At 28.2% G+C, this 56032-nt stretch carries 76 protein-coding genes (1 of these 76 cut by a window edge); 11 read left to right on the top strand and 65 right to left on the bottom strand.

The features are described from left to right. The 30 genes from CRU91_RS09535 to CRU91_RS09390 all read right to left on the bottom strand — a co-directional run. Window positions 1–1401, bottom strand: partial view of a chemotaxis protein CheW gene (locus CRU91_RS09535; RefSeq protein ID WP_113894996.1) — the 5' portion only. 1167 nt of this gene lie to the left of the window's left edge; 1401 of the gene's 2568 nt are visible here — the first part of the coding sequence; it begins with the start codon at window positions 1399–1401; its stop codon lies off the left edge, out of view. Window positions 1402–1536: 135 nt separating this feature from the next. Then, window positions 1537–3312 carry a YgiQ family radical SAM protein gene (locus tag CRU91_RS09530; protein ID WP_113894995.1) on the bottom strand — a complete coding sequence of 592 codons (1776 nt, stop codon included), beginning with the start codon at window positions 3310–3312 and terminating at the stop codon, window positions 1537–1539. A 46-nt stretch (window positions 3313–3358) separates the two neighbouring features. Further along, complete coding sequence (aspS, locus tag CRU91_RS09525; RefSeq protein ID WP_113894994.1) at window positions 3359–5110, bottom strand: aspartate--tRNA ligase; 1752 nt, start codon at window positions 5108–5110, stop codon at window positions 3359–3361. Window positions 5111–5154: 44 nt separating this feature from the next. Further along, window positions 5155–6318, bottom strand: a complete 1164-nt coding sequence (locus CRU91_RS09520; protein WP_113894993.1) for a hypothetical protein — start codon at window positions 6316–6318, stop codon at window positions 5155–5157. Beyond that, entirely contained in the window at window positions 6315–6983 is a 669-nt protein-coding gene (locus CRU91_RS09515; RefSeq protein WP_113894992.1) for a uracil-DNA glycosylase, read from the bottom strand. The genes CRU91_RS09520 and CRU91_RS09515 overlap by 4 nt, the downstream gene beginning before the upstream one ends. A 78-nt stretch (window positions 6984–7061) precedes the next feature. Further along, window positions 7062–7280, bottom strand: coding sequence for a translation initiation factor IF-1 (gene infA, locus CRU91_RS09510; protein ID WP_113894991.1), 219 nt, complete (start codon window positions 7278–7280; stop codon window positions 7062–7064). A 9-nt stretch (window positions 7281–7289) separates the two neighbouring features. Then, window positions 7290–8054, bottom strand: coding sequence for a type I methionyl aminopeptidase (map, locus tag CRU91_RS09505; RefSeq protein ID WP_113894990.1), 765 nt, complete (start codon window positions 8052–8054; stop codon window positions 7290–7292). 1 nt (window position 8055) lies between these two features. Beyond that, a complete protein-coding gene (gene secY / locus CRU91_RS09500) occupies window positions 8056–9318 on the bottom strand; it encodes a preprotein translocase subunit SecY (protein ID WP_113894989.1) in 1263 nt (420 codons plus the stop codon). A 2-nt stretch (window positions 9319–9320) separates the two neighbouring features. Continuing rightward, a complete protein-coding gene (rplO, locus tag CRU91_RS09495) occupies window positions 9321–9719 on the bottom strand; it encodes a 50S ribosomal protein L15 (protein WP_113894988.1) in 399 nt (132 codons plus the stop codon). 3 nt (window positions 9720–9722) lie between these two features. After that, complete coding sequence (gene rpsE / locus CRU91_RS09490) at window positions 9723–10163, bottom strand: 30S ribosomal protein S5 (protein WP_113894987.1); 441 nt, start codon at window positions 10161–10163, stop codon at window positions 9723–9725. 9 nt (window positions 10164–10172) lie between these two features. Continuing rightward, window positions 10173–10532, bottom strand: a complete 360-nt coding sequence (rplR, locus tag CRU91_RS09485) for a 50S ribosomal protein L18 (RefSeq protein ID WP_113894986.1) — start codon at window positions 10530–10532, stop codon at window positions 10173–10175. A 9-nt stretch (window positions 10533–10541) separates the two neighbouring features. Continuing rightward, window positions 10542–11078 carry a 50S ribosomal protein L6 gene (gene rplF, locus CRU91_RS09480; RefSeq protein ID WP_113894985.1) on the bottom strand — a complete coding sequence of 179 codons (537 nt, stop codon included), beginning with the start codon at window positions 11076–11078 and terminating at the stop codon, window positions 10542–10544. A 9-nt stretch (window positions 11079–11087) separates the two neighbouring features. Next, entirely contained in the window at window positions 11088–11486 is a 399-nt protein-coding gene (gene rpsH / locus CRU91_RS09475) for a 30S ribosomal protein S8 (protein ID WP_113894984.1), read from the bottom strand. Window positions 11487–11498: 12 nt separating this feature from the next. After that, on the bottom strand, window positions 11499–11684 hold the full coding sequence (locus CRU91_RS09470; protein ID WP_004510833.1) for a type Z 30S ribosomal protein S14: 186 nt from the start codon (window positions 11682–11684) through the stop codon (window positions 11499–11501). Continuing rightward, window positions 11684–12232 carry a 50S ribosomal protein L5 gene (gene rplE / locus CRU91_RS09465; RefSeq protein WP_113894983.1) on the bottom strand — a complete coding sequence of 183 codons (549 nt, stop codon included), beginning with the start codon at window positions 12230–12232 and terminating at the stop codon, window positions 11684–11686. The genes CRU91_RS09470 and rplE overlap by 1 nt, the downstream gene beginning before the upstream one ends. 1 nt (window position 12233) lies before the next feature. Beyond that, window positions 12234–12473 carry a 50S ribosomal protein L24 gene (gene rplX, locus CRU91_RS09460; RefSeq protein WP_113894982.1) on the bottom strand — a complete coding sequence of 80 codons (240 nt, stop codon included), beginning with the start codon at window positions 12471–12473 and terminating at the stop codon, window positions 12234–12236. Further along, on the bottom strand, window positions 12473–12841 hold the full coding sequence (gene rplN, locus CRU91_RS09455; RefSeq protein ID WP_024776088.1) for a 50S ribosomal protein L14: 369 nt from the start codon (window positions 12839–12841) through the stop codon (window positions 12473–12475). The genes rplX and rplN overlap by 1 nt, the downstream gene beginning before the upstream one ends. Then, window positions 12841–13092 carry a 30S ribosomal protein S17 gene (rpsQ, locus tag CRU91_RS09450; protein WP_113894981.1) on the bottom strand — a complete coding sequence of 84 codons (252 nt, stop codon included), beginning with the start codon at window positions 13090–13092 and terminating at the stop codon, window positions 12841–12843. The genes rplN and rpsQ overlap by 1 nt, the downstream gene beginning before the upstream one ends. 9 nt (window positions 13093–13101) lie before the next feature. Then, entirely contained in the window at window positions 13102–13293 is a 192-nt protein-coding gene (gene rpmC / locus CRU91_RS09445) for a 50S ribosomal protein L29 (RefSeq protein ID WP_113894980.1), read from the bottom strand. Further along, the gene (rplP, locus tag CRU91_RS09440) at window positions 13280–13705 is read right to left on the bottom strand and encodes a 50S ribosomal protein L16 (protein ID WP_026803523.1); all 426 of its coding nucleotides are present in this window, start codon (window positions 13703–13705) and stop codon (window positions 13280–13282) included. Before rplP ends, rpmC begins: the two co-directional genes overlap by 14 nt. A gap of 2 nt (window positions 13706–13707) precedes the next feature. Beyond that, a complete protein-coding gene (gene rpsC, locus CRU91_RS09435; RefSeq protein WP_113894979.1) occupies window positions 13708–14412 on the bottom strand; it encodes a 30S ribosomal protein S3 in 705 nt (234 codons plus the stop codon). Then, the gene (gene rplV / locus CRU91_RS09430) at window positions 14412–14744 is read right to left on the bottom strand and encodes a 50S ribosomal protein L22 (protein ID WP_026803521.1); all 333 of its coding nucleotides are present in this window, start codon (window positions 14742–14744) and stop codon (window positions 14412–14414) included. Before rplV ends, rpsC begins: the two co-directional genes overlap by 1 nt. Before the next feature lie 2 nt (window positions 14745–14746). Beyond that, a complete protein-coding gene (rpsS, locus tag CRU91_RS09425; RefSeq protein WP_113894978.1) occupies window positions 14747–15022 on the bottom strand; it encodes a 30S ribosomal protein S19 in 276 nt (91 codons plus the stop codon). Window positions 15023–15031: 9 nt separating this feature from the next. Further along, the gene (gene rplB, locus CRU91_RS09420) at window positions 15032–15859 is read right to left on the bottom strand and encodes a 50S ribosomal protein L2 (RefSeq protein ID WP_113894977.1); all 828 of its coding nucleotides are present in this window, start codon (window positions 15857–15859) and stop codon (window positions 15032–15034) included. A gap of 10 nt (window positions 15860–15869) precedes the next feature. Next, on the bottom strand, window positions 15870–16151 hold the full coding sequence (locus CRU91_RS09415; RefSeq protein WP_113894976.1) for a 50S ribosomal protein L23: 282 nt from the start codon (window positions 16149–16151) through the stop codon (window positions 15870–15872). 1 nt (window position 16152) lies between these two features. After that, window positions 16153–16764 carry a 50S ribosomal protein L4 gene (gene rplD / locus CRU91_RS09410; protein ID WP_113894975.1) on the bottom strand — a complete coding sequence of 204 codons (612 nt, stop codon included), beginning with the start codon at window positions 16762–16764 and terminating at the stop codon, window positions 16153–16155. Then, window positions 16761–17336, bottom strand: a complete 576-nt coding sequence (gene rplC / locus CRU91_RS09405) for a 50S ribosomal protein L3 (protein WP_113894974.1) — start codon at window positions 17334–17336, stop codon at window positions 16761–16763. The genes rplD and rplC overlap by 4 nt, the downstream gene beginning before the upstream one ends. A 19-nt stretch (window positions 17337–17355) precedes the next feature. Next, a complete protein-coding gene (gene rpsJ / locus CRU91_RS09400) occupies window positions 17356–17670 on the bottom strand; it encodes a 30S ribosomal protein S10 (protein ID WP_026803515.1) in 315 nt (104 codons plus the stop codon). Between the two features lie 356 nt (window positions 17671–18026). Beyond that, entirely contained in the window at window positions 18027–18677 is a 651-nt protein-coding gene (locus CRU91_RS09395; protein ID WP_235826992.1) for a S24 family peptidase, read from the bottom strand. Then, window positions 18655–19380 (bottom strand): hypothetical protein, encoded by a 726-nt coding sequence (locus CRU91_RS09390; RefSeq protein WP_113894973.1) that lies wholly within the window; start codon window positions 19378–19380, stop codon window positions 18655–18657. The genes CRU91_RS09395 and CRU91_RS09390 overlap by 23 nt, the downstream gene beginning before the upstream one ends. 113 nt (window positions 19381–19493) lie before the next feature. Between CRU91_RS09390 and CRU91_RS09385 the strand changes: the two genes are divergently transcribed. Beyond that, entirely contained in the window at window positions 19494–20162 is a 669-nt protein-coding gene (locus CRU91_RS09385) for a DUF4145 domain-containing protein (protein ID WP_113894972.1), read from the top strand. 15 nt (window positions 20163–20177) lie between these two features. Here the strand turns inward: CRU91_RS09385 and CRU91_RS09380 are convergent, their stop codons facing one another. The 17 genes from CRU91_RS09380 to CRU91_RS09305 all read right to left on the bottom strand — a co-directional run bounded on the left by CRU91_RS09380 (window position 20178) and on the right by CRU91_RS09305 (window position 33829). Beyond that, window positions 20178–20960, bottom strand: coding sequence for a DNA adenine methylase (locus tag CRU91_RS09380; protein WP_113894971.1), 783 nt, complete (start codon window positions 20958–20960; stop codon window positions 20178–20180). Window positions 20961–21083: 123 nt separating this feature from the next. Then, window positions 21084–21554 (bottom strand): hypothetical protein, encoded by a 471-nt coding sequence (locus tag CRU91_RS09375; RefSeq protein WP_113894970.1) that lies wholly within the window; start codon window positions 21552–21554, stop codon window positions 21084–21086. 14 nt (window positions 21555–21568) lie between these two features. After that, complete coding sequence (locus tag CRU91_RS12275) at window positions 21569–22609, bottom strand: hypothetical protein (RefSeq protein ID WP_222718447.1); 1041 nt, start codon at window positions 22607–22609, stop codon at window positions 21569–21571. Further along, window positions 22609–23508 (bottom strand): hypothetical protein, encoded by a 900-nt coding sequence (locus CRU91_RS09365; RefSeq protein WP_113894969.1) that lies wholly within the window; start codon window positions 23506–23508, stop codon window positions 22609–22611. The genes CRU91_RS12275 and CRU91_RS09365 overlap by 1 nt, the downstream gene beginning before the upstream one ends. After that, entirely contained in the window at window positions 23508–28382 is a 4875-nt protein-coding gene (locus tag CRU91_RS09360) for a hypothetical protein (protein WP_113894968.1), read from the bottom strand. The genes CRU91_RS09365 and CRU91_RS09360 overlap by 1 nt, the downstream gene beginning before the upstream one ends. Before the next feature lie 246 nt (window positions 28383–28628). Beyond that, on the bottom strand, window positions 28629–29126 hold the full coding sequence (locus CRU91_RS09355) for a hypothetical protein (RefSeq protein WP_113894967.1): 498 nt from the start codon (window positions 29124–29126) through the stop codon (window positions 28629–28631). Window position 29127: 1 nt separating this feature from the next. Beyond that, a complete protein-coding gene (locus tag CRU91_RS09350; RefSeq protein WP_113894966.1) occupies window positions 29128–29685 on the bottom strand; it encodes a hypothetical protein in 558 nt (185 codons plus the stop codon). Continuing rightward, entirely contained in the window at window positions 29682–29864 is a 183-nt protein-coding gene (locus CRU91_RS09345) for a DUF7210 family protein (protein WP_113894965.1), read from the bottom strand. Before CRU91_RS09345 ends, CRU91_RS09350 begins: the two co-directional genes overlap by 4 nt. A 4-nt stretch (window positions 29865–29868) precedes the next feature. Beyond that, complete coding sequence (locus CRU91_RS09340) at window positions 29869–30183, bottom strand: phage holin family protein (protein ID WP_113894964.1); 315 nt, start codon at window positions 30181–30183, stop codon at window positions 29869–29871. Continuing rightward, entirely contained in the window at window positions 30180–30308 is a 129-nt protein-coding gene (locus tag CRU91_RS12485) for a hypothetical protein (RefSeq protein ID WP_257118999.1), read from the bottom strand. The genes CRU91_RS09340 and CRU91_RS12485 overlap by 4 nt, the downstream gene beginning before the upstream one ends. After that, window positions 30295–30534, bottom strand: coding sequence for a hypothetical protein (locus CRU91_RS09335; RefSeq protein WP_113894963.1), 240 nt, complete (start codon window positions 30532–30534; stop codon window positions 30295–30297). The genes CRU91_RS12485 and CRU91_RS09335 overlap by 14 nt, the downstream gene beginning before the upstream one ends. Beyond that, complete coding sequence (locus CRU91_RS09330; RefSeq protein ID WP_113894962.1) at window positions 30527–30853, bottom strand: hypothetical protein; 327 nt, start codon at window positions 30851–30853, stop codon at window positions 30527–30529. The genes CRU91_RS09335 and CRU91_RS09330 overlap by 8 nt, the downstream gene beginning before the upstream one ends. Window positions 30854–30862: 9 nt before the next feature. Continuing rightward, window positions 30863–31204 (bottom strand): hypothetical protein, encoded by a 342-nt coding sequence (locus CRU91_RS09325; protein ID WP_113894961.1) that lies wholly within the window; start codon window positions 31202–31204, stop codon window positions 30863–30865. Next, the gene (locus CRU91_RS09320) at window positions 31195–31518 is read right to left on the bottom strand and encodes a hypothetical protein (RefSeq protein WP_113894960.1); all 324 of its coding nucleotides are present in this window, start codon (window positions 31516–31518) and stop codon (window positions 31195–31197) included. Before CRU91_RS09320 ends, CRU91_RS09325 begins: the two co-directional genes overlap by 10 nt. Beyond that, the gene (locus tag CRU91_RS09315; protein WP_113894959.1) at window positions 31509–32492 is read right to left on the bottom strand and encodes a major capsid protein; all 984 of its coding nucleotides are present in this window, start codon (window positions 32490–32492) and stop codon (window positions 31509–31511) included. The genes CRU91_RS09320 and CRU91_RS09315 overlap by 10 nt, the downstream gene beginning before the upstream one ends. An 11-nt stretch (window positions 32493–32503) precedes the next feature. After that, window positions 32504–32986 (bottom strand): hypothetical protein, encoded by a 483-nt coding sequence (locus tag CRU91_RS09310; RefSeq protein WP_113894958.1) that lies wholly within the window; start codon window positions 32984–32986, stop codon window positions 32504–32506. 12 nt (window positions 32987–32998) lie between these two features. Further along, window positions 32999–33829, bottom strand: a complete 831-nt coding sequence (locus CRU91_RS09305) for a phage protease (protein ID WP_113894957.1) — start codon at window positions 33827–33829, stop codon at window positions 32999–33001. Window positions 33830–34025: 196 nt separating this feature from the next. On the opposite strand from CRU91_RS09305, the gene CRU91_RS09300 reads away from it, so the two are divergent. The 5 genes from CRU91_RS09300 (at window position 34026) to CRU91_RS09280 (ending at window position 39452) form a co-directional block, all read left to right on the top strand. Continuing rightward, on the top strand, window positions 34026–34541 hold the full coding sequence (locus CRU91_RS09300; RefSeq protein WP_113894956.1) for a DUF1804 family protein: 516 nt from the start codon (window positions 34026–34028) through the stop codon (window positions 34539–34541). Window positions 34542–34650: 109 nt separating this feature from the next. Next, window positions 34651–36249, top strand: coding sequence for a phage terminase large subunit (gene terL, locus CRU91_RS09295; RefSeq protein WP_113894955.1), 1599 nt, complete (start codon window positions 34651–34653; stop codon window positions 36247–36249). A gap of 3 nt (window positions 36250–36252) precedes the next feature. Continuing rightward, entirely contained in the window at window positions 36253–37641 is a 1389-nt protein-coding gene (locus CRU91_RS09290) for a phage portal protein family protein (protein WP_113894954.1), read from the top strand. Next, window positions 37634–38854 carry a phage head morphogenesis protein gene (locus CRU91_RS09285; protein ID WP_113894953.1) on the top strand — a complete coding sequence of 407 codons (1221 nt, stop codon included), beginning with the start codon at window positions 37634–37636 and terminating at the stop codon, window positions 38852–38854. Before CRU91_RS09290 ends, CRU91_RS09285 begins: the two co-directional genes overlap by 8 nt. 82 nt (window positions 38855–38936) lie before the next feature. Continuing rightward, window positions 38937–39452 carry a phage virion morphogenesis protein gene (locus CRU91_RS09280; protein WP_113894952.1) on the top strand — a complete coding sequence of 172 codons (516 nt, stop codon included), beginning with the start codon at window positions 38937–38939 and terminating at the stop codon, window positions 39450–39452. Here the strand turns inward: CRU91_RS09280 and CRU91_RS09275 are convergent. Next, window positions 39449–39691 carry a Mor transcription activator family protein gene (locus tag CRU91_RS09275; protein WP_235826991.1) on the bottom strand — a complete coding sequence of 81 codons (243 nt, stop codon included), beginning with the start codon at window positions 39689–39691 and terminating at the stop codon, window positions 39449–39451. The two genes, CRU91_RS09280 and CRU91_RS09275, sit on opposite strands and share 4 nt — an antisense overlap. 138 nt (window positions 39692–39829) lie before the next feature. Between CRU91_RS09275 and CRU91_RS09270 the strand changes: the two genes are divergently transcribed. Next, the gene (locus CRU91_RS09270) at window positions 39830–40639 is read left to right on the top strand and encodes a TIR domain-containing protein (RefSeq protein WP_113894950.1); all 810 of its coding nucleotides are present in this window, start codon (window positions 39830–39832) and stop codon (window positions 40637–40639) included. A 3-nt stretch (window positions 40640–40642) separates the two neighbouring features. Beyond that, window positions 40643–41911, top strand: coding sequence for a putative phage abortive infection protein (locus tag CRU91_RS09265; RefSeq protein WP_113894949.1), 1269 nt, complete (start codon window positions 40643–40645; stop codon window positions 41909–41911). Between the two features lie 11 nt (window positions 41912–41922). On the opposite strand, the gene CRU91_RS09260 is transcribed toward CRU91_RS09265, so the two are convergent. From CRU91_RS09260 to CRU91_RS09195, 14 genes are all read right to left on the bottom strand, one after another. After that, a complete protein-coding gene (locus tag CRU91_RS09260; RefSeq protein ID WP_113894948.1) occupies window positions 41923–42333 on the bottom strand; it encodes a phage protein GemA/Gp16 family protein in 411 nt (136 codons plus the stop codon). A 223-nt stretch (window positions 42334–42556) separates the two neighbouring features. Beyond that, a complete protein-coding gene (locus tag CRU91_RS09255; protein WP_113894947.1) occupies window positions 42557–43465 on the bottom strand; it encodes an AAA family ATPase in 909 nt (302 codons plus the stop codon). Further along, entirely contained in the window at window positions 43458–43763 is a 306-nt protein-coding gene (locus tag CRU91_RS09250; RefSeq protein ID WP_113894946.1) for a hypothetical protein, read from the bottom strand. The genes CRU91_RS09255 and CRU91_RS09250 overlap by 8 nt, the downstream gene beginning before the upstream one ends. After that, window positions 43744–43974, bottom strand: coding sequence for a hypothetical protein (locus tag CRU91_RS09245; protein ID WP_113894945.1), 231 nt, complete (start codon window positions 43972–43974; stop codon window positions 43744–43746). Before CRU91_RS09245 ends, CRU91_RS09250 begins: the two co-directional genes overlap by 20 nt. Window positions 43975–44026: 52 nt before the next feature. Further along, window positions 44027–44236, bottom strand: a complete 210-nt coding sequence (locus CRU91_RS09240; protein ID WP_113894944.1) for a hypothetical protein — start codon at window positions 44234–44236, stop codon at window positions 44027–44029. Further along, window positions 44229–44477: a hypothetical protein gene (locus CRU91_RS09235; RefSeq protein ID WP_113894943.1), complete on the bottom strand. Its 249-nt coding sequence runs from the start codon at window positions 44475–44477 to the stop codon at window positions 44229–44231. The genes CRU91_RS09240 and CRU91_RS09235 overlap by 8 nt, the downstream gene beginning before the upstream one ends. Continuing rightward, the gene (locus CRU91_RS09230; protein ID WP_113894942.1) at window positions 44474–44695 is read right to left on the bottom strand and encodes a hypothetical protein; all 222 of its coding nucleotides are present in this window, start codon (window positions 44693–44695) and stop codon (window positions 44474–44476) included. The genes CRU91_RS09235 and CRU91_RS09230 overlap by 4 nt, the downstream gene beginning before the upstream one ends. Before the next feature lie 11 nt (window positions 44696–44706). After that, window positions 44707–45150: a lysozyme gene (locus CRU91_RS09225; protein ID WP_113894941.1), complete on the bottom strand. Its 444-nt coding sequence runs from the start codon at window positions 45148–45150 to the stop codon at window positions 44707–44709. After that, complete coding sequence (locus tag CRU91_RS09220) at window positions 45137–45793, bottom strand: DUF3164 family protein (protein WP_113894940.1); 657 nt, start codon at window positions 45791–45793, stop codon at window positions 45137–45139. The genes CRU91_RS09225 and CRU91_RS09220 overlap by 14 nt, the downstream gene beginning before the upstream one ends. Window positions 45794–45853: 60 nt before the next feature. Continuing rightward, on the bottom strand, window positions 45854–46108 hold the full coding sequence (locus CRU91_RS09215) for a hypothetical protein (protein WP_113894939.1): 255 nt from the start codon (window positions 46106–46108) through the stop codon (window positions 45854–45856). Between the two features lie 131 nt (window positions 46109–46239). Beyond that, a complete protein-coding gene (locus CRU91_RS12405) occupies window positions 46240–47079 on the bottom strand; it encodes a hypothetical protein (protein WP_113894938.1) in 840 nt (279 codons plus the stop codon). Continuing rightward, window positions 47069–47773, bottom strand: coding sequence for an ATP-binding protein (locus CRU91_RS09205; RefSeq protein ID WP_113894937.1), 705 nt, complete (start codon window positions 47771–47773; stop codon window positions 47069–47071). Before CRU91_RS09205 ends, CRU91_RS12405 begins: the two co-directional genes overlap by 11 nt. A 3-nt stretch (window positions 47774–47776) precedes the next feature. Beyond that, window positions 47777–49891 (bottom strand): DDE-type integrase/transposase/recombinase, encoded by a 2115-nt coding sequence (locus CRU91_RS09200; protein WP_113894936.1) that lies wholly within the window; start codon window positions 49889–49891, stop codon window positions 47777–47779. Between the two features lies 1 nt (window position 49892). Then, on the bottom strand, window positions 49893–50120 hold the full coding sequence (locus tag CRU91_RS09195) for a hypothetical protein (RefSeq protein ID WP_222718446.1): 228 nt from the start codon (window positions 50118–50120) through the stop codon (window positions 49893–49895). Window positions 50121–50471: 351 nt separating this feature from the next. Here CRU91_RS09195 and CRU91_RS09190 point away from each other — a divergent pair, with 351 nt between their 5' ends. Then, window positions 50472–50786 carry a hypothetical protein gene (locus CRU91_RS09190; RefSeq protein ID WP_113894934.1) on the top strand — a complete coding sequence of 105 codons (315 nt, stop codon included), beginning with the start codon at window positions 50472–50474 and terminating at the stop codon, window positions 50784–50786. On the opposite strand, the gene CRU91_RS12480 is transcribed toward CRU91_RS09190, so the two are convergent. Then, window positions 50770–50895: a hypothetical protein gene (locus CRU91_RS12480; protein WP_257119003.1), complete on the bottom strand. Its 126-nt coding sequence runs from the start codon at window positions 50893–50895 to the stop codon at window positions 50770–50772. The two genes, CRU91_RS09190 and CRU91_RS12480, sit on opposite strands and share 17 nt — an antisense overlap. 210 nt (window positions 50896–51105) lie before the next feature. Between CRU91_RS12480 and CRU91_RS09185 the strand changes: the two genes are divergently transcribed. Then, a complete protein-coding gene (locus CRU91_RS09185) occupies window positions 51106–51747 on the top strand; it encodes a S24 family peptidase (protein ID WP_113894933.1) in 642 nt (213 codons plus the stop codon). Window positions 51748–52097: 350 nt separating this feature from the next. Then, a complete protein-coding gene (locus CRU91_RS09180) occupies window positions 52098–53348 on the top strand; it encodes an NAD(P)/FAD-dependent oxidoreductase (RefSeq protein ID WP_113894932.1) in 1251 nt (416 codons plus the stop codon). 21 nt (window positions 53349–53369) lie between these two features. On the opposite strand, the gene CRU91_RS09175 is transcribed toward CRU91_RS09180, so the two are convergent. Further along, window positions 53370–54581, bottom strand: coding sequence for an ABC transporter permease (locus CRU91_RS09175; protein ID WP_113894931.1), 1212 nt, complete (start codon window positions 54579–54581; stop codon window positions 53370–53372). Between the two features lie 104 nt (window positions 54582–54685). Next, on the bottom strand, window positions 54686–56032 hold a 1347-nt coding region (locus tag CRU91_RS12265), incomplete at its 5' end, for a TonB-dependent receptor (RefSeq protein ID WP_222718445.1).

The raw sequence follows: 56032 nt of genomic DNA, 5'->3' as shown, positions 1-56032 counted from the left end.
GTTTATTGCTAAATTGTCTTCTAAAGCTTCTTTAAAGTATGAAGTTAAAGCCCACCATCTACAATCGTTTGCTCTTTCATACAAATTTCTATCCATAATATCAATAGCAAGTGAAGATAAAAACTCACAATCTTTTAATATTGAAGAGATTATTGTTTGGTTTAGATTATCTAAAGATGAACTAGCTTTATTTCCTGTAAGTCCAATTTCATTTAATAAAGCTCTTGAAAATGTTCTATTTGTTGAATTAAATTTACTTTGAATAATATTCCCATTCCAAATAACTCTTGTTAAATTATCTTGAATTTTTTTACTATTTTCAAATACATCTTTTAGCTCTTTAGAAAAATGCTGTTCATTTTTAATCATTGAATTTACAATTTGCTCATCAATAGCTAAACCTTCATGTTTTTCACTTAAAAAAGCATATTCAAGTGGTATCATAATATGAGCATACCATTTTGGACCAAAGAATCCTTGATATCCAGTTGTTTGTGAGCTTTTTGCTATATAATCTCGTCCAGCGAATGATATAATTTTATACTTTTCATTTAAAATTATTGGTAACTTTACATCTAAATTTATATGAGCTTTGTCACTACTTGCTATTACATAACCATTTTCATCAAGTATAGTTAGACACTCTTTATTTTTTGGATTTACTAAATTATTAAAAATTACTTTCATCTCATCTTTAAATTTAAAACAAAGAGATAAAACTCCTAAGATTTCATTACTATTTGATTTTTTAACCTTATATGAATATACTAAAGATTGTTTATATTTTGGAATAAAATCATGATATTGATAACTTTCAACATAGTCTTCACTTGTATTTAAAACCTTGTGAATAAAAGATATATCAACTTTTTCTACATCAATATCTTCATTCATTCGTACAAGTACTCGTCCATTTGTATCTAATAAAACAATATCAAAATATACAGAATATTTAGAAACATACTCTTTAAATCTTTTTTTAATATTTTGTTTTAAAACCAAACTATTTTCAGCATATTTTGATACAAAATTCTCTAAAAAAAGCCTAATATCATCATCCGTTGCCAAAAAACCAATATCAGCTCTTCTTTCAAAAAGATTTCTAATAAGAATATCAATAGATACTTGAGATTTAAAATTCATCTCTTGAGTAACTTTTTTAATTTGTTGGATAGTTAAATGATTTAGTAGTGTTGAAGTAAGATTTAGAAAATTATCTTTTGTTTTTCCTATATCTATATTAATATCGCCAAGTTGTCCTAGAAGTGATAGAATATCCCAAGATGAGTTCAAAGTTCCTAATTCATCTTTGTATTTATCTACATCTTCAACATATTTTATAATTGGATATAACTCATTTTTTATGTTTATACCCTTATAATTTATTGTTTCCTCTTGCATAACAATCTCCTATTAGGGCTATTTTGAGTTGTGTTGAACTTCTATGTTCAATAAAAAATAATTTTTTATTCTCCTATTTTATGTATGATTTAAAAAATCTGGAAATTCTATCAGAAAAAAACTTTTATATAGTTTTTAACCTTGCATTCCTTGAGTAAACTTCTGTTTTGAGTTACAAAAACTCTTTTTTTCAATAACAATCTCTTTTTGTCTCTCTTTTCTTCTTGGATCTTTTTCTACAAAGATTTTCTTTTTTGTAAATGGATCAAGTTCAGTATAATACATAACAGCAGAATAAGTTCCTGGAGTTGGAGTAAATATTTGTGCTTGTTCTGGATTCATTTTAAGTTCATGAGTTGTAAATTGTTTTAATTCATGCATATGTTTTTCTTCACATCCAGGATGAGCTGCAATTAAATAATAAGTTAAAAACTGTTTTTTACCCGATTCTTTATTCAAATCATCATACATTTTTTTAAAATCAATAAGTGTTTGTTTTCCTGGTTTTCCCATATGATGTAAAACCTCATCATTTGTATGTTCAGGAGCAACTTTCATTTGACCTGAAATATGATGGTCTATCATCTGCTTTAAATACTCTTTTCCATAAACTTTATCAGCAGTTATCAAGTCATATCGAACACCTGAAGCAACAAAGGCTTTTTTAACTCCCGGAACTTTTCTAATATCTTTTAAAAGCTGAATATTTCTGCTATGATCAACTTTCATAGTTCGACAAAGTCTATGGGCATCAACACATCTTTTATTATCAACACAAGTTCCAAGATTTATTTTTTTCTTACACTCATATCCATACATATTTGCTGTGGGTCCACCGACATCAGAGATTATTCCTTTGAAATCTTTCATCGTAGTAAAATGTTTTGCTTCAGAGATAATATTTTGTTCACTTCTCGTTCGTATAGTTCGACCTTGATGAGCTGCAATGGCACAGAAGTTACACTCTCCCCAACAGCCATGATGAGTCATAATTGAAAATTTAATAGTCTCTAAACATTTTACTTTTCCATCTTTTGCATGATATGGATGGGCATCTCTTTGGTATGGATAAGATGCTATTTTATCCATTTCCTCTTCTTCTAAATGGCGACTTGGTGGATTTTGTATCAAATATCTTCCATCAACTTCTTGACAAAGTCCTTTTGAATAAATTGGGTCATTGTTATCATAAAAAGTTCTAAAAAGGTCTATGTATTTTTCTTTATTTGCTAAACATTCTTTATGTGAAGGTATTTGAAGATAGTCATCTTTTGGCTCTTTTGAGATATAACAAAGCCCTGCTATTGTTCGTACATCTTTTCCTTCTTTTAAATATGTTCCTAAATCAATAATAGCTTGTTCAGCCATACCATAAACCATATAATCAGCTTTTGAATCAAATAAAATTGGTTTTCTAAGAGTGTTTGACCAATAATCATAGTGAGTAAGTCTTCGCAAGGAAGCTTCAATTCCTCCTAAAACTATTGGAACTGTATTTTTAAAATATCTTCTTATAAGATTTGTATAAACTAAAGTTGCACGATCAGGTCTTTTATTGTTTTTTCCACCAGGAGTATAGTCATCATCATTTCTAAATTTTTTACTTGCAGTATAGTTTGAAACCATAGAATCAATACTTCCACCACTTACTCCCCAAAAAAGTTTTGGTTCACCAAGTCGTTTTACATCTATATCACTATTAACATCAGGTTGACCAATAATACCTACACGAAGTCCAATATCTTCTAAAATTCTTCCAACAACAGCAATTCCCATAAAAGGTGAATCTATATAAGCATCACCTGTTATTAAAACAACATCAAGTTCTTCCCAACCTCGTTGTTTCATCTCTTCTTTTGTTGTAGGTAAAAATTTATTTTGTGAAAAATTGTTTATGTTTTTATTTAGCATATTTTTGTGTATTATAAGTTTTTGTATTGAAAGTAGAAAGCTAAAATTAGCTATCTACACTTTTTCTTACACGAATGTGTAAATCTTTTAATTGAGTTTCATCAACACTCGAAGGTGCTTGTGTTAGTAAACATTGAGCTTTTTGAGTTTTAGGGAATGCTATAACATCTCTAATAGAATCTGTTCCAGCAAGTAACATAATCATTCTATCAAGTCCTAAAGCAAATCCACCATGACTTGGAGCTCCATATTGTAAAGCATCAAGTAAGAATCCAAATTTTTCTTTTGCTTCTTCTTGGCTTATTCCCATAAGTTCAAATACTTTTGATTGAATTTCCTCTTTATGGATTCTTATGCTTCCACCACCAAGTTCTGTTCCATTTAATACAATATCGTAAGCGATTGATTCAATCTCTTCTAAATCTTCTTTATTTAAATCTTTTGGCATTGTAAATGGGTGATGAAGTGCTTTTGTTCTTCCATCTTCAACTTCAAACATAGGGAAATCTACAACCCATAAAAATTCATATTTATCTTTTGGAACAATATTCATCTCATCAGCTAAAAATAGTCTAAATCTTCCCATATAGTCCCAAACAGTTTTTTTATCCCCTGCTCCAAAGAATACTACATCTCCAACTTCAAGTTGTGTAACTTTTACTATCTCTTCTAAATCAGCTTCTGTAAAGAATTTTGTAAGTGGACCTTTAAGACCATCCTCTTTCATTTGGAAGTATCCAAGACCTTTTGCACCAAACTTTCTTACATAATCTTCAAAACCTTTCATCTGTCTTTTTGAAAATATATTATCTCCGTTTGGACATATTAAAGCTTTTATTCTATTTGCTTTTTTATCTTTTGCAATTTCACTAAAAATCTCATTTGAAGATTTTTCAAATATATCAATAACATCAATTAAAGGCATATCAAATCTTAAATCAGGTTTATCTGAACCATAACTTTCCATAGCTTCAGAGTATTTCATTCTTTTAAAAGTTTTTGGAATATCTTTTCCACATTTTGTGAATACATCATAGATTAATTTTTCAGCAACACCTATAACATCTTCTTGATTACAAAAACTCATTTCAACATCTATTTGAGTAAACTCTGGTTGTCTATCTGCTCTTAAATCTTCATCTCTAAAACATTTTGCAATTTGGAAGTATCTATCAAATCCTGCAACCATTAAAAGTTGTTTGAATAGTTGTGGTGATTGAGGAAGTGCATAAAACTCTCCAGCGTGAACTCTTGATGGAACTAAATAATCTCTTGCACCTTCTGGAGTTGATTTTGTCAAAATTGGAGTTTCAACATCTAAAAACCCTAACTCATCAAGTGTATTTCTAGCTTGAATAGTTGCTTTACTTCTTAATTGGAAAATATCAAATGATTTTTTACTTCTTAATTCTAAAAATCTATTTCTTAATTTTATCTCATCATTTACTTTTTCATCATTTATATCAAAAGGCATAGCTTTAGATCTATTTTCAATAACAAGACTTTCTAAAATAATCTCTATTTTTCCAGTTTCTAAATTTGGATTTTCTAATCCCTCACCTCTTGCTCTTACAGTTCCTGTTGCAATTAAAACATACTCATCTCTTACAGTTTCTGCAACAGCTAAAGCCTCTTTACAATCTTGTGGGTCAGCAACAAGTTGAACTAAACCACTTTTATCTCTTAAATCTATAAAAATAATCCCACCGTGGTCACGTCTGCTATTTACCCAACCAGCAACTGTTACTTTTTGTCCTATTAAATTTTCTCTTACACTTGTATTATAATGTGTTCTCAAATTAAACTCCATTTTTCTAAATAATCCGCGATTTTATCCAAAACCTACTTAATTTCTACAAACCCATACTCTGTACTTTTAAATAGCCTTGGAGTATAAATTGCTTGATTTTCTAAAACTTTTGTCGGAATAAAACTATTATTGCCATTAATTAAATAGTTTATTCCTACTAATGTTGAATAATCAACCCATTCATAGATGATATTACCACCATAAGATAAAATCTCATCTTTTAGTTTGTTATCAATATTTTCAATAGAATTTGCTAAAACTAGCCTTTCTCTATCTTTATCTTGAGTTAAAGTCATCAAAACTGGATCAAAATTTATTTGTGTAGAAAATATCATTTTAGGATATATATCATTTGCTCTTAATTGAGATAAAATCAGTGAGCTTTTTACAATATCAGTATTTAAAAATAAAGCACTATTTCTCAATCTCGAATCTACAACAATACTTCTAAAATTTGTTTCATCTTTTTTTATCTCTTTTCTAACAATCGTATAATCAACTACTGATTCATAACTATTTTTTAATTTTGTTCCTAAATATGTATCTTGATAAAATAACACATTTGGACCATCAGTGTAATAACTTAATTTTTTAAGTTGTTCTTCATAAGATATTGAACCAAAAATTAAATTATCATTATTTTCTAATGACTCTTTTTTCTCTATTAAAGGTAGATATACTAAAATATCATTTAAAGCAATTTTATTTATATTGTTTATAGAATTCGGAGTATATAAAGCAATTACTTTTGTAATTCCCTCTTCTTTTACTTTATCAAAAGCTTTATTTATATTTTCAGGACTCTCATTTATACTATCAATTACAACTAAATTGTAATTAGCTTTTACAAAAGATAGATAACCTGAAACTGTATTTATAGAATTTCTTGCATATTTAGATACCAAAGAAGATGGATAAACAAAAGCTACTTTTATATTAGCTTTTGTTCCATCAATATCACTTATCACAATACTATCACCATCTTTGATAATTTCATTTTGTGAACCGCTATTATTGATAATCTCTTCTTGAATTATAGTATCATTTGAAATAAACTCTTCAACAACTGTTTTTTTATCTTCATCAACTTGTTTTACTGGAACAGTTTGATTTGGCAGTTTTAACTGAACAACTTGTTTTTGTAAACAACCTGAAAATAAAATAGCCATAAAAATTAAAGTTACTAAATGCTTCAATTTAACTCCTCATATAGATTTTTTATTTTTAACATATCAAGGTAAGTATCTTTTTTTAAAGATGGATTTTTTAGTAAGTGTATAGGAGAAAATATTGGTATCAATAAACTAGAATTAAAATTTAAAGTTTTCCCTCTATTTTGCGAAAAATCTTCATCATTTTTCATTAAATAACTATAAACTTTCTCCCCAACAGCAATAATAAGCCTTGGATTTATAATTTCAAGCTGTTTATGAAAATAACAACTACAACTTTCAAAGTTTTGAAAACTTGCTTCTTTTGACCCTCTACACTTGGCTAAAGTTGTTATATAAACTTCTTCTTTTTTGATATTTAAAACATTTTCAATCATTTTAGAGAGTAATTCTCCAGTATTTCCTGAATAAAAAATTCCTAACTCATCTTCACTTTTTGTTGGTTCATCACAGACAAACATAAGTTTACTTTGATTATTTCCATAACTAAAAAGAGTATTCTTTCTACCTTTTGATAGTTCACATAAATGACAGTTTGCAACAGAATTTTTCAAATCATTTAAACTATTTGGTAAATTAAAATCACAACTACTATAAAAATTGATATTTAAATTACTATGATAGTTAAATCCAAAAAGTTTTTGATTGTATAGATATTTTAAAATTTGATTCTTAACTTGTTTTGTCATATGAGATTTTACAAAAAATATACTTTAGTATTGATTTGTATTTAAGAAGTTTTAAATAAGGTAAAAACCTTATTTAAACTATTTTTTTCTATGTACTATTCTACCTTTATCCAATGAATAAGGTGTTATTTCCACAGTAACTACGTCGTTTGGTAATATTTTGATATAGTGCATTCTCATTTTACCTGAGATATGACATAAAACTATATGACCATTTTCTAATTGTACTCTAAACATAGCATTAGGTAAAGCTTCAATAACTTTACCATCAATAACTATTACATCATCTTTCGCCACTTTCTCCCCTTAATCTTCCCGATTACTTAAAATAATTGCTCTACCATTAACAACAGCAACTGTATGTTCATAATGGCTACCTCTTAATCCATCAGCTGAGATTACATCCCAACCATTTTCTAAAATAACTGGATTTCTATCTTTTTGACAAATCATTGGCTCGATACAAAATACCATTCCATTTTTAATTTTTGGTCCAGACTTTGTATCTCCATGTTCCAAGTAATTTGGAATTTCTGGATCTTCATGTGGTTTTCTTCCAATACCATGTCCACAAAATCTAACTAGCGGTTGGTATCCTCTAGCAACAATAAAATCTTCAATTTTTTTAGATAACTCTTTAAATCTCATTCCATCTCTTATTATGTCAATTGCATAATACAAAGAATCCTTAGAACAAGCTATTAAATCTTCATCTTTTTTTGAAATTTTACCTATTGGCATAGTAATTGCACTATCACCATACCAACCATCAATTTCTGTTCCAATATCAAGGCCTAGTATATCGCCTTCTTTTAAAACAACATCACTAGGAATACCATGAATAATAACTTCATTCAAAGATGTACAAATAGCATTAGGAAAACCATATAATCCTTTAAATGCAGGTCTTGCACCTAAGTCTCTTATAAATTTTTCTCCAATTGTATCTACTTCTTTTAAAGTCATTCCTGCTTTAACATTTTCTTCAAGATATTTTAAAGTTTTAGCAACTGCTTGATTTGCAACAAAAAGTTTCTCAATTTCGTGTGGTTTTCTAAGAGCGATTGACATTTTATAGTCCAACCGCACTTAGAGTTTGATATTTGCTTGAATATTGTTGAGCTTCAATTTTTCTCATTGTATCAATAGCAACTTGAACAACAATTAATACTGCAACCCCTCCAAAATAGAAAGGTACTCCCATAGCTTTTACGATTAACCATGGTATAGTAGATATTAATCCCATATATATAGCTCCCCAGAAAGTCAATCTTCCTGCAACTGTATTTAAAAATTCAGCTGTACTTTCTCCTGGTCTAACTCCAGGAATAAATCCACCTTGTCTTTTTAGGTTTTCTGAAATATCTTTTGCATTGAATGTAATTGAAGCATAGAAAAATGCAAAGAAAACAACAAATAAAAACATAAATAGATTAAAAGTATATGAACTAGGATTTAAATAATCAGCAATCATAATTAGATACTTATTTTGGCTACCTTGTAACACTGTTGCAGGGAACATCAAAATAGCACTTGCAAAAATTGCTGGAATTACTCCTGAAAGGTTCACCTTAATAGGTATATAATTCATTACTCTTCTTTTTTGGTTTTGCATCATAACTTTTCTTGAGTATGATACAGGAACTCTTCTTTCACCTAATTCAACATAAATAATAGCACCAACAGTTGCTATAATAACAATTAAAATACCAATAACTGTTAAGAAATGCATTTGACCATTATTTACTAACTCTACAGTTCCACCAATAGCACTAGGTATTGCAGATACTATACCAGCAAAGATAATTAGTGAAATACCATTTCCAATACCTTTTTGAGTGATTTGTTCTCCAATCCACATTAAAAGCATTGTTCCTGTTAGCATTGAAATAGCTGATACTGCTATAAACGTATTCATATCAATAGAAATGGCACCTTGTCCATTTTGACCAGTTAATGAATTAAGACCTACTGAAACACCCACAGATTGAACTAATGTAATAACTATTGTAGTGTATCTGATGATTTGCATATATTTTTGCATACCATCTCTCTCTTTTTTCATTTTACCTAAAGCTGGGAAAGTTGCTGCAAGAAGTTCCATAATAATAGAAGCAGTAATGTAAGGCATAATTCCTAGTGAGATAATACTTAGTCTTTCAACTGCATTTCCACTAAACATATTTACCAACCCTAAAGCATTATTTGCATTTGAGTCAAAAAATTCTTTAACTACATCTATATTAACTCCAGGTACTGGCACATATGCCAATAACCTGTAAAGAAGAATAAAGCCTAAAGTAATAAGAATCTTATTTATTAGATCTTTACTCATAATTATTTTCCAGTAGTTGTAATGTTTTCGTCTTTAATCTTAGCACTTAAATTTTTTGCAGTTGCACCAATTAATTTAACTTTTACAACTGATTTAGATAACTTATACACAGATTTAATAGAATCTAATGTAATTTCATCAAGATTTGCAACTGCTGTAACTTTATCAACATTTATTGAGTAAGGTTTAACAACTCTAGAAACAAATCCAACTTTTGGAAGTCTTCTTGCTAATGGTTGTTGTCCACCTTCAAAACCTCTTTTTACATTGTATCCAGATCTAGCTTTTTGACCTTTGTTACCTTTTCCAGCAGTTTTACCGTTACCGCTACCTTGACCTCTACCTTTTCTTTTTGTATCTTTTGTACTTCCACAAGCTGGTTGTAAATTTTCTAATATCATATACTATCCTTTAATTCTTGCTAAAGCTTCAACAGTAGCTTGTACAAGGTTATTTGGATTATTTGAACCTAAAGATTTTGCAATAATATCTTTTAATCCAGCAAGCTCAAGAACAGGTCTCGCAGCTCCTCCAGCAATTAACCCAGTACCTTCTGATGCTGGTCTTAATAATATTTTACTTGCATTATATTTATGTTCAATATCATGTGCAATTGTTGTTCCTTTTATAGAAACTGTTACTAAGCTTTTAAAAGCATCATCTAATGCTTTTTTAATAGCATCTGGAACTTCTTTTGCTTTTCCTGTTCCAAATCCTACTGTTCCGTTTTTATCTCCAACAACAACTAAAGCTGTAAATCTGAATCTTCTACCACCTTTTACAACTTTTGTTACTCTTCCAATTTTAACGATTGCTTCTTGAAATTCTTCTCTATTTACTGCCATCATTAATCCTTATAATTTAATACCATTTTCTCTTAATGCGTCAGCAAATGCTGCAACAACACCATGATAAAGATACCCGTTTCTATCATAAACAACTGTTTCTATACCAGCTGCTTTTAATTTAGAAGCAAACTCAGCTGCAACTTTTGCAGCATTCTCTTTATTACCATTTAAACCCATAGCTTGAGAGCTAACAGCTGCTAAAGTTCTACCTTCAACATCGTTGATAGCTTGTGCACTAATGTATTTGTTAGATTTAAAAATTGATACTCTAGGTTTTTCAGCCGTACCAGAAATATTAGCTCTAACTCTTTTTTTTCTTTTGATTCTTAAAGCAACTTTTTTTGCTAAATCTTTTTCTCTACTCATAGTTACACCTTACTTCTTAGCAGTTTTTCCGGCTTTTCTAATGATTTTCTCATCAGAATATTTTACACCTTTACCTTTGTAAGGTTCTGGTTTTCTAAAGCCTCTAATAATTGCAGCAGCCTGACCAACTTGTTGTTTATCTGCACCTTTAACAGTAATTATATTTTTCTCAACAGAGATTTCTAAACCTTTTTGGATCTCAAAATTAATTGGATGAGAATATCCTAAAATTAGTTCTAAAATATTACCTTTTACGGCAGCTTTATAACCAACTCCATTAATCTCTAAAGTTTTTGTGAAACCTTCATGTAATCCATTAATTGCATTCGCAGTTAATGCTCTATAAGTTCCCCAGAATGCTGCTGATTCTTTTGTTTCACCAATTTTAGATAAAACAACTTGACCATTAGCTACTTCTACACCAACTCTTCCATGAGTTTCAACTGTTGAAACACTGTTTCCTTTTTTTACATTAATTACTGTATCATTTACAGTAACTTCAATTCCTGAAGGAATAGCGATAGGTTTTTTACCAATTCTTGACATTACACTCTCCTACCAAACAGTACAAAGTACTTCTCCACCAACATTAGCAGCATACGCTTCATCATTAGCGATAATACCTTTGTTAGTTGAAAGAATAATAGTACCGTACCCATTTTTAAAGTTTTTAATTTCAGAAGCTGGTTTATAAACTCTTCTTCCTGGTTTAGAAACTCTTACAAGTTCGTTAATTACTGATTTTTCATTTTCATCATATTTTAATTCTACTTGAATTGTTTTTTTATTATTTGTTCCATCGATAACTTTGAATCCAGTAATATACTCTTTTTGTAAAAGTACATTCATCACACCAACAACTGTATTTGAGTGTAATAATGTTGCAACTTCTAATCTTCTCATTGCAGCATTTCTAATTCTAGTTAAAGCATCTGCGATTAAATCATTCATCATAGCTTTTTTCTCCTACCAACTAGCTTTTCTAACACCTGGTAATAAACCTTCGTTAGCCATTTTTCTTAAACAAACTCTACATAAACCAAAATCTCTGTAAACAGAGTGTGGTCTTCCACAAACAGAACATCTTGTATATGCTCTTACAGCAAATTTAGGTGTTCTTTGTTGTTTAGCGATCATAGATTTTTTTGCCATTACGCTCTTCCTTTTGTAAATGGAATTCCAATTAATTCAAGTAATCTGAAAGATTCAGCATCACTTGTTGCAGTTGTTGCAATTGAAATATTCATCCCGTGTGTTTTAATGATGTTATCATAAACTACTTCTGGGAACATTAGTTGTTCATCTAGTCCAAAGTTAAAGTTTCCTCTACCATCAAAACCATTTTTATTCAAACCTCTGAAGTCTTTAACTCTTGGTAGTGCAACATTGCATAGTTTGTCTAAGAAATGATACATGTTTTCACCTCTTAAAGTTACTTTAACACCAACAGGCATTCCTTCTCTTACTTTAAATCCTGCAACAGATTTTTTAGCAATAACTTTAACTGCTTTTTGACCAGCAATTAAAGAGATTGTGTCTTGAATATTTTGGATTAACTTAGTATCTTTCATAGCTTCACCAGCACCAACAGAGATTACAACTTTATCAACTTTAGCTGTTAAAGTTTTATTTTTTGCAAACTCTGCTTCAAGTACAGGTTTAATTTCAGCTTTGTATCTTTCTAATAATCTTGATGCCATCTTACTCACCTTCTACTTTTGCCACATTTGAAATATCAATTGGCATCTCTTTATTTATAAATCCACCATCTGGATTTTTTTCTTGATCAGGTTTAACAGTTTTTTTAGCAACTTTGCAATCTTTCACGATTACTTTGTTAGCTTTTGGTAATACTTTTAAAACTTCTCCAGTTTTACCTTTATCATCACCAGCGATGATTTTTACAGTATCACCTTTTTTAATTTTTAATTTAATTGCCATTATAATACCTCCGGTGCAAGTGAAACGATTTTCATAAAACCTGAATATCTAACTTCTCTGGCAACTGGTCCAAAAATTCTAGTTCCAACAGGCTCTCTTTTTGCATCAAGAATAACTGCTGCATTATCATCAAATCTAATTAATGAACCATTTTCTCTTTGAACTTCTTTATGAGTTCTTACGATTACAGCTTTTACAACTTGACCTTTTTTAATTTTTCCAGTTGGTAAAGCTTTTTTAACAGAAGCAACAATAACATCACCAACAGTTGCATATCTTCTTTTAGAACCACCTAAAACTTTGATACACATAATCTCTTTAGCACCTGTATTATCAGCTACATTTAATCTTGTAAAACTTTGAATCATTATTTAACTCCTGTAGCAACGATTGTCTTTAATCTAAAAGATTTAGTTTTTGACAATGGTCTACACTCAACTGCAATAACACTATCACCAACATTTAATTCATTTTTTTCATCATGAATTAAATATTTTTTAAATCTTTTTACAGTTTTGTGATATTTTGGGTGTAAAACTGATCTTGTAACTAAAACAGAAGCTGTTTTATCACCTGATCTTTTTACTACTACACCTTGAATCTCTCTTTTATGTGTCATACTAGATCCTTAGTTAGCTTTTGATGCAGTAATAGCTGTTTGAATTCTAGCAATATCTTTTTTTGCTACTCTTAATTCAGAAGTGTTTGTTAACTGCATAGTTTTTAGCTTAGCTTTTAATTCAAAAAGAAGCACCTTTTTCTCTTTTAATAACGCTTGTAATTCATTCAAGCTTTTATCTTTAATATCAGTATAGTTCATTTTCGCTATCTCTTGTTACAAATTTAGTTTTAAATGGTAATTTATGCATAGCTAAAGCTAAAGCTTCTCTTGCTAACGCTTCATCAACACCAGCCATCTCAAAACAAATTCTTCCTGGCTTAATGTTCATAACCCATTTATCTACAGAACCTTTACCTTTACCCATTCTTGTTTCAAGTGGTTTTGCAGTAAGTGGTTTGTCAGGGAATACCATAATCCATACTTTTGCTTGTCTTTTTACTTTTCTAGTCATTGCAACCCTAGAAGCTTCGATTTGTCTTGAATCTACTCTTCCGTGTTCAACAGCTTTAATTCCGAAATCTCCATAAGCTAAAGAGTTACCTCTATGAGCTTGACCTCTATTTCGGCCTTTCATCATTTTTCTAAATTTTGTTCTTTTAGGCATTAACATAATTATTTACCTCTTTTCTTAGCTGGTCTTCTTTTTGGTTTTGAAGCAGTATCTTCTGATTTTTCAGCAGGAATTCCTTTAGCTAAAACTTCACCTTTGAAAATCCAAACTTTTATACCTATACAACCATAAGCTGTATGAGCTTCAGCAAAACCATAATCAATTCTAGCTCTTAAAGTATGTAATGGAACTCTTCCTTCTAAATACCACTCAGTTCTAGCCATTTCAGCTCCACCAAGTCTTCCAGAAACAGATACTTTAATACCTTTTGCTCCACCTTTTAATGCATTTTGCATTACTCTTTTCATAGCTCTTCTAAATGCTACCCTTCTTTCTAATTGTTGAGCAACATTTTCAGCAGATAATTGAGCTGATATTTGAGGTTTTCTTTCCTCTTTAATATTAACTGCAATCTCTTTTCCTACTAATTTAGATAAAGAATTTTTTAGTTTTTCAACATCCGCACCTTTTTTACCAATGATAATACCAGGTCTTGCAGCAACAACTGTAACTCTTACTTTTTTAGCAGTTCTTTCGATAACTGTTTGAGCAATTCCAGCATAATATAACTCTTTTTTAACAAATTTTCTAATTTTGTCATCTTCAGCTACATTTGCAGGCATTGTTTCAAATTTTGGGAACCATCTTGAATCCCAATTTCTATTAATACCTAATCTTAAACCTATTGGATTAACTTTTTGACCCATTATTTGTCTCCTTTTGTTGCAGCAGCTACTTCAATCATAATATGTGCAGTTGGTTTATGCTTTGGTGAAGCTGAACCTCTTGCTCTTGGAGTAAATCTTTTAAGAACTGGACCTTTATCCACTCTAGCCGATGTGATAACTGCATCAACAGGATCTAAACCAGAATTTGCAACAGCAGAAGCTATTACTTTAGAGATAATTCCAGCAGCTTTATTTGGAGTAAATTGTAAAGATGCTATAGCATACTCTGCATTCATTCCTTGAACTTCTCTTGCAATAAGTCTTGCTTTAATTGGAGAAACTCTAATAAATTTTAATATTGCTCTTGCCATTATTACGCCTTTCTCTGAACAGAACCTTTATGGCCCTTAAACGTTCTAGTTGGTGCAAACTCACCTAATTTATATCCAACATGGTTCTCTGTTACATTTACTGGTACAAAGTTTCTACCATTGTGTACATTGAATGTTAATCCAATCATATCTGGTAATATTGTTGATCTTCTTGACCAAGTTTTAATTGGTTTTTTATCTTTTGAACTATTAGCAGCTACAACTTTTTTTAATAGATGTGAATCTACAAATGGTCCTTTTTTTACTGATCTTGCCATCTTAAACCCTTACTTCTTTCTTCTTGAAATGATTAGTTTATCACTAGCTTTTTTCTTTCTAGTTTTATAACCTTTAGTTGGCATACCCCATGGAGTAACAGGATGTCTTCCAGAGTTAGTTTTACCTTCCCCTCCACCGTGTGGGTGATCAATAGGGTTCATTGCAGATCCTCTAGTTTGAGGTCTAACTCCTAAGTATCTATTTCTACCAGCTTTTCCAACTACCATATTAATATAATCTTCGTTACCAACTACACCGATTGTAGCCATACAAACACCAAGGATTTTTCTCATTTCTCCAGAAGGTAATCTTAAGATAACATATTTATCTTCTCTACCCATAATTTGGGCATATCCACCAGCAGATCTAGCAAACTGTGCACCTTTACCTGGTTTTAACTCAACATTATGAACCATTGTTCCAACTGGAATGTTACTTAATCTCATTGCATTACCTGGTAAAATATCCAATCCACTTTCAGCAGCTTGAACTTTGTCTCCAACTTTTAATCCAGATGGTTGAATAATATATCTTTTATCTCCATCTAAATAAGAAACTAAACAAATTCTGCAGTTTCTATATGGGTCATATTCAACAGTTGCAATTGTACCTTCTACTCCAAATTTATCTCTTTTAAAATCGATAATTCTATATAGTTTTTTAGCACCTGCTTCTTTGTGTCTTGATGTAATTCTACCATTATTATTTCTACCAGCATTTGCTTTTACTCTTACAAGTAAAGATCTTACTGTTGGTTTTGAAGTAATATCAGAACTCTCAATAACTGACATAAATCTTCTAGCAGGAGTTATTGGTCTAAATTTTTTAATTGCCATTCTTTACTCCTTACGCTGATAGGTTCGCAATAGCTGCGCCTTCTGGTAATGTTACATAGAATTTTTTGAAATCAGCTCTTTTACCAACTTTTCCTCTAAATCTTTTAACTTTACCGTCTTGTCTTAAAGAATTAATTTTTGATGGAGTTACTCCAAAATACTCTTTAAACACCTCTTTTAAACCGTTTTTAGTCATTTTAGGACTTGTTTGAACAACGATTACACCATTTTCTTGAAGCTCAATTGTTTTTTCTGTATATAAAATTGATTTAATATCTGTAATATCTGCCATCTTAAGCCTCTTTAGTTAATACTTCTAGTACTGATTTTTCAATTAGTACAGAGTGGTAAACTGCAATTAAGTAAGCATTTACTTCTTGCTTTTCAACCATATAACAGTTTTTAATATTTCTAAATGATAAATAAGTTTTTTCATCAATTGTATCAACAACAATTAATGTATCTCTTTTATTTAATTTATTTAAAACTGCAACTGCATCTTTAGTTTTACCTGATTCAACTTTAAATGAATCCACAACAAAAAGTGAACCATTATTAGCTTGTGCATTTAAAGCATATTTAAGTGCTAAAGCTTTTTGTTTTTTATTTACTTTTTGATCATAGTTTCTTTTAGTAGGTCCAAAAGCTTGTCCCCCACCAACAAATAAAGGAGATCTTTTAGAACCCCATCTAGCAGCACCACTACCTTTTTGAGCTTTAGGTTTTTTACCACCACCACTCACTTCAGCTCTAGTTTTTGCTCTAGCAGTATTTGCTCTTAAAGAAGCTAAATATGATTTAACATATAAATATAAGTTATGTTGATTAATTTCTTCATAACTTGCTGGTAAAACTACTTCACCATTATTTTCAAATTTTTCATTTAATACTATTGCTTTACTCATTTAGCAACCTTTACTTTACCTAATGTTCCATTTGCACCAGATACTGAACCTTTTAATACTAAAATTCCAGTTTCAGCATCAAATGAAATGATTTCATTTTTTACAGATACATTTGTATTTCCGTATTGTCCTGGCATTTTTTTACCTGGTTGAACTCTTCCTGGAAATTCACAGTTACCAATTGAACCTGTTCTTTTTCCCATTCTGTGTCCGTGAGAACCTCTACCACCAGCAAAATTCCATCTTTTTACAGCACCAGAGAAACCTCTACCTTTTGTTTTAAAAGTTGTTTTAACTACTTTAGCAACACCCAAACCTGAAACATCTAAATCTCCAGCTTCTGCATTAGCCACAGTAATTGTTGCAAATCTATTAAACTCTTTAGATAGATTGTATTTTTTTTGTTGTCCCTCGATAGCTTTGTTATTTTTTTTACCATTGCTATAAGATACAAGTGCTACACCATCAGTAACTTGACATACCTTTGTATCAAGAACTTTTAAAAGTGTAACCGCTGTACTAGGAACAGATACTGTTCTACTCATACCGATTTTTTGAACTATAAATTCCATCTTGTATTACCCTTTCTTATTATTCTTGACCCATTGATCTTACTTCAACATCAACTTCAGGAGCTAAGTCTAGTTTCATTAATGAATCAACAGTGTCTGCAGTTGCAGAGATGATGTCAATCATTCTTGAATGAACTCTAATTTCAAATTGCTCTCTAGAATCTTTGTTTACGTGAGGACCTTTGATAACTGTATATCTTCTGATTTTTGTAGGAAGAGGAATAGGACCTCTTAAATCAGCACCAGTTCTTTTAACAGCTTCAACTATTGAAGCAACACTTCTGTCTAAAACTCTATGATCATAAGCTTTAAGCTTTAATCTGATTTTTTCCATATATTTTTTCCTTTAAAGAACTCGTTAGACACCAAAAAATGGCTCTAACCACATTAAGTGGACGCGGATTATAACTTAAATTGTGTTAAATGTCAATATTTATGGGTGTTTTAGAAAAATATTTATAAATTTATTTCCTTATATAAAGGAATAAAATATCAATTATAAGCTTAATTAAGTTTAATTTTATATTTCTCAATTAACTCCTTTTTTAAATAAATATTGTATTGTTTCATAATTTTAGTTTAATAAGGTGTGAAAACGCATTTGAAATGTTATTATTTTGCTTATGAAATGTCAGTATCTATAAAAAACAATACTTTTTAAGCTTTTTTGGTTACATTTTACAAGCAAAATTAAATCTTATTTAGAACTCCTTTTACTTTACCTATTACAACTAATTCTTTTGTTTTTATATCTTTATAATATGTATTTATACTTTTTAATATATAGTATTCACCTTTATATATAATTTGTTTTATAAAAAGTTCATTATCTACATTTACTACAAAGATATCTTTATTATTTATCTCTTTTATTGAAGTATCAATAAATATCAAACTATCTTCATGAATAAGTGGATACATGCTATCACCATTGGCTTTTATTAGTTCTGTATATTTATAGTTACTATTTATATAATCTAATACTTGAGTATCAATAATAAGAGGTTCTTGATCTAAGTGATAGTTTATAGTTCCAAGGCCAGCTGAGCCTGATACATTATTATAATACTTTAATATAATGTAGTTAGATGTATTTTCAATAAGGCTCTCAGGAAGTTGGTTAAAGAAGAACCAATTAATAGATATACTTCTTTTAGCTAGAAATTGCATTATCTCCCAATATGGAACTCTGTTATATTGTTTAGCTTTTCTAAATATATCATAGTTTATATCTAAAGCTTGAGCTATATCTTTATCAAATACTTTTTTATTATCTAGTTCTTTGGAAAGTATATCTTTTAATTTTTCTAATATTTCGTTAAGAGCTATGTTTATCTCCAAAAATTAAATCTAAGAAATTATAGATTTCTACTGTAAAATCATGTATATAAAAAAATTGATCTTTATAAACATATGGTTCATATTCAATATCAGCCATTATTCCTGCATCACTAACGTATTTAACTATAAATCCAACTCTCTCAAGTTTTTCAAATATATAATGTTCAGTATATGTTTTTATAGGAAAAGATATTTTTATTTCTTTTATTTTTGCTTCATTAATATCAGATACACTTTCCTTTAAAATTTTATGGAAATAAATTAAATCTTCATCATTTAAAATATTTATATTTGATAATAATGTTTTCTCATGATAATTTAATTCTTTCTTATTTACTAATGAACTTGATAAATAAGTCAATAGTTGCATATGAATTCTATATGTTGACTTTCTAGATTTTTCAAATAATGAGTATAAAAATTCTAAATTCTGTTTATTATATTTTAAATCTTCATAAAATTCTCGTTTTTTATCATCATCTATCTTAGAATGCTCATATTGAAAATCTTCAATTACTTGTGATAATTTCTCAATTTGATATGCATCAAAGCTTTCCTTTAATGCCTTTAGATTTGATGCTCTATAAAATACATTCAAAGCAAATTTACTAAAATTATAAGCACCTTTACAAACATCTTCAGCTGCATCTATCACAAGCTCTGAATAAGGCTTTATTTTTAAATTACTAATTTCTTTTTTCATTTTTATATTCCTTGTCTTAATTTCAAATTATTATATCATCAATTTTTATTTGTATATCTTTTAATATTTAGTTATAGTTTTGCATACTTAATTTTAACACATAAAGGATTTACATGAAAAATAAAATATCTTCTAGATTTGAAGATCTAGAAAAAGAAATGTTAGGAATAGAAGCTTCTAAACAAAAAAATAGCAGTGAATTTGGTTTATCTTATACAGATATTAATGATGAATTACATAAAAAATGGTCACTAAACCTAAAAAATATAATATTATTAATACATAGTAATAATATTGATTGCATGTACTATAAAGAATTAGAAAATGAATCTAAAGTAAAAAATGGTTTCGATGATAATTCTAATATCTTCGATAGACAGAAAGCATTATTTTTGGCACTAAAAGATGATTATAATAAGGGGCTTTTATCTTCTATAAAGTCTTTAATAGAAGCAGATGTTTTTGATACAGAGTTAGAACAAGCTAAAGAATTACTATCGAATAAGTATAAGTTAGCTGCTGCTGTAATTGCAGGAGTAGTTTTAGAGACAGCTCTTAGGAGTCTATGTGATAAAGAAAAAATACCACATGGAAAACTTGATAAAATGAATGCCGATTTAGCAAAAGCTGGTGTTTATAATAAGTTCCAACAAAAAAGTATTACTGCATTAGCTGATATTAGAAATAGTGCTGCCCATGGTAAAGATAGTGAATTTACACATAAAGATGTTGAAGACATGATAAGAGATATTGAAAATTTCTTGGCTACTCATTTAAACTAACTAAGAAATTCTTAGTTAGTAGTTAGTTATAAACACCTCATTTACACTCTTTTTTTTACCATGCATATTTGCTCCAAGAGTATATCTTATCTCTTTTGTACTTCTAATATTAAAGCCTTTATATAACTCTCGAACTATTACACTATCGTTATAACTCAATAAAAATTTACCTTTTATATTTGACAACAGTTGTGCTAACTCTTCATGTTCTGCTATTCCAAAACCTCCCGTATTTTTATAGTAGCTTTCAGTTGATACATAAGGTGGGTCTACATAGAAGAATGCATCATCTTTATCATATAATGGTATAAGCTTATTAAAGCTCATATTCTCAATAGTTACAAACTTTAATCTTTCACTTATAGTTTTAAAGTTTCTATAAATATTTTTAGGTTTTCGTCCTGACTTTGCAGACATAGCAAAGTTATCACCTTTACTTCCGAACGATTGGGTAAGTTGATAAAAGTAAAAGGCTGCTTTTTCTATATTATTTCTACCTCTTAAATGCTTAGTTTTTATAGCATTAAAAATATCTCTTGAGATAAGTAAATCATTTAAATATATAGATAAGCTTTGTGGATTATTTCTAATAGCTCTATGAAGATTTATAAGTTCACTATTTATATCATTAAACACTTCAAGTTTACTTGGTTCTTTTTGATAAAGTACACTTCCTGCTCCTCCAAAAACTTCAATATAAGTTTTATGTTCTTGTGGAATAAGTTCTATAATATCAGGAGCAAGTTGAGTTTTACCACCTACCCAACCAAATGGGGCTTTTAGTTTTGTTTTTTGCATAATTATCCTTTGTGAAAAAACATCACTTTTTTTAAAGTAATGTTATTTTTTTTGTAAAATTTTTATGCAGCTATCAGGGGTGGTGGCTGTTTTCTTATGAAGTAATTTTTTAGTTTTACATATTCATAATTTACTCGCTTCAATAAATAAGTTATCTAATTGCTCTTTTGTTAGTTCTAGTTTATCTTCTAAATAACTTACTAATGGATTTGTTCTTTCTATTGTTGTGGCATATTCCCACTCTATTTTTATCTCATCATCTACACTATCTTCAATCAAAGTAGCTGCTTGTTTATATTTACCCATTTTATGAAGCATTAATCTACATTGTCTTTGAGTAATAGAACTTGGAACATATACAATCTCTTGTTCTATTTCAGGTTCTACATAATCAGCTATTATTTGTGATTTACAATATATCTCTAATGGATACTCTTTATTTTTCTTTACATCAAAAAAAGTATGTATATTCTCTGTATCTTCTAAATTTAAAGTCATAGGGATTTCTCCTAACTCTTCATTTATTGCAAATAAATCTATTAAAGTTTTATTCTTTGAAGCATATTTTAAATCTCTTATTTTTATAAATTGCATTTTATTTTCCTTTACTAGGCTATTCTTAGCCATAAGCTTGCTTTTTTTGTTTTTTGATTTCCAGGAAGCTGTACATTTGTACCACCGCATGATCTCCAAGTACCAGACAAAGTACCTTGTCCAGCAAGATACATAGTCTTAGCTGTACCTACAGAAGGAAGAGCATCTTGTATGAATGAAGCAGGAATTAAAGTCGAACCTGCAACTGTTCCACCTAATGGTATATCTGCAAGAACATTATGATATGCAAAAACATAAGTACCGACTGATAAACTACTTGAGACAGATGTATGGATATTTATATTTCCACTTCCATCAAAAGCTGCACTACCAGTTACAGCTCCACTTATTACAATATTTCTAGCTGTTGTTAGTTTATCTGCACTTGCTACATTTGTAGGAACTGTATCTGTTATTTTTACTCCTATTGAAGTCAAATATGTTTTAAAATGTATAGGTGACATAACTCTTAGATAGTTATCACTTTCAGCGTTATTTCTAAAACAGATACCTGAAGTTTCAGAAGCTTGATTATTTTCATAATTTGTTCTAAATAATCTAGCTGTTACATCTGCTACACTATCTCTTGCTACTATTGTATTTGCACTAGCTGCTGTTGTTTGTGTAAAACCTCCTAATTTATATGAATTAGGAGTTATAGAAGTTACATCAAATGAAGTATTAAGTGATACATTTCCAGAAAAATCAACATTTACATTTCCTACAATAGCTCCTGCAAGAGCAAAGTTTCTAGCTGTTGTTAGTTTCGAAGCAGATAAAACCTTTTTATCTGTATCTTTTGTATTATCTACTTTATCAAGTCCTAGAGTATTTTTATTTATAGGATTATTCTCTAGATTTTGTTGAACATATAAATTTACTTCATTTATAATCTCATTTGTTTTTGTATTTAGTGCATTTATTAGTTGATTTACTTCACTTGTGTGTTGTATTAACCAATCCCAAGAATACGAAGCATTCTCTCTAAAGTTTGCACTACCTTCAACTGCTTTTTTTTGTGTATTAAATGGTGTTAAATTATTTATAGTTGCCATTAAACTATCCCTTCTATTTCAATTTGATATTGTGTAAAATCTAAACCTATTGGTTTATCAAAGTCTCTAAAAAATCCAAATGCTGTTAAAGCATTTAGACTATTATCTTCTCTCTCAGCACCTATAAAAAGCAAAGGTTTATCTGTGTACTCTTCTAGTATATTTTGAACCTGTGATATTCTTTGTGTTTCAACGATTACATTTAAAACTACCCTTTTATAAACTCTTGAGTTTGTAAACTTTATAGTTCCATCTGGCAATCTCTCTTTTGAGGCAATATTTCTTATAGAGCTTACAGGCTTTGGTTCTGTTAATGTAGCTCCTAAATTTATACTTCCACCAAACATTAACAAACCACATTTTGCTATATTGCCTTGTTTATTTATCTCTATTTTTAAAGTACAGTTTAATGAAAAAGGAATATTTTTAAAAAATAAAACTTTTTCACTAGCACTTTTTGCAACAGTCCATTCGTACCAGTTACTAGCATTTCTTGTATATGTTGATTTTGTTTGTGAAAAAATTAAGTCGTTATATCTATTATAAAGTTCAACTTTTACCCAAAAAGCTTCAAGATTCAAAAAACAAACTGTATCTATATCAGAGACATTAAAAGAGTAAGTTATTGTATTTGGGTTTGAAGATATACTATCTATATACTCATCAAACATTCGATATTTATTTGTTTTACCTTTATAAAACCAATTTAGATTATTTTTGTCTTGAGTTGGAACAACGCCTTTATTATTATCTTTTAAACTCTCATATATAGAATCTCCAAACTGTACAGTTTGATTTAGAGAATAATTAGCTGTTGAACTAAATACAGGAATACCAGCTTCAACTTCAGGAATATTACTATCTAAGATAACAACTTCATCTCTTGGAACTATTACCATTAAATATTACCTCCTATTTTAGCTTCTATTATTTGCACCTCTTTTCTAACTTTTCGTAACTCTTCAAAACCTTGAATACAAATAGTGATAAGATTTTCTATTGTCTTAACAACCTTTGAGTTATCTCCTAAGCTTAAATTCCCATCTCTTAATCCATCAGCAAAATTTCTAGGAATGATTGCTTCACCTTTATGTATTTGTGCTATTTGGTCATACTCTATATTTGTACTTCCTACAGAATAAGAGTTTAAAGTTTTTTTTGATTTTGCATTTTTATCTTTATTAAATAAAGCCTCTTTTCTTATTTGTTCTAAAATATTTGATAAATCTTTTTGTAAGAATGGATTTAATTTTTTGATATGATCATAGATAGTTAAATCGTAAAACTCACCACCTTTAAAACCAACTAAATTTGATACATAAGAGAATAGATCTTTACTAGCAATAGAGTTTAAATCTTGTAAGCTTTCGATTAAAGGTTTTGCTGTGTTATATGAAACTCCTAAAAGTTTCATAATATCAACTTGCTCTTGTTTACCTATATAATCATTTTTTATAAAAGATTGTGTATCAAGTTTTTCTAGCTCTTTTTTATTTGAGATATCTTCTTGTTTATTATCTATATTAAAATAGTTACTTTTTTCTACAAATTCCAATATCTTTTTTATAGTTACATCATCTAATCCTGCTATTTTTTCAAGTTCATCTTTTGATATAGTTCCATCTTTAAAAGCTAATTGAAGTTGTGCAAGTTGTAAAGATTGTAAATCCAAAAGACCTCCTAAACCATCAACTATTTTTACTTTTACAACATCATTTGCCAAATCAAACTGTTCTATATCTTTTTCAAATTTAGATATTAAACTACTTGTTAAATTATCATCTTTAGAAGCTATATTCTTTGCAATTGAAGATATTTCACTATAAAGTGATTTTACAGCATCAAACTCAACACCATCTTTTAAACTTCCATTCTCATTAAAATACTCTTCAAAGCTTGCTCTTTTTTGATTATAAGTTATGATATTTGTTTTTAAATCAGAGTTTGAAGTATTAAAACTATTTATAAATCCAAATGCAATATCTTTTAAAGATTTTAGACTATCTCCTACTTTTTCTAAACTTAATACAAAGCTATTAAAACTACTATTATTTAGTTCATCTATCTCTTTTATAAGTTCTTCCAAACTAGAAGTTGTTTTATCACTAACAGTTGCAAAAGCTCCACTTAAAGTTATCAATCTTCCATACAGCTCTTGTCCAGATTCATTTGTTAAGTCTATACTATCTATTAAGCTTCTAAAGTTAGATTTTGAAGTTGGTAATGCAATATTTAAAGAGTTAAAATTATCTATTAGTTGTTTTGTATTAAAAGTAAGTTGTTCATCATCATTTAAAAAATTATCAAAGAAATCTTTGAATCCATCTTGTAAAGCATTTATACTTCCAGCACCACTTATCATAGCTCTTGTTAAACCATAAGTATCATGTCCTAAGAACTTAATTCTATCTCTTAATTCATCTAAAATTATATAAACTCCATATAACTCTTCAGCTGTAGAGTTAAGACTATCTATAATTTGTAACAATCCACTATTAGCACCATAAGTTTTTTCTTCAAACTTTTCTATACTTTGATAGAGTGCTTCAAATCCAACTTTACCTTGTTTATTTAAAATCTCTGTATATTTTATATCTTCAAATCCTTGTCCTAATCTTTTTATATAAAATCCAGCCTCTTCCATACCAGTTGCAACTCTTGTTAGAGTTTCAAACATACCCTCTCCAACAGCTTGAAACTCTTCAAGAAGTGGAAAAGCACTCTTAGCTAAATCATCACCTAATTTACTAAAAATATTTCCTAATATCTCTTGAATTTGAGCAGAACTTTTATCTTTTAAAGATATTTTTCCAATACTCACTACAAATTTTGAGAGATTTTTTTGAGTATCTTTTTCTAAACTATCCAATGCAACACCTGCATTCAATACTGTATCATACAGATTATTTAGAACTAAAGTAAATTGTCTATTTGTCTCTTTATCTAAATCTTGAAAATATGATTTATACGATGTTGATGTTGAACTTCCAAACCAACTCTTTTTTTTCTTAACAGTTTTTATAGTTTGATAAGCATCTCCATCTAAATCTTTTAAAGCTTGAACTAAACTAATATCATTAAAAGTAATTCCTGAATCATGCAGTGTTTGTTTAACAGAAGTTTTTCCAAAAACTCCACCTAAAACTTTATTTATTCCACTACCTAAAAAACCAACAATATCACTAACAACTGGGATTTTTAATTTTGATAGTATTAATCCAGCTCCACCACTTATAATTGCAGTTGACAAAGTATTACTAATTTTTACACTATTTTTATAATCTGTTTCAAATCCTTCAAATCCATGACCTAGAGCAAATCCAGCATTATTTATTAAAATCTTTGTAATACCAGCAATTTTACTTTCAATACTTTGAACTGCTTTATTCATATCTTGTAAAACTTGGAATTGTGGTTTTGCAAAATCTTCTAAAATAGCTAAAGAGTTACTTATACTTTCACTTTTTGCACTACTATCTCCTAAAACAGAACCAACACCTGTATTTGCTCCCATTTTAGAAAAACTATCCCAACTTTGGCTCTCTTTATTCATCCCAAAAGCTACACCAATACTTCCAAGTAAAGATTGAACCATTGCACCCATAGCAATCATTCTAGGAATTGCAGTATATGGATCACCAGTTCCTGCTGTTAGAACAGCTCTTGTTCCTTCAACTAAAGCTAGTGAACTTTGAGCTATTTGAAAAGCAGCGGCTTCTTTACTTCCTTCATCATACATAGAACTCAAAGCACCAGCTATATTTGAATATCCAAGTAGTGTTGCACTTATATTTTTTGAATCTAAAGAGGCTTTATCTTTTGTGTATTTAATATCAAGTTCTTTTAGCTTTTTACTATCACTTGCATATTTTAATTTATTTTTTTCATACTCATTATTTAATTTATTTTCTGCTTTTAAATTTGTAAGATTTAGTTTAGACAAATTAGCTGTTGCACTTGCAATATTATTTAAACTTGCAGCTGTGCCTGTAAGATTACTATTCCAATCATTTGTTGCATCTATTAAAGAGATTTGAGACTCTAGCATATCTTGATAAGAGTTTGAAGTTTCATCTAAGATATTTATTTGGTTTTCAACTCCTAATCGTTCAACTGTTTTTTTATAGATTTGTGTTTCAAGTTCAAGAAGCTTTTGTTTATCTTCAATAGGTTTATTTGAACCTTGAATATCTAAAGCTTTTTGACTATAAGATATATTTGCTAACTCCAGTTCTTTTTCATAAGAATCTGTTTTTAATTGAAGCAATCTTTCTTGATAGCTTAAATCTTCTTTTGAATCATCAATAACTTTCTTTGTATTTAGTTCATCTATTAATTTAATTTGTGCTGCTAAAGTATCATTTATACTTACTCCAGTTTCAAGCCAAGATTTTGACTGTTCAGAAATACCAATTAATGCTTTTTCATAATCACTCATTCCTATTTTTGCAATATCAGTATAGGCTTTTCGTAAATCTTCTAAAGATTTTATATTCTTTTTATTTTTTAATATATCTTTATCATGAACATCAGCTATCTCTTTATTTAATGCAAGTTGAAGTTGTGTAGTATCTTTACCCTCTTTTTTATATAAATCAAAATATTTTTTATACTTAGCGTTTATTTCTTCTATTTTTGCACTTGTAGGATTTAATACTTCATTTATTAGCTTTTCACCTTGTTTTATTTGATCAGAAAAATCAAATTTTAACTTCGCATTATTATCATCTTCTAAAGATTTTATCTTTTTTTCTGTAGTTTTTTTAAGAAGATTTAGTTTATTTATTTCTGCTTGTATATTGCTTGAGTCGTTATACCATCTATTTTGAGATAATTTTGACTCTTCTATTCTTTTATCTAAGTCTTTTAATTGATCTTTTAAAACAGAAATACTATTTTGCTTATGTATGTCTTGTACTTTATTAATTTTATTATCAAATTTCACAAGCTTTTCATTTAATGAATCTAATAATGAAGAAAGAGGTATTAAACTTGATGAAAATTTATCAAAAGATGTCTTTATTAAGGTTGTTGATAAATTAGAAAAGTTTTCTTTAAGTCTAGAAACTCGTCCATCAAAGCTATCTAATGACTGGAAACCTGATAGTTTATCTTTAAAGAGTTGTACCACATTTGTACTTCTTTTAATTTCATCATTTCCTAAGCCTATACTTTTTAAGAATCTACCCATACTAGAACTAGCAACAACCGTTCCATCAGCTAAATTATCAATTGCACTAAGTAATTCATCTATACTCATTCTATTACCTGTTGCAATAGATAACTTTTTAGTAATTTCTATTAAGTCTTCACTTGAAGCTCCAGCTTTTGACATACTTATAAATATTGCATCATAAATTCTTGATGTTTGCTCTACACTATGTGGAACCTCTTTATTAATCTTAATTAACTTTTCTAGTATCTCTTTTGATTCAACTTGAGCTAAATTATATTTTTCTTGTACTGTTAGTTGTTTTCCCAAAGTATCTACATTAGAAGAACTAACAGCCTTTAAAGTTGTTAAGGAATTTTCAATATTTTGAAGCTGTCTATTTGCTTCAAATCCTACATTTTTAATACTTCCTAAAACATTACCTAATAAATAAAAACCTCCTATGGCTTTTACACCAAAGTTTATTCTTTGTAGAAAAGTAGTTACTGCAGAGTTTGTATTATTAAAATGCTCTTTGGTATTATTAATTTTACTGTTTAACTCATCTAGTTTCGTACTATCTGAGTCTATTTTAATTTTTACTCTTACATCTTTTCCCATATTTTCTCTCTTAACTAATAACTCTACTTTTTACATTTTTTAATATCTGAAAAACTTCCAAAGCTTCATATCCTTCTTTATTACAATAATCTTTAACTATCAAATAGTCTATTTCTGCACCAAAACCATTTGATTTTATTGCTAAACTATAAATATTAAAAAGTATTATTTCAAAATCACTTTTTAGTTTATAGGCAAAGATACCATTATCTTTACCTTGTACTTTTAGATATCTAACTAAACTATCTACTTTTTTTCAACAGCCTCTTTTAAAGCTTCTTGAAGATACACATTTATAACTGCATAAGATATTCCTGCATCTTCAATAGCGTTTTGTAAAGCAACTTTTCCATCACCAATAACACACAGTTCGAACTGCTTTTGATAATACTCTTCAACTACATCATCAATATTTTTTATATCTTTTTCAAGTTCTTTTAACTCTTTTTCCAAAGCAGATATTTTTTTAAGCAACTCTTTTTGTTCAAAGAAGATTTTTGCTTTATCTATTAAATTTACATCTTTAACAATCTCTTCATTGAGAGCTTTCATCTCTTTAAGGTCTTTTAGTTCAGCTCTTTTTTCATCAATTTTTTCATATTCTAAAGAGTTCTTATTTTTAAAGTCATCAAGTTCACTTTGAGTTTGTATATTCACAGGTTTATAAGTAAACTTATAAGATACATCATCTATTACAAGTGTTAGATCATGTTTTGTTTTTAAAGGATTTAATTTATTATTCATACTATGCTCCTACTTTCATTCTATACTCTTTTGCATATCCATTATCTGTTTTTAAAACAGCACCTTCAAAACTTAAAGTTGCGAAATTATCTGTAATATAAGGCAACTCACCACTTGGAGTAACTGCTGCATTAAACACAACTAAAACTGGTTTAAATGCACCATCTTCATCGCCAACAAATCTAAACTGACCTTCAATAATAGGTTTCTCACCTATTTTTATTACAGGAACAGTTGTTAAAGTTGTTGCAGTTGTTCCATCAGGTAAAACTTCACCTATATCAAACTCTTCATCTGTTAATGTTCCAAGCATTGCCATAGCCATATTATTTAAGTTTATTTTTTGAGTTGTAAACTTCAAGCTTCCAGTTATATTTGTAGGCACTTTTTCAACTAATTTTTTCATAGTATTATCTTTACTAAAAGCTTCAGCAGTTTCTACACCAACATTTAAAGAAGCTTCTTGAATCTCACCAATTTCAATTTCACTTGCACCTATTTTATTCTCTGTAAAAAATAGTTTCCCACCACCGATATATCTTTGTCCTTCAGTAATCATTTTTGCTCTCCTATTGTTAGATTTTTATTTTCATTTTTTTGTGCTTTTACCTCTTCAACTGTTTTAACTGCTTTTACAACAATAAGTTTTTTAGCAGTATCATCATCTAGTTCTATAATTTTTCCAATCTCAACTGTTTTACCTTTATGATTTAAAGGTTTTAATACTTCTACTTTCATCTATTTAACTCCTCTTTTTATAATTTTGAATAAAATCCAAAGCTCTAGTTTGAGCTTCAAGTAATAATTTTGTACCAATCCAAGCACAAAAAGCACTCACAGCAACACAAAACCTTTGATTCTCTGTAAAATAAAAACATATTTCATAAGCTACAAAACCTATAAATACAGAACTAATTCCACCAGACCACAAAAAAAGAAATCTATCTTTTAATCTCTCTTTGGATTTATGTTCAGCCCTATTTATAAGTCCAATAACACCTGCAAGAAAACTAATAACAGCTAAATAAAGCATAAAAAGGAAATCATCAAACTTCATACTGAAGCCTTTAGTAACATTTCATAAGCAAATAATCCAAAAACAATAAGAACTATCACGCAAAGCAATTCATCATAAACTTTAAACTCTGTTTTAGTTTTTTGTTTCTTACTAGTTGTTCTCATCTTCTGCTCCTACACACTCTTTTAATAAACTTTCAACTCTTAAAAAATAGATCATCTTTTTCTTATTAGATTCAAAGCTTCCATCATTCTTAGGTTTTATAGGAATTGTTGCATTACATTTAACAGGAATATAAACATCCTTATAGATATATTCTGTTTGAACTTTTGTAGAACAACCACTAAAAACCAAAACAAAAAAGAAAGATATTAAAACTAATTTAGTCATTGAATAACTCCTTATAAGCTTTTAATTCAGCTTCACAAGTTTTATCTTTTAGATAAATATTATTTATTTTTTCTATTGTTTCAGGCTCTTTATAAGTAACTTCAACCCTCATATCTTCAATTTGTCTATTTTGTTCTTGTAGCTTATTTTCGCAAGTCCTAAGGTCTCTTTGATTTTTAATTAAATCTTCTTGAGTAGTTATTGTTTTATCTTTTAATGAATCAATTTGATTATTTTTAGATAAATAAACAAAAGCTGTAACACAACCTAAAACAATAAATAAAATAGTTTTAAAATCTATTCCTCTTAAAAGGTTCATAACATTACCCTACTTTGTTGTCTCTATTAATGATAAAGTTACTACATATCCTAGTAACTCTTCAAACTCAACAAGCTTTGAGCTCACTTCTAAATCTTTTGCAGTTCCAACCTCATAGTCATATATCTCTTTTAAAGCTTGTTCTAATAACTGCTCACTTGACTCACTACTTCCAACTAAACTATGCCCCATAATAGATATTGCAAAAGTATATTTTGTGTTTAAAGTATCTTCTCTTCTTGTACCTACTAAATATATATAATTACCTTGAGTATTTATTATTCCTACTGCATCAATCAAATCTAGAGAAAGAATCTTTTTAACTTTTGCTTTTGCTTTATCTATTGCCATGAGTTACCCCTTTGTTTTACTTTTACAAAATTTGCTGGTATTTCTTCTCCAGTTGATTCTAAACTATTTGCATTTTTTACAATTTGTAAAGCTGCTTTATATAGTTCCATATCATCTTCACTAGCACCACTCTTTTTAATCATTATCATCAACCTAAAAAAAGCAATATCAAGTTTTGTAGTATCACTTACTTGCTTTTTACCAACTATTTCAAAAGCCTCTTTTAAAGCCAAATCTAAAGCATCATTTGTTACTTCAGCAGGATTACTAACTCCTGCTTTTGCTCTTACTTCAAGCCTTTGTTTTAATTCCATTTTACGTTTCTAACAGAATAAGGTCTTGTATTAATAGGAATACAAACACTCTCAGCTATAAGTTTCACACCTTCTCCATCTTTCATCTCTTCAACTTTTGAGAAATATTCAGCTGGTGCTCCATCTATTGCATCAATATGTTCTGCATGTGTAAAATATTCTTTAAATCCATCAGCTCCAACAGGTACCAAGATACCTCTTTTATTTTCAATGAATTTTCTAGGATTTCCATGTACATCGCCATAGGCATTTGTAATAGGTCTAACAGACCTACCAGCATAATCAATCTCTGTAACACCATCAATTTTTACTTTTTTTACAAGACCAGATTTAACTAAGCCTTTATCAACAGCATATTGATAAATTCCGTTATACATCTCTCTATCTGTTAGCATCATATAATCAGGTGTATATCCAAACTCTGTAACTAAATCATCTTCATACTCTTCAAAGATTGCTTCAGGATTTACATTTGAACCAAGTTTTAGAGATTCTATATTCTCATCTCTAAATTCAAATAAAGTTTTACCACTCCCATCTCTAACAGTTCCTAAGATTGCACCTAATCTCATAAACTCTTTAGTGGCTGTAAATTTATTTTTTAAAAGCCCAGCTTTTCTACCAATAATAACTGCAAACTCCTCAGCTTGTTTGTCACCATCATTAAAACTAGCCAAATGCTTTAAATCTTTAACACTAATTAATGCTTCATCAGCAAATCTTGCTAGTTCAACATTTAGTTTATGTATAGATTCATTTCCTGTAACTGGTCTTGGTGCTCCACTTGGAATTGCTTCCATAATAATAGTGTCACCTCTCATGATAGGGATAACTAAATTATCAGCATATTTACCCTCTTTATCTGTAAAAAACTTTTTCTCAAAATAGTTATTTGGTGTAACAATTTGGTTTATCATCTTTACAGCTTCAACAATCCCCCATTGAGCGATCAACTGTTTTAATAACTCTTTCATTTTAAATCCCTTTATTTAATTAAAATATTTGGATAAGCAACCACTCTTGACTGCTCATTTTTATTTTTTAAATTTGTATATAACAACTCACCATCTACCATAACAGCAGCCCTAAAACTCTCTTGTTCATCAACAGCTTCTCTTTCGAAAGTTACCATTAAAGATCCATTTACTACATACTTACCTAGCTCTTTCCAAGAAGTATTATCTTCTATATCTGCAATAGATACATTGTCTTTTAAAGCTTTGTATATAATCCCTTCATGTACTACTTCATCTTCTTTGATATATGTTCCATCATCATTTAACTCTTGCTTATATGCTAATCTAAAAGTTTTACCACCATCTTTTGATACAAGTAACTCTCCTACACCAGCTATTTGTCCTTTAGTTAGAATAACTGTTGCACTAAGAGATTTATTTACTTTTAAAATAACATCATCTTGTGTTACACCTCTTGTACTTAAGCCTTTATACGCTTGATTCTTTTGCATTTTTTATCCTTTCTATTTTTTAGATCCAGCAGCTATTGCTTTATCTATTAAATTCTTAGAGCTATTATTTTCTTTCAAATCTATATTTTTTCCTAACTCTTTTGCTAGTATGCTTCCTGCATTATTTTGAATGTAACTATCTAGTTGCTCATCATTTAAGCTTTTACAAAACTCCCTATCTTTAGGTAAAATTTTATTTTGTTCAACTGCTAAATCAATTTTTAGATTTTTATTTGCTTCTAAAGCTGTTTCATACGATTTTTCAACTTTTTCAACTTTACTATTAGCTTCTGTTAATTTATCAGTTGTCTCACTTAACTCTTTAGATGTAGCTTCAACTGTTTTCATAGCTTCATTTTTTTCAAGTTCTAAATTCTCAACTTTTGAGTTCAAATCTTTAATTAGTATTTGATCTTTAGAATTTAAAGCATCTTTTATTAGATTTGGTCTATTAACAAGTCCAACACTATCAAGTGCTAAAACTGATCTATCATCTTTATTTCTATCCATCACAAAAGCTGGACTTACATATCTATAAAGTTTTTTATCAATTAATTCATCACCTAAAGGTGTTGTGTCTAAAGATGCATAAATACCATCAGCTCTCAATTCCAAAGTATCAACTTTAAACCAACCAGCTGCTTTTCCTCCATGTTCACCAAATCCATGATCTACTTCAAAAACCAAATCAATACCATTTGATTTTGTATTTTCAATAACAATAGCACCATCAATATTGAATGTACGACCATCTAAACCAACTACTGAACCAACAGGAGAGATAAGTACTTTCTCTTTAGCTTTATAGTTTAGTTCTAAAAGACGTCTCAAGTGTTCATTCATCTTTTTTTTCCTTTCTAATTTTCTAAAACAGAATTATGACACCTCTTGAAAAGCTAATTTTTTAAGATTTTTGGGAAAATTGATATCAAAAATATTACAAACTACATTTTTTAATAGCCTGTATTTACAGGATTATAATTACAACTAAAAAGTAGAAATAGATGGAAGAACATTCCATAAATGAAAGAAGTAAATAATGGCAAAAGACAAAAGTAAAAAGGCAGTTATAAAAAAATTATACATAGAGGATGGTTTAGGAGATAGTGAAATAGCTACTAGGCTTAATATAAACAGAGGAACAGTCTCTTATCATAAAAAGAAAGATAAAGATTTAGGTATAGACTGGGATGAAATAAGATCAAACAAAAATTACAATAACCTAACTTCTAGTGAGAATTTTGAAAAGAATCAGCAACAATTTCTAACAACACTATTTAATGCATTCGAAAATGAGAAAAATAGTATAGAGCAAATAGAAGATCCAAAAGCTCGATTAGAAAAACTAAACAGTTTTGCAACAAATTACTTCAAATTAAAAAGACCTGCTGTAAATGATTGCAAAGGAGTAGCTGATAAAGCTTCAAGATTAGTACTTGATACTATCATAGATTTTTGTGATGAACAAAATAAAAATGATTTTATAGATTTTTTAAATGAACACTTTGAAGATATTGTTGTAAAAACCGTTGAAAAAGTGAAAAAATCAAAATGAGCCATACTTTAGCCTTAAAGCCTTTTTTACTTCAAATCAATAAAAGATACGACAAAAACAAATTAAGCATTTTTAGAGGGGTCTTAGATAGCTTTAAAAAGGTTTTTAAATGTTATTAGATTATTCAGACTTAAAAAATAGATTAGCAGTATTACAAGCTCAAAATGACTCTGGAAAAAATAAAAGAGTAGAGAAAGCAAAAAATGAGTTTAGATTTTTTGTAGAAAACTATCTTCCACACTATTTAGATCATAATAAAAAAGAGACTTCTTCATTTAGAAAAGAGTTTTATAAAGATATAAAAGAGTTTGAAAAAAATAGAATAAATGAGTTCTTGGCATTTAGAGGTAGTGCAAAAACAACAATGGGTTCACGAGCTTTATGTATGTGGAGGAGTATCAGAAAAATACATAAGTATGCTATTCAAGTAAGTGATGGTGCAGAACTAGCAACTGAAAACTTAGAAGCAATACAACTAGAATTTGAAGAGAACAAAAGGCTCAAAGCTGATTTCTTAATTCAAAAAGGTTGGGTATGGAAAGCAAAAGTTTTTATTGTAAATATTGAAGGACATTTTATAAAGTATCAAGCCTTTGGAAGTGGAACAAGAATAAGAGGTAAAAACTTTATGGGTTCAAGACCAGATGATATTTATTGTGATGACTTGGAAAATGATGTAAATATAGAAAATCCAGATCAAAGAGATAAGCTTTATAAGTGGATTATAAAAGTATTATTCAAGCTTTCTAATAGAAATAAACCTTACAATATTTGGTTTCTAGGAACTGTCTTGCACTATGATTCCCCACTTATGAGATTAAGTCAAAGAGTAGATGTATCTACACACATCTATCCAGGGATTATAACATTTCCTAAAAATATTGATTTATGGGAAAAGCTATATGGTATTGCAAAAAATAGTGATATTAAAAAGGCATACTCATTCTATTTAGAAAACATAGAACTTTTACAAGAAGGATTAAAAGTAGATGACACAAGCTGGTTAAGTTTAGGTATAGATATGGATTATCCCGTAATATTCTCTTTAATGTTAGACTATTTTGAAGATCCAAAAGCCTTCAATGAAGAGATACAAATGAGCTCACATGATGAAGCTTCTCAAATATTCAAAATGCAATACTACTCTTATTTACCAGCTGATTTAGTTTATTACATGGGAGTAGACTCTGCATTGGGAAAAACTAAAGGAGATTTTGCTGCTATTACAATTTTAGGATTCTCTCCTAGTTTAAATAAATATTTTATAGTTGATGGCTTTATAGCGAGAATTCACCCTGATGAAGTAACTATAAGAATGCTTAAATATGCACAAACTTACTATCTACAAAACATAGGTTTTGAAATCGTACAGTTTCAAGAGTACTATAAAGATACTGTTCAGAAAAAAGCCATAAAAGAAAAGATACATTTCCCAGTAACTCCATTGGCAAATAGTGAAGCTGGAAAAGCACTAAGAATAGAGTCTATTGCACCAAATGTAAATGATGGAACAATCCTATTTAATCCAAATATGAAAGCTTACAACGAACAATATATTAAATATCCAAAAGCAAAACATGATGATGCTCCTGATAGTGGTGAAATGGCTTACAGAGTAGCAAGATACAAAACTGCAAACTTCAAAGATGTAAAAAAAGTTCAACAATCTTTAAAAAACAAATTTAACTATTTAAAAAAAAGGTATTAAACAATGATAAATAAAAAAAGAAAGAATAAAACAATACAAAAAGAGAAACAAACTTTAAATGAAAAGATTGTTATAAAAGGTATAAATTATAGTTCAAAAGCAACAATATTTAATGATATAAATATAGGTACTGTTAAAGATATTCTAAATAACCAAAACTTCACTCAAACAATGAAATTATATAGAACCATGCTCAAAAGAGATTGGCAAATAAGTGGAGATTTAAAAGAACGACAAGTTGAAATAATTGGTGCAAAATATAAAATAGATGGTAAAGATAAAAGAATATTAAACTTTATTGAAAACTATTTTTTAAATATAAAGCTAACTTCACTTTTAGCAGATATAAACTCAGGTATTGAATATGGATACTCTCTAATAGATTTAATTTGGGATTCAAAAAGCATAGATGGTGTTACTTACTTTTTACCTACAAAATTTAATTTTATACAACAAATTTTAGTACAACTAGATGATAAAAAAGGCTTATTTGTACAGGACAATAAATTAAATAAATACTATTTAGATGATTATAGCTATAAGTTTTTACTACATACTCACAAAATGAGTTCTGGTGATATTTTAGATTACTCTATTTTATCAACTCTTATTTGGATTTTTACTATTAAACATTTTATTGTTGGTCAGAGTATGAATTATTGTGAGCTTTTAGGAGTTCCTCCAATTATAGTAAATTCAAACTCAAATGATAAAGATACTATTTTAGAGATGATGGAGCAAGTTTTAGAGTTAAGAAGTGGAAGTGCTGGAGTTTTTGGAAAAGATGACAAAGTATCATTGGTAGAAGGTAAAGCCTCAAGTGATATGTTTTTAAACTTTATTAAATATTGTGATAATGCTATAACACATATAATTTTAGGAGGTAGTATATCTAGCTCTTCAAATACTAGTGGAAGTTTTGCAAGGGATAATGTTCATAACAGTATAAAAGACTCTTATCATGAAGCAGATATGAAACTAGTTAGCGACACTATAAATGAACTTATAAAAAAAATATGTGACTTAAATTTTAATAATATTAAAGAGTATCCGAAGTTTTCATTGATATATGAAAGTTCTACTCAGTATAATCAGGCACAAAGCGAACAAAAGCCAAAGAACAATAACATAGATAAAAACTACAAATTCGTAGAATTTAATAAAAAACTTGCCAATTCAGAACTTGATATTCAGTTAAATAAACTTGATACTAAAAATACAGAAGATGATATTTTAAAAAATATAGAGAACATAATGCAAAAAGCCGATAGCTATCAAGAGGCTATTTTAATTATCTCTCAAGAGTATGAAAATCTAAATTTAGATAGTTTAGAAAGCCTTATTGAAAATTATATGTTTAATGCGACTATATCTGGAAGTTTAAATGCCTAAAGTGTTTCACAAACTAAACTTTAGTACAAGCCCTGAAAATACAATAAAATATTTAAAAGATAAAAATGTAGAGCTTAGTTTTGATTATAAAGATATTCAAAAAGAGGCTCATCATAAAGCGTTTACAGTTGCTAAAATATCAAAACTAGATCTATTGGAGGATATTCAAAAATCTTTAGTTAGTAGTCTTAAAGATGGAAAAAGTTTTGATAAATGGAAGAGAGAGATAAAACAAACGTTAATTAAAAAAGGATGGTATGGAAAGCAAGAAGCCATAAATCCAAATACAGGAGAGATAAAAGAGTTTTATATTGGTTCAAGAAGGCTAAGAGTTATATTTCATACAAATACTAGAATGGCTTATGCTGTTGGAAGTGCTAATAATATTTATAGTAGTACAAATGAGTTTATACAATACAAATCCCTACTATATGGAAATAATAGAAGAATAGATCATAAAGCTTTACACAATATGGTAAAACATAGAAATGACAAATTTTGGGCTACATATTACCCACCAAATGGATTTGGTTGTGAATGTTATGTTATATCTCTAAGTAAAAAAGATTTAGAAAGATTAGGTTTAGTATTAGATACCAAAGATTATACAGGGCATATAAAAAATGATTTTGCTTATGATGTAAGACATCTATCTATTGAGAGTTTAGAAAATGCCTACTATTTACAAGCCTTAAAATTTAATAGTGATAATATAATCAATAAAGCACTAGATGATATAAGCTCTTTTGATAGATTAAAAAACTATCAAGAGTTCGTAGATGAAGTATCAAAAGACAAAAGCTATTATAAAAACATTATTCCAGCAGGTATAATAAGTTTTGAAGTTTTTAACTTCTTAAAAACAAAAAATCTAATTCCAATTACTCCACATATATTTTTAGATAAAAAAGCTTTAACTCACATGCAAAGAGAGGTTAAAATCAAAAAAGAAACTGCATTAAGCTTAGAAGATATTAGAAATATTCCTATTACATTAAACAACCCTGATATGATTTTATATGACACAGTTCACCAAAATATCTTATATATTTTTAATGACTATCTAGATAAAGATATTAAAATCGTAATAGAGATAAATTATATATCAAAAACACAAGAGTACAACAGAATTGTAACTACTGGCAAAGTACAAAGTAGTAACATAATTGGAAATATAAAAAGTGGAATTTATATATTAATTAAAAAAAGATAGATGGTGCATTTCGAATACACAAACACAGTTACCTGCCACTTTACCACTTAAGTGTACATCTATCTTAGTAAGGAATTATACAATGATTGAAGTAAATATTCAAGAATTAGAGGATTATTTAACCAGCATTAAAGATAAAACAAAAAATTTAAAACCTATTATGCACACTATTGGGGAAAAAGTCAAAAGAGTATCTTTAGAGAGTTTTGAGAAGGAACAAGATCCTATAACAAGTAGAGCTTGGAGTCCTATAAGCTCTACTTCTCTTTTTGCACAAACTGGTGGTAAAAAGAAAGCATTTACTAAAAATAAGAAAAGCCATACAAAGAGTTTTAAAAACAAAATTGATAAAAAAAGACTATTAATCAAAGAAGGTGATCTATTTAAATCAATAGATTATGAAGCAACAAAAGATAGTTCAGAAATATATGCAAGTAAGGTATATGCAGCAACACATTTTTTTGGGGACAATAAGAGGAATATTAAACAAAGAAGATATATGCCTTTTACTGATTCTTTAGACTTACCAACAAAATTAAAAGATGAATTAATAGAAGATATAACAGATTATTTATTAGATGAAAAGAAAAGAACTTAAAAAAGTTTTGCTTGTTTTGGTTTATGATCTCTTATAATTTTATATATAGTATTCATACTTACATTGTATTTTGTAGCAAGGGTAGCATGATTATATCCGTTAAATTCAGCTAATACCTTTTTTTCATAATCAGGCATAACTTTAGGAATATATACGGAAAATCCACCAAACTTTTTATAAAGTTGTTCAGTTGGTACACCTTTTTTTACAGCTTCAGCTATATCTTCAATAGTAAACAAAATGAACTCCTTTATAAAATAATATGGGAGATTATAGCTAAATTGATTACATTTTGCAATAGTATAACAAAGTGTTATATATGTAGTTTTTATGGTGCTTAAAGTAGAATATAAGATTTTATTTTAGGAAACATAGATATGACAAAGATTGAAGCATTAGAAAAATTAAATTCTTTAATTCAAGAACTAAAGAAGTTACCTCAATATCAATTTAATGGCAATAATAATGAGTTCAATAAATGGTTAAGAAAATCAAAAAGATATATTGAGCAAATATTTGAAAATATAAATGGACAATCAACTGATTTTATTGATATACAATTTGAATATAAAACTAACGGTTATCTTATACCAGAAGTTAAAAATGAAGTATTTTTTAATCACCATATGAAACAAAGATTAAATGCGGAAGGATTAATTGAATCATTTATTGAAGAAGTTGAAGAATGGGATGATGATGTTATAGAAGATAATAAGCCTAAGCAAATAATTAATACAAGTAATTCAAATAAAGTGTTTATAGTACATGGACATGATAATGGAGCAAAACAAGAGGTCGCTAGATTTTTAGAAAAATTAGGCTTAGAACCTATCATTTTACATGAACAAGCAAGTAGTCAAAAAACTATTATTGAAAAAATTGAATCTTACGCAGGAGAAGTTGGTTTTGGAGTTGTTTTATATACAGCTTGTGATATTGGAGGTAAAGATAAAGATAATCTTCAATCAAGAGCTAGACAAAATGTGGTATTTGAACATGGTTATTTAATTGGATTATTAGGAAGAGATAAAGTTTGTCCATTGGTTAAAGGAAGTATTGAAACACCAGGGGACATAAGTGGAGTGGTTTATACACATATGGATAATAATGGTTCTTGGCATTTACCTTTAGCAAAAGAACTTCGAACAGCAGGATATACAATAGACTTAAATTTATTAGTAGGATAAATCATGGAAGAAAATAAAAAAGACCTAGATTTTTTAGATAAAATCTATTCAAAATTATCTAATACATTAAATGATGAAGGAAAAACAAGAAAAAGTTTATTTTATATTTTTATTATAGCTTTATGTATTATTGGATCTATATTTTTAATTGAACTTATTTTAGTTATTTGTCTTTATGATATTGATAAATTAGGAGCATTTGGAGACTTTTTCGGTGGAATGATAAATCCACTTTTAACATTTTGCACATTTATGGCACTTTTAATGACTATAATACTACAACAAAAAGAACTATCACTTACAAGAGAAGAGCTGAGTGAAACTAAACAAGCAACAAAAGACTCAGCTGAAGCTTTAAGAGAACAAAGTAATTCCATAAAACTACAAAATTTTGAAAACACTTTTTTTAATATGATAAGGTTACACAATGAAATAGTAAATAATTTGAGGTTTGGAAATCATTTCATAGATTATGTTTCAGAAACAGAAGTCATTAATGGTTTTCCTCATGATACAATAAAATTTGATTTAATAAAAAGGAATAATGAGTCAAATACATCAATTTTTGGTAGGGATTCTATAGAAAAAATTTGTAATAATATTGATGACTTTATCGAAAATAAATCTAAAACCAACTCATTCAATAAAAATAGAAAACCAACTTTAATTTATGATCTTATTCATCAATGTTATTCAGATATTATAGGACATTATTTTGGAAATATATATCAGATACTTAAATTTATATCAACTAATGAAATAGAAGATAAAAGGAAATATTCGGATCTATTTAGAGCTCAATTTTCATCTAAAGAATTAAAACTTTTATTTTATCATTGTAGTGCTAGTATTGGCTCAACAAGATTTAAACTTCTTATAGAAGAATTTGAATTTTTAGAGCACTTAAATATTGAAAAAGAGAATGAATTTTTTAAGTATATTTTTTATAAATCAATATATGATATTAAAGCTTTTGGAATAAAAAATAAATATATAGTAGAATCATTAAGTAGTGAAATTCAAGATAAAATAAATAGTGAAATTCAAGATAAAATAAATAGTGAAATAGGTTCACCAGAAAACAAAAAAAATAATCAGCATGAATATAAATATAAATACTTAGATTTTTATAAATATTTTTCCAATGAAGAACTTGAGCAATATTTACAATTATTAAAAAAAGAACCGTCAGACTATTTAAATAAGATAGATACTAAATTAGCTATCTTAGATTATTCTCCAAAAGATGTTGCAAAAAACTATACTTTATAAAGAAGAATAAATTAATACATCCTCTCAAGAGCAGTAATAATATCCTGTGATTCAAAAACTGTAAAGTCATCTAGTCTTAAAGCTTTGTATCTTGCTATTTTACAAGCAAATTGAAGCAAAGCTTTATCACTTTTATCTCTAGCCTTTTCTTGCCAAATAACTCCTATTTTCTCTTTTTGTGCAAATGTTATTTTGTAAACTTCTTTTGTATCTCTTTTAAGCATAGGAATATCACTTACATTTCTATTGCAAAAATCTAAAAGTAGTTTTAGTTCATCTATACTTAGCTTTGTAGTGCTATCAACTCCAAAGCGAGAGAGCATAAACTCTTTTCTCATCTCATCATCAAAAAATACATTATGTTTAACTATCTGTATTTTTTGAATAAGACTTTTTTTATATGTTAGTTGTGCTTGTGTCATGTTTTATCCTTTGATTAAATTTTATATCATTTTTACTACAACCGTTACCACCGTTACAACTGCCATTTATAGGGCTTATATTTAGGCGGTTGTAACGGTGGTAGCAGTTTTTATTAATTTAAATAATAGTTTTGATTTATTATTTATTACGACCGTTACGACTGCTACGACTGCCTATTCTAGGGCTTTATTTGTGGCGGTCGTAACGGTCGTAGCAGTAGTACTATAAAAGTGATATATTGTAAGGTTTGCCTTTTTTTTCTTGTTTGCATTCCCAAAATTTACCATTATATTTATTGATAGTATCGTTTGCTGTATTGTCATTTTTCTCATATCCTAGCATTTCTAGAAGCTCTTTTTTAGTAAGACCATTAGGGTTATTTTCTAAAACACCTTTTGCAGCTCTTACAAAGCTCTCTTCATATTCGCTCATAGTTGCATATACTTCATCAAGCTTTTCAAGTTCTAGTGTTTGTGTAGAAACTGTAAGCCCTATATCTTTTACCAAAGTTCTTGAGTGAGTTACATTTAGCATAAAATGTAGTTTATCAGTCTCTTTTGCTTTTTGAGTCATCTCATATACATTATCAGGAGAGTTTATAAATACTTGAACTCCTGAGATAGTTTTACCAGTTTTAGTTGCATGGTGCATTATTATAATTGTTGCACCTGCATCTCTCATTCTCATCACTATCTTCATAAACTCTTCAGACTGACTTTTACTATCTGTATCCACAAAATCTTTTGTAGTTTCTAGTACAAATACAACATCTTTATAGTTATCTCTTTTTGCTTCATCATCTATTTTTTTAAGATACTCAAGAGGTGAACAATCAGTCTTAGCACGACTCACATATCTAACTTTAGGTATATTTATCAGTTTATTATCTATTGCTCTTTCATTTAAAGAAGATAAGCTGTTATCCATATCTACATAAATAATAGCTCTTATATCTTCTCTTTTAGCTAGTGTTGTAGTTATTCCATATCCTAGCCATGTTTTACCTTGTTTTGGTGGAGAGTAGATAAGTAAAACATTATTAGAATAAAGAAAATCTTTTATATAAGCTTTTCTATCTTCTAAAATAAAATCTTTTTGTTCTAAAATACTTCCATTTAAAAAACTAAACATTTTCAACCTTTTCTAAATTATCTTTTAGCCACTTTTCTAGTTGCTCTTTTTTTGCTGTTCCAACTTTCTCAAGCAATAAATCAAAATCGTGTTTTTTATCAACTCTTCCATATTTAAACTCCCAAAATAAAACTTTTAAAAGCCATTTTAAGAGTTCATCCTCCTTTTTATCTTTTGTGATAGTTCTAAAGTAGTTCATAAACTCATCAACCTTATCATAGGTGCAAATATGTATTTGCATCCTTTTATAAGCTTCATCTAGTTTTTCATTGCCTGTATTAACTGTTAGTATGTTCATTTTTTACCTTTCTTAACTTTAATATCAATATCTTTCTATTTAACCATTTTGCATACTTTTTTAAATCATCTTTACGGCTACTAGTTGTATGCCTGTCTTCCAATTCCAAAATGTGTTCTTTTGTTTGATATAAAAAGTTCTTCAATAAAGATATTTTTTCCTCAAGCTTAAATATTTTGTCTTTTAAAACATACCAAGCTATACTTTTCATTTTCCCTCCTATTAATAATCTCAATAGAACACTCAAAGAGTGCTCTATGAAATTATTTTGAAATTACTTTTTCTATTAAATCATTTGCTATATCTGCTACATCTGCAACATAACTATCTCCATTAATCATAATTTGTAATTTTGTACCTTCAAGTTCACTACAAACTACACAATCTATTTCATCTGTTTTAGCTGTCATCCACTCTTGTTTAAATCTAAGTAAATTTTCTTTTTTGAATATTACTTTTATCTCTTTATCCATTATCTACCTTTACTATAAATTCTCTACCAGTTTTTTTATATTTAATAGGTTTTAATTCACTATTTTTAAGCCATATTTTGACTTCATCAGGTGTCATAAGCCTACTCAATACATGCCAATGTTGTTCATTACTAACTTTGTACATCCATTCATAAACTTTCTTTTTGCCTTTCATTTTTTCAGCTTCAGCTTTCTCTCCAGCTTCTTTCTCTTCAAAATAATAAGTTTCTTGAGGGTTCATATATAAACCTCTTTTATTTTAAAATAGACATCTTTGTCTTGATTTTTCTTATCTAATTCATTTAAATACCTAATAGCTTCATCTCTAGTATTAAAACGTTCAAGATTTTGTTTTGATATAACATTAGAGCCAACAAAACCAATCTGTTTAACTTGATATTTTTTATTCTTAAACCTTGAAAAATCACCTTTTGTTAATCTAGTTACTTCATTTAACATCTAACTCCTTTTTAGACTGCATCGAAAAGAGTCTTTTCTCGCTCTCTTCGTCTTGTAAGACCAAGCAAAGGTTTACCAGCACTTTTATTCCATCTCAAAAACTCATTACTTGCACCCTCAAAGTTACCACGATTTAATTGTCTAAGTAGTGTAGAATCTTCAAAAGCTCCAAGCCCTATATTGTAAGCTAAGCTTACAAGAGCATCAAATTGATTTTGATTTATTTTTATAGTTACTCTTGCACTAACTCCTATTTCAAATTTTGTAACAATTTGTTTTAGTAAAGTTTCCGCTTTGTTTTTACTTATTTGCTCACCAATTCTAACTTTTCGTCCATCTTCCCAAAAAGTATTCCCATAACCAATAGTTGGTATTTTTGCAGGACAAAGATAAGCATTTGCACTAAAACCTTCAAACTCTTTTATAAGTTCTAAGCCTTTGTTAGATATTGTCATCTTTAGCCTCTTCTGTTGGTATTTCAAGTCCAGCTAAATCTAAAACTATATGCTCCAAACTTCCATCTACTTCACCATTTTTTCTATGTTTAAATCTTATATAGCTTTTTGTACCAACTATCTCTATTGCATCATCTATCATACTCATAGCTTCTTTCCAAAGCTCATGAGATATAGGATAAGATTTAAGACTAAGTATCTGTTTTGCATCTACTTTTCCATTTTTCACATCAAAGGCTCTAGTTATAAGAGTTTGTATCTCTGCATCAGCTCCATTTGTTTTTAAAGTTAAATACTCATCTATTTTCTCTTTTGCTAAAGATAATTTTTGATCAAAAGATATAAGCTTTGCAACTTGTATCTCAACTGCCTTTGTTCCATCAAAATTTTTTAATGTAACAGCTCCACTTCTTGAAGTTATTCTTTCCATATCATACTTTTGTCGAAGTAGATCTACAAACCCATAACACTCTTCAAAAGCTTTAGCTTTAAAGTTAATCATTCTATTTTGTACTACTATTGCACTATCTATTAGTTTCTCCACAACTTCATCTTCAAGCTGCTTATCAGGTGTTATCATATCAGGATGGATAAAATCACCTTCTTTATTTCGCCACATACCTTTTTCATTTACTGTTGGCATAAATCTCCTTTTATATATTTTTTGAGCACTCAATAAAGCTATCTTGAAAATAAGATAGCTCTATGAATGTTCTTCTGTATCATCACCACCAAGAGGCTTTTCTCTTGTACTATTTTGATTTGCATTTAGAATAGCAAAAGGCATATTCACACCTTTTTCAAGCACACAAAGTCCTAACAATAAAGCTAATCTTCTAGCTACACTCATAGCTTCATCTTCACTAAGTTGTATTCCAACTCCACCTTTTCCTATCAAAAACCTATATTTATCATCTTCTGTTGGAAATTTTCTAACTATTGGAGTATTTGCACTCATTTAATATCCTCCTTAAAAGGTATTTTCTTATCTTTTTTATCTCTATTTCTTACTATAGAACAAACCATATAACCACATACAAATCCAGCACTTGCTATAAATAACATACCTATCAATTTTCTATCTCCTTGTTAAGATTTAGTAGCTTTTATAGACCATAAATGTTTTAACTCTTTATCTTTTTCATAAGCTCCATTATTAATATGTTTTAAAACCGTTTTAGCCCTTCTGTTTGAAAAAACATAGTGAACCTCTTTTGTATTCTCTTTAAAGAAATCCAATACAATCCCTAACTTTGTCATTAAACACAACCATTTTTTTATTCTTCTTGTAGTTAATTTAGATAGATGAGCCAATTCTTTTATTGTTAAAACTTCATTTTTTATAATTATTCCAATTACACTAACTAGTTCATCAGGAACTTCTACATACTGTAACTCTCTTTTACCATCTAAAATTTCTTGTAAATCTTTATATTTTTTTTGCTTTAAGAATGTAAGTAAAACATCTAGTAAATATCTATTTATTCTAAAACTTCTATTTTCTTTGTTTTCAAGTTCAACTCTTTGTGTTAAAATTTTTAAAGAGACTAAAGTCTTAATTAAATTTGCAAAAACTCCTTTAGTAAAAGATGTGAGTTTAAATAATTCATAATAGTAAATGTCCTGCTTTTGTAAATCCTGAAGGACTTTCATAATCTTATTTAATGATTTTATTAATTCAATATTTATCCTTATATTGTTAGCTTTTAAAAGTTTTTTATTTCTATTTAAAAGTACAATATAGGATCTATTCATCAAAGATTTTTCATCTTTATCTTTGATGATCAATCCTTCATCTTCAAGCTTATCAAGTATATTTAAAAGAGTATTTTTATTTAAACTTGTAACAAGTAGTGCATCACTTAGTAGGAAGAATTTTTTTATCTTTATATATCTTCGAACTCTATCTTCGAGTATATTATTTTGCATTTATTTTTTCCACACCACTTGATTTAAAAGTATTTAAACTAGCACTTTGTAAATCATTGTTTTCACAATACTCCTCTAAAGCATTAATCAATACTTTTACGGGTCTAAAATTTCCATATTTATTAAAGAAATGTTCTACTAAATCATCTTCTATTTCAACATCAGAATTTAAACAAAGTTGTTTAATATCATGCTTTGTTGTATCTCCCATTTTTACTTTTCTTGAAAACCTCTCATAGTAGTGAGTGTCTCTTTTGAACATTTTGTCACATTGTTCCATTCCAGTTAATATAATTGGAGTTTTTGCTAAGTCATGTATATCCCTTATCATTAAAAGTAGTTGTTTCTTTCCATTCATAAATAAAGTATCAACTTCATCTATGATAAGTATTCTTTTATTCATAGTAAGTTCATCTATTATTCTATGTTGTAAAGTTGCAGTAGTTCCAGTATCCATAAGTTCCAAAGCTTCACATATATCTATCATCATCTGTTTTGGTGTCCAACTTCCCAATGTTCTTACTAATGCAGCACCTTCATCTATTGCTATTTTTTCTATAATTAAAGTTTTACCTCTTCCAGCATTTCCATAAAATAGCCCCATTTTTTCCATATCTCTTGGAAGTTTTTCTAGTTCTTTCATAGCTTCCAAACAATCTATATAATTTGTTGTTTTTATAAATCTATGTTGCATTTTTTATCCTACCTTTACTTGTGATTTTGCGATTTCATATAAATCTGGATATTTATCCATCAGTTCCTTATCTTTTTCATTCATTTGTTCAGGATTTTCTAATATCCAAATAAACCTCTCAACTTTTCCTTTAAATTGTGGTCTTCCACTCTCGAGAACCTTTTGTGGTTTACCCTCTTCATCTTTATTCTTGAAGTCATATTTATTTGACTTTTCTAAAGCTTTTAAATCTTCAGCTTCAATAACTGGAGTATTTTTAATAACAGCATCTATAACTTCACTTCGTTTTGTAACTGCAATAGTATGAGTTTCAACTCTATCTTTTACAGCTTCAATTCTGTCAATGATTGTAATATCAGCCAAGTTCTTAGCTTCATGTAGCATTTTGTCAAGATGTTTTGTAAGTGCATTCCATTTCTTTGCTGCTCTTTTTGCCATTGACCTACTTTGTCCAGTATATGCTGGGTCTTCAGCTATACAAATAAATTCCATATTTGTTTGATGAACAAATATATATCCCATATCATCAGGAACAAGAAGAAATACATTTTGTCCCATGTAATCAACTAAATCATCATGACAATACATAAGCCCATCAAGAGCAATACCTTTTTTACCTACTTTTCTTGTAATACTTTCACCAAGAAGTAAATTCAACATACTTGTATTAGGTATAGACTTAACACTAAATGGACATCTATTCCATTTCATCACAGGGCTTATTCCTAAGCCACCATGCTTTTCTTGCTCATAAAGATTTGAGACCCATTTATCACAAAGGTCTTGCAATTCATCTGCTGTTTTAAGAACTTCCAATCTAAGTCCTAAATTCTCTTTTTTGATTTTCCAAGCATCCTTTATAAGCCTTTTTTCTTCATCAGTTCTTGAAGCATTTAACCTTCTCCAAGCCTCTATTGAATTAATCTTTTGTGCAAAAGATTGTCTTGCTTGAATTTGTGCTTTTTGACTTACATTTGCTCCAATAAATCCTGGCACTTGCATAAATAACTGTCTACTTAAAGTTCCAAATATTCTCTCAACATGTGGTTTTTTATCTCCACTAAATGGTGGTACAATGATTGGATTTATCTTTAAGTTATAACAAACACTCATAAAATGGTTTGATGTATAATCTTTACCATTATCTATAATCACATTTTCAGGGATACCAAACTTTATAATTGCTTTTCGAAGAAGTTGTGAAATAGTATAAGAGCTAGAACTATCAGCTATATGAAATACAACTCTTCTTGTAAATACATCTATTGCGGCTAAGATTGTATATCTCTTACCATCGGAACAAATAATATCAGCAGGAGTTGAGTCAAGTTCCCAATAATGGTTTTTATATTTAGCTTTTTCATCTGCTTTTCCGAAAGCTGGCATATATTTATTTTTTGCACTATCAGGAGATTTTGAAAATTCATATATAAGTGGATTTTTATCTTTCCATTCTCTATAAAATCTATTCAAAACATCATAAGATGGCATAAGTCCACCGAACTTATGTTTCATATTTAGATATATTTCAGAGATATTTATAATGCTATCTTTTATAAAATAAGCAATAGCTACCTCTTTCATCTTATCATCTAAACTTTTTATTCCAGCACCTGAACTAGCACCTCTTTTATCTATAAAGATTTCAACTACATTACTGCCACTTATCTCTGCTTCTTTATATTTTCTAAGCCATATATTCAATTGACGTTCTGTTACACTACCTAAACAATCAAACTCTATATTATTTTTTAAAGTCTCTTTAAGCCACTTCATTCTATTTGTATTAGACTTTCGCATAAGATAAAATTTAATTAATTTACATCTTGCAAGTGCTATTTCTTGTTTAATAGGACTGGACATCAAATAAACTTCAGTAAAATTTGATTGTGTAATATTAGAAGATTTTATATCTTCAGTTTTATCATCTTGCACAACTCCAAGATCTACTAATTTATCTTTATACCTCTGAGGCAAATCTTCAAATTGATAGTGTTTTACAGGCTTAAAACTTCCTTCAATAATTTTTAGTTCATAATGAGTATCTTTAAGTGCTTTTGAAACAGATTGTTGTGAAATATTAAAAAATTCAACTAAATTTTTCTCTGTATACTCCACATCACACCTCCCAAGGAAGCTTTCCTATCCAAACACTATCTTTTTTAAGTTGGGCTATTATCTTTCTAGTATCACCATTGATATTATTTTTCCCAACTAAAGTACCATTAAGAACTAAGCTAAGTATCGCTTGATTCACTCCATAAGCAGTAGCATATTTTTTTACTGCAAATCCTCTATCGTCAAATCTCTCTTTAAGAGTCTTATCTTTAAAACTTTTTTTAATCAAATCAACCTCTCTTTCTAAGTAATAAATACTCACTTCAAATATTTATCTTAAGTCAATATTCACAGTTAAGCCTTAGTTGAGTGCTCATTTCTACTAAGACTTAATAATAAATACTTCCATATATATTATGTTGTAGACTTTTCTTTTCTTGGTATCTACACCTACACCTCAATCTTTGTATTTACTCTCAACCAAATACAAGATATCTTTTAACAGTTCAGCCAATCAGTTTGGAGTGTGGCTTAAATTTTTAAAGAACTTTATGTTCAAAAAACATAGTTAAAGGGATATTGGTAAGCCCTTTTTGTTATAATCAAATCACAAAACAAAATCATAAAAAAGGACTTATCAATGGATAATAATTTAAAAGAAATACTAATTGAATTTCAAACTCAAATTCATGACTTATTGCAATTACAATTTGATTTGAATGTTTCATTTAATGAACAAGCAAAGAAACTCAATACAGACTTTTATGATATTTACAATGAGATATACAACTCTAAAACATTAGAAGAATCAAAAAGTTTTTTGAAAAATAAAAAATTCATAGTAGAACAATTTAATGAGATGACTGACAAAAGAACTCAAAATGTAGCAAAAATGTTTGATGAAAGACTCAATGTTATTCACAATAACCTAGAGAGAATTAAAGAGACTCTCTAGCTCTTACTTTTATTCCAAGGTATCCACCTTCAAAAGAAGCAAATCCTTTTTTTTGTTTCTTTTTTATTTTTGATAATCTCTTTAAAAAGCTATTTTTCTTTTTTTTCATAATAAATCCTTTAATTAAAAAATTTATCCCCTTAACAATGATTTTTTAAAGAACTCAGGATAAAAACATTTTTTTATCTCTTTTTGTTATAATGTTTATTAATCATTTGATTAACTTTTGAAAGTATAAATGATTTATTTACATTTGTCAAGAGTTTTGTAAATATTTTATTTACATAAATACAAATATTGCCATTTTAAGGGGTTTAAATTGTCTAAAATTAGTGAAAGATTTTCTCAAGTTATGAGTGAAAAAGGAATAAATAATGCTTTCTTATCAAAAAAATACAATATCTCAAGACAACTTGTAAACAATTTCTTGACAAATCAAAAAACTTTAACTGATACATTTGCTGAAGTTTGTGATAAAGAAGATATTAATATAAATTGGTTATTAACAGGCAGAGGAAATAAATTTAAAGAAAATAATGTAAATTTAATATCAAGCAATTACAATATAGATTTATTAAATGTTAGAGCTGGTGCAGGAGAAGGAATTTACAACTATGTTATAGAAACGGTAGATACAATTTCACTAGATAAAAGCTTTTTTAGAACACCTATAAATACAAATAAAGTTAAAGGTATTCAAGTAGATGGCGATAGTATGGAGCCAACTCTAAGAGATGGCGATTATGTTTTAATAGATGAAAATATAAACTTTGGTACAAATGGTATATATGCTATTCAATATGGTGGACAAATACTCATAAAAAGACTTCAATTTAAAATGGATGGAACTATACTTATTATTTCAGATAATGACAAATATGATAAAGAAGTTTTCAATCCAAAAGAAAACCAACTACCTTTTCAAGTATTAGGTATAAAAGTTTTAAGTATTCAAAGATAAACATATGTTTACCTACTTAACTTTTACAACTACTTAATTTAAAAATTAGGTTGTATTACTTCAAGTTGTATTAGTTGTATTGCTAGGTTGTATTACTATACTTTTACAACCGCTTACTTATTTATAAAAAAGGTATGTAGGTAAACTCATCATCATTTAATGCTATAATATGTATAAAACAGTGTTAAATATTGTTAAAGAGTTTGTATAGTAAAGTTTAATGCAGTTACATTTCTACAACCGCATTGTAAAAAGGTCTATAAATACCATTAAATAGGGCTAATTAAGAAAAAAAGCCTCTTATTCTTTTACTTACATTTTAAACAATACTTCACATAAGGAGTTATTAAATGAAACGAGATATTATAATAATTGGTGCTGGAATTATGGGCTTAACTACGGCCTATGAACTTATAAAAGTAGGTAGAAAAGTTACAATTATAGATGAACATGATATTACAAATTCAACTTCTTTTGGAAATGCAGGTTTATTATCTGCTTTTGATAAAGGTCCACTTGCAAATCCAGGAATTGTATTTAATACATTAAAACTTATGATTAAAGGTGAATCACCTGTAAATATACATCCAACTTTAGATATAAATATATATAAATGGTTATGGAAATTTATCAATAGTGCAAATAAAGATAGATTAAAAAGAACCCTTGCTTTATTTGAAAAGTATGGTCATATATCAAATAATAGTTATGAAAATATGCAAAAAATTGATGGACTAGATTTAGATTTCCATAGAAAAGGTATGTTATCAGTTTTTACAGAACAAAAAAGTTATAATAAAAAACTACTTGATTATGCAGTTAAAAATGATGATATTTTTGAGGTTATTGAAAAAAATAGAATTAAAGATTTTATACCTTGTGTTACAGATGATGTAAAAGGAGCTATTCATTTTAAAAGAAATACTCATTTCGATCCTAAAAGAACTATATTAGAGCTAAAAAGATATTTAAAAGAAAATGGAGTTGAATTTATATTAAATGAACGAATTTCAAATATTACGTATTCTGATACAAAAATCGAATCAATTAGTTCTACTCTAAATACTTATGAAGCTGATACATATATCCTATCAACTGGTTATCAAACTAATTTAGCAAATAAATTAAAACAAAATCTTATGATGATTCCAGCAAAAGGCTATAGTATTACCTTTAATATGCCAAAAGAGTTCCAACCAATTACATCAACACTATTTTCTGATTTATTTATTGTTATGACACCAAGAAGAGATGATGTAAGAATTACATCAAAATTAGAAATAGGTTCTACCAATCATAAAATAGTAAAAAAACAAATAGAAAGTATAAAAGAAAACTTTAAAAAATATACTATTCCTTTTGAGATGAAAAATATAGTTGAGTGGACTGGCTTTAGACCATTAACACCCAATGACATGCCTTTAATTGGAAGAGACGAAAAATATAAAAATTTAATTTATGGAATGGGATTAGGATGGCTTGGAATGACATTTGGTCCAGCTCTTGCTTCTATATTAAAAGATTTGATTGTAAATAATTTAGAAAACAAAAACTCTGATGATATTCTTTTATTTTCTGGATTCTATCAAGGTAAATATTAAGAGTAGTAAAATTTCTACTCTTTATATTTCATCACCACAATTAAAACAATACCCTAAACCTTTTATAGTATCTTTATGACAATTTTGACACTCTATTTTTAACTCATTCTTACAACAAGGGCAATAATTCATATTTATATAATCAACTCTAGTTCCACAACTATTACAAAGATTTCTACTATAAGATTCAATGATTGATATTTTACTATTTTTTAGTTTTTCATTATCATCTTTAAATCTTTTTTGTATTTTTACTATTATAAAAATAAAAAACAATATAGCAATTGCAATGGCAAAATAATAAACAATAAAAGGTATTTCTAAATTATAAAAAAACATTAAAAGTTTTTCTATAAAAATATTTGGAATAAAAATATTTATCAAACTCAAAAGTGAAATCAAAGTCGGTATTAAAGTAACAACTAAAAGATTTTTAAAAATAATATATAAAATATATCTATCTTTTTTTAGATAGTTTTTCATAATATAGAAGAAAATCAAAACTAAAGGTATTAAAAATAGCAAAATCACCAATTCATATTTAATAGAATAATATTTTTCGCTACTTTCTATATCTTCTAAAATAATATTTTTATTTGAATCAATATATAAATTAAATTCTTTTACAAAACTATTTTCCTTAAAGCTATTGTATAAATCTTCCTTTTGTTTTGTTAGTTTTTCTAATTCTAATGATAAATTATCATATTTATCCTTGATATTCTTAGCTGTTAAATCTCCTTCAATAATCGACTTATCAACATCTTGATTACTTAGTTTTTCAAATAATATAGTGTTGTAATTGTCCTTTAAATATGAAATTTGATTATTTAATTCATAAGATTTATTTGATATTTCTTCATTTGTCTTTTTCAATAATTTTACATCTATATTATCTTTTATAAAATCTATTTTCTCATAAATTAAATTACATCTATTATCAACTTCTAAATCTTTTATATTTTGGTATTTTGAAGAATAATTTTTTGGATTGTATATATAGTTGTTAAAATCATCAACTTTTGAATTGTAAGCAAAAATATCTCTACAATCATATGGAAATTTTGTACTTGGATTATTTAAAACTTGTGTTTGAAAATCTATCCCCTGATAAAGTATAGTTAAAATAAAAATATCTAAAATGGCCAAAGCTAAAATGGTGATTTTCGATAATTTTTCTTTACCTTTATATATAAAATTATTTATAAAAAAGTTTTTAATAATAGATTTCAAAGTAATTCCTAATATTTTTAATTTGACTATTGTACTTTAAATATCTTTACAATTTATAAAAAATCTATAAAGAGAGCCTAAACTCTCTTTATTTTTAAATATTATTAAAACTCCATTTTCATAGAGAAAGCAACACTTCTAGGATCGCCTAACATATTTCCATTTGTCCAATAAACTTTATCAGTTAAGTTTTGTACATTTAGATTAAAACTTGTAGGATAATTTCCTAACTTAGTAGAATATCTAAGTCCTGCATCATAAAGAGTATAACTTGGTAAAATATCTGTATTTGCCTCATCTGAATATTTTTTACCCGTATAATATGCACCAGCATTGATAGATAAACCATTTATATATGGAATATTATACTCTGAATAAAGCTTTGCCATTTTTGTAGCAGCCTCTATTGGTTTTTTACCTTCAATATCTTTATTAGTATGTTTTTCTATACCTAAATCCATAAATGTCACTCCACCCATCAAAGTTAAGTTATCTGTTACTTTTCCTATAAGTCCAATTTCAATACCTTGATGGATAGCTTCTCCATCTTGAGTTAAAGTTGGTTTTGGTGTTGTTGTATTATCAGTATATTGATTTGCTCTTTCTATCCTAAATAACGAGGCTGTTAATAAAGCTCTTTCATCTAACATACTATATTTTGCACCAATTTCATATTGTTTACTTTTATATGGACTTAAAATCTCGCCATCATTCTGATAGTAACTCCCTACAATAGTTCCTTCTTCTAAGCTTTCAATGTAAGTCGCATAAGTTGTTAAGTTTTCAAAAGGCTTATATATTAAAGACAGTGTTGGTGTAAGTTTTGATTCTTTGTATTTTGTATTATTTTGATTATTATTAAAAACTATTGTTGCATAGTTTAATCCAACTAATGCACTCCATTGTTCATTAAATACTATATCATCACCTATTAAGATATTTTCAAATTGCCATTCTCTGCTCTTAGTAAGTGCTTCTTCCCCTATTGTATCATATCCAGTAAAAGAAATATAACCTGTTCTAGGTATATCAAGTTTTTTTAACTCACCTAATGTCATATTGTTTTTATATAAATAATATTTACCTTCATCTTTATGTTTATAATTTGTACTTTCACTTAAAGAATATCCTGTAGTTATAGTATGACCAACACTTCCTGTATTAAATTTTGAATCTAAATATATATTTGTTCCATAATTTTTTGTTTCTTGCCAAGCATCATTACTTGACCAAGTGCCAGACCAACTATCATCACCTATTGAATAGCCATTCTTATATGTTATATTAATATTTCTTGCCTTATGTTTCATCTTTTCATAGAAGGTATTTGTTCTTAGTGTAAAAATATCATTGATATCATATCTTATACTATTTTCAACTCTATTTGATTTAAACTCATTTTCTATCCAATCGGGATTATAATTTTTTACTTTCTCGATACTTGCCATATC

This window comes from Aliarcobacter vitoriensis, assembly GCF_003316695.1.
Classification (GTDB): Bacteria; Campylobacterota; Campylobacteria; order Campylobacterales; family Arcobacteraceae; genus Aliarcobacter; species Aliarcobacter vitoriensis.
The sequence above is the reverse complement of the archived record's forward strand: the minus strand, read 5'-3'. Positions and strand labels throughout refer to the sequence as shown.

Coding starts and splice junctions, on each gene's coding strand:
- rplV (WP_026803521.1), bottom strand. CDS start 14,744: ATGGCAAGAGCAATATTAAAATTTATTAGAGTTTCTCCAATTAAAGCA.
- CRU91_RS12405 (WP_113894938.1), bottom strand. CDS start 47,079: ATGCAAAATAATATACTCGAAGATAGAGTTCGAAGATATATAAAGATA.
- CRU91_RS09180 (WP_113894932.1), top strand. CDS start 52,098: ATGAAACGAGATATTATAATAATTGGTGCTGGAATTATGGGCTTAACT.
- CRU91_RS09320 (WP_113894960.1), bottom strand. CDS start 31,518: ATGGAATTAAAACAAAGGCTTGAAGTAAGAGCAAAAGCAGGAGTTAGT.
- rplO (WP_113894988.1), bottom strand. CDS start 9,719: ATGATATTAGAAAATTTACAACCAGCTTGTGGAAGTACAAAAGATACA.
- CRU91_RS09305 (WP_113894957.1), bottom strand. CDS start 33,829: ATGAATGAACACTTGAGACGTCTTTTAGAACTAAACTATAAAGCTAAA.
- CRU91_RS09345 (WP_113894965.1), bottom strand. CDS start 29,864: ATGAAAGTAGAAGTATTAAAACCTTTAAATCATAAAGGTAAAACAGTT.
- CRU91_RS09380 (WP_113894971.1), bottom strand. CDS start 20,960: ATGCAAAAAACAAAACTAAAAGCCCCATTTGGTTGGGTAGGTGGTAAA.
- CRU91_RS12275 (WP_222718447.1), bottom strand. CDS start 22,609: ATGGCAACTATAAATAATTTAACACCATTTAATACACAAAAAAAAGCA.
- secY (WP_113894989.1), bottom strand. CDS start 9,318: ATGAGTAAAGATCTAATAAATAAGATTCTTATTACTTTAGGCTTTATT.
- CRU91_RS09215 (WP_113894939.1), bottom strand. CDS start 46,108: ATGAGTGCAAATACTCCAATAGTTAGAAAATTTCCAACAGAAGATGAT.
- CRU91_RS09335 (WP_113894963.1), bottom strand. CDS start 30,534: ATGACTAAATTAGTTTTAATATCTTTCTTTTTTGTTTTGGTTTTTAGT.
- rpsH (WP_113894984.1), bottom strand. CDS start 11,486: ATGATGAATGATTTAATCGCAGATGCTTTAACTAGAATTAGAAATGCT.
- CRU91_RS09285 (WP_113894953.1), top strand. CDS start 37,634: ATGCCTAAAGTGTTTCACAAACTAAACTTTAGTACAAGCCCTGAAAAT.
- CRU91_RS09355 (WP_113894967.1), bottom strand. CDS start 29,126: ATGAATAATAAATTAAATCCTTTAAAAACAAAACATGATCTAACACTT.
- map (WP_113894990.1), bottom strand. CDS start 8,054: ATGTCAATCGCTCTTAGAAAACCACACGAAATTGAGAAACTTTTTGTT.
- CRU91_RS09280 (WP_113894952.1), top strand. CDS start 38,937: ATGATTGAAGTAAATATTCAAGAATTAGAGGATTATTTAACCAGCATT.
- CRU91_RS09300 (WP_113894956.1), top strand. CDS start 34,026: ATGGCAAAAGACAAAAGTAAAAAGGCAGTTATAAAAAAATTATACATA.
- CRU91_RS09270 (WP_113894950.1), top strand. CDS start 39,830: ATGACAAAGATTGAAGCATTAGAAAAATTAAATTCTTTAATTCAAGAA.
- CRU91_RS09220 (WP_113894940.1), bottom strand. CDS start 45,793: ATGCCAACAGTAAATGAAAAAGGTATGTGGCGAAATAAAGAAGGTGAT.
- rplP (WP_026803523.1), bottom strand. CDS start 13,705: ATGTTAATGCCTAAAAGAACAAAATTTAGAAAAATGATGAAAGGCCGA.
- CRU91_RS09415 (WP_113894976.1), bottom strand. CDS start 16,151: ATGGCAGATATTACAGATATTAAATCAATTTTATATACAGAAAAAACA.
- CRU91_RS09255 (WP_113894947.1), bottom strand. CDS start 43,465: ATGTTTAGTTTTTTAAATGGAAGTATTTTAGAACAAAAAGATTTTATT.
- CRU91_RS09260 (WP_113894948.1), bottom strand. CDS start 42,333: ATGACACAAGCACAACTAACATATAAAAAAAGTCTTATTCAAAAAATA.
- rplR (WP_113894986.1), bottom strand. CDS start 10,532: ATGAGTAGAGAAAAAGATTTAGCAAAAAAAGTTGCTTTAAGAATCAAA.
- rpsS (WP_113894978.1), bottom strand. CDS start 15,022: ATGGCAAGATCAGTAAAAAAAGGACCATTTGTAGATTCACATCTATTA.
- CRU91_RS09375 (WP_113894970.1), bottom strand. CDS start 21,554: ATGCAATTTATAAAAATAAGAGATTTAAAATATGCTTCAAAGAATAAA.
- CRU91_RS09230 (WP_113894942.1), bottom strand. CDS start 44,695: ATGTTAAATGAAGTAACTAGATTAACAAAAGGTGATTTTTCAAGGTTT.
- CRU91_RS09350 (WP_113894966.1), bottom strand. CDS start 29,685: ATGATTACTGAAGGACAAAGATATATCGGTGGTGGGAAACTATTTTTT.
- rpsQ (WP_113894981.1), bottom strand. CDS start 13,092: ATGACACATAAAAGAGAGATTCAAGGTGTAGTAGTAAAAAGATCAGGT.
- CRU91_RS09265 (WP_113894949.1), top strand. CDS start 40,643: ATGGAAGAAAATAAAAAAGACCTAGATTTTTTAGATAAAATCTATTCA.
- rplC (WP_113894974.1), bottom strand. CDS start 17,336: ATGGAATTTATAGTTCAAAAAATCGGTATGAGTAGAACAGTATCTGTT.
- terL (WP_113894955.1), top strand. CDS start 34,651: ATGTTATTAGATTATTCAGACTTAAAAAATAGATTAGCAGTATTACAA.
- CRU91_RS09240 (WP_113894944.1), bottom strand. CDS start 44,236: ATGGATAAAGAGATAAAAGTAATATTCAAAAAAGAAAATTTACTTAGA.
- CRU91_RS09205 (WP_113894937.1), bottom strand. CDS start 47,773: ATGCAACATAGATTTATAAAAACAACAAATTATATAGATTGTTTGGAA.
- rplN (WP_024776088.1), bottom strand. CDS start 12,841: ATGATTCAAAGTTTTACAAGATTAAATGTAGCTGATAATACAGGTGCT.
- CRU91_RS09250 (WP_113894946.1), bottom strand. CDS start 43,763: ATGAACATACTAACAGTTAATACAGGCAATGAAAAACTAGATGAAGCT.
- CRU91_RS12480 (WP_257119003.1), bottom strand. CDS start 50,895: ATGAAAAAAAAGAAAAATAGCTTTTTAAAGAGATTATCAAAAATAAAA.
- CRU91_RS09325 (WP_113894961.1), bottom strand. CDS start 31,204: ATGGCAATAGATAAAGCAAAAGCAAAAGTTAAAAAGATTCTTTCTCTA.
- CRU91_RS09235 (WP_113894943.1), bottom strand. CDS start 44,477: ATGAACCCTCAAGAAACTTATTATTTTGAAGAGAAAGAAGCTGGAGAG.
- CRU91_RS09360 (WP_113894968.1), bottom strand. CDS start 28,382: ATGGGAAAAGATGTAAGAGTAAAAATTAAAATAGACTCAGATAGTACG.
- rplF (WP_113894985.1), bottom strand. CDS start 11,078: ATGTCAAGAATTGGTAAAAAACCTATCGCTATTCCTTCAGGAATTGAA.
- CRU91_RS09340 (WP_113894964.1), bottom strand. CDS start 30,183: ATGAAGTTTGATGATTTCCTTTTTATGCTTTATTTAGCTGTTATTAGT.
- CRU91_RS09190 (WP_113894934.1), top strand. CDS start 50,472: ATGGATAATAATTTAAAAGAAATACTAATTGAATTTCAAACTCAAATT.
- CRU91_RS09365 (WP_113894969.1), bottom strand. CDS start 23,508: ATGGTAATAGTTCCAAGAGATGAAGTTGTTATCTTAGATAGTAATATT.
- CRU91_RS09225 (WP_113894941.1), bottom strand. CDS start 45,150: ATGACAATATCTAACAAAGGCTTAGAACTTATAAAAGAGTTTGAAGGT.
- CRU91_RS09310 (WP_113894958.1), bottom strand. CDS start 32,986: ATGCAAAAGAATCAAGCGTATAAAGGCTTAAGTACAAGAGGTGTAACA.
- rpsJ (WP_026803515.1), bottom strand. CDS start 17,670: ATGGAAAAAATCAGATTAAAGCTTAAAGCTTATGATCATAGAGTTTTA.
- rplD (WP_113894975.1), bottom strand. CDS start 16,764: ATGAGTAAAGCAATAGTATTAAATGAAAAATTTGAAAATAATGGTGAA.
- CRU91_RS09330 (WP_113894962.1), bottom strand. CDS start 30,853: ATGAACCTTTTAAGAGGAATAGATTTTAAAACTATTTTATTTATTGTT.
- CRU91_RS12485 (WP_257118999.1), bottom strand. CDS start 30,308: ATGAGAACAACTAGTAAGAAACAAAAAACTAAAACAGAGTTTAAAGTT.
- CRU91_RS09315 (WP_113894959.1), bottom strand. CDS start 32,492: ATGAAAGAGTTATTAAAACAGTTGATCGCTCAATGGGGGATTGTTGAA.
- CRU91_RS09530 (WP_113894995.1), bottom strand. CDS start 3,312: ATGCTAAATAAAAACATAAACAATTTTTCACAAAATAAATTTTTACCT.
- rpmC (WP_113894980.1), bottom strand. CDS start 13,293: ATGAACTATACTGATATTAAAGATAAAAGCTTGAATGAATTACAAGCG.
- rplE (WP_113894983.1), bottom strand. CDS start 12,232: ATGGCATCAAGATTATTAGAAAGATACAAAGCTGAAATTAAACCTGTA.
- rplB (WP_113894977.1), bottom strand. CDS start 15,859: ATGGCAATTAAAAAATTTAGACCAATAACTCCTGCTAGAAGATTTATG.
- CRU91_RS09515 (WP_113894992.1), bottom strand. CDS start 6,983: ATGACAAAACAAGTTAAGAATCAAATTTTAAAATATCTATACAATCAA.
- CRU91_RS09245 (WP_113894945.1), bottom strand. CDS start 43,974: ATGAAAAGTATAGCTTGGTATGTTTTAAAAGACAAAATATTTAAGCTT.
- rpsC (WP_113894979.1), bottom strand. CDS start 14,412: ATGGGTCAAAAAGTTAATCCAATAGGTTTAAGATTAGGTATTAATAGA.
- CRU91_RS09470 (WP_004510833.1), bottom strand. CDS start 11,684: ATGGCAAAAAAATCTATGATCGCTAAACAACAAAGAACACCTAAATTT.
- CRU91_RS09390 (WP_113894973.1), bottom strand. CDS start 19,380: ATGAAAAAAGAAATTAGTAATTTAAAAATAAAGCCTTATTCAGAGCTT.
- rpsE (WP_113894987.1), bottom strand. CDS start 10,163: ATGGCAGTAAATAGAGAAGAATTTCAAGAAGCAATCGTTAAAATTGGA.
- rplX (WP_113894982.1), bottom strand. CDS start 12,473: ATGGCAATTAAATTAAAAATTAAAAAAGGTGATACTGTAAAAATCATC.
- CRU91_RS09385 (WP_113894972.1), top strand. CDS start 19,494: ATGAAAAATAAAATATCTTCTAGATTTGAAGATCTAGAAAAAGAAATG.
- CRU91_RS09290 (WP_113894954.1), top strand. CDS start 36,253: ATGATAAATAAAAAAAGAAAGAATAAAACAATACAAAAAGAGAAACAA.